This is a genomic window from Sphingomonas asaccharolytica NBRC 15499, assembly GCF_001598355.1.
In the GTDB taxonomy this organism is placed as follows: Bacteria; Pseudomonadota; Alphaproteobacteria; order Sphingomonadales; family Sphingomonadaceae; genus Sphingomonas; species Sphingomonas asaccharolytica.
The window spans coordinates 1-47,361 of sequence record NZ_BCYU01000034.1 but is presented as its reverse complement, the minus strand read 5'-3'; the positions used below and the strand labels follow the sequence as shown (position 1 = coordinate 47,361).

Here is a 47,361-nt window from a genome sequence, read left to right as displayed (position 1 = left end):
ACCGAGAGGCACGCCCGAAACAAGAGGCACCATGGACTCGGTCGGAGGCGCGGTGGATGCCGGGACAAGCCCGGCATGACGTTGGTAGGTCTGGCCTATCCTTCCCACCACGCTAAACTCGCCCGCCGGAGGGAAATGCCTATGTCACAGACGCTCGATCGTTTCCGTTCTTCGACCTGGGGCTGGCTGCGCGGCACGCTCGCCGGGTGGGGGACGCTGTTGCTGATCCCGATCGGCGCAGTCGGGACGCTGGTAACGGGCGCGCCATTTCCGCTCGGCTTCATCGCACTCGCAGCGCTGATCGCGGCCGTGAAATGGTTCCAGAACCTCGCCACCACCTATGAAGTGACCGAAGACCGGCTGATCCTACACCGCGGCATCCTCAGGAAATCGATCGACGAGATCGAGCTCTATCGGATCAAGGACATCCGGATCGACTTTTCGCTGATCAACCAATGGGCCGGAATCGGCACCATCACTCTGCTGTCGAGCGATGAGACCACCGCTGGCCGCCCGTTCGTGATCCGCTACCTCGAACAGGCGCAGGCGCGGCGCGAGAAATTGCGCGATCTGGTCAACGCCGCCAGACGCGCACGCGGCGTGCGCGAGTTCGACATGGTGCAGGAAGCGACGATGCCCTGAGGGCGCTCGTCGCCAGGCAACCCGCGGTGGACAGCGCGCGTTCAGTTGGTCGCGCACATAGGGCCGTCCAACGATGATAACCGCGATTACTCCCGAACGCCTCAAGGGCCTGATCGGTGCCGCTCTGGTGCAGGCGGCGATTCTGTATCTGCTGGTCGCGGGGCTGGTCGTGAACCTGCCGACGATCGGGGCGGTCAAGGACGACTTGCTAGCATTCGTGCCGCCACCCCCTCCGCCCGAGATCAAGGTCGAGACCCAGCCCAAGCCGAGCCACAAGACCGAAGGCAAGGCGGCGCCGCCCAATATCAAGTCGAAAGCGACCGAAGTCACCGCGCCGCCGGTGCCACCGCCCCCCGTCCCGCCTCCGCCACTGCCCGCCGCGACCAAGCCGTTCCAGGGCAACCAGTCGACCCAGGGCGCCGCGCCGGTCGCCGGGCCCGGCACCGGCGCGGGCGGAATCGGCAACGGCACCGGGAGCGGCGGCGCGGGCGACGGAGATGGCGATGGCGATGGCGATGGCCGCGAGATCGCGCCGCGCTACAAAAGCGGCCGGCTCAAATCGTCGGACATTCCCGAATCAGCCTGGGAATCCGGCGTCGAGGGCCGGGTATCGGTGCGCTATTTCGTCAATGTCGATGGCAGCGTCAGCGACTGCCGGGTGACGCGGTCGAGCGGCTATGCGTTGCTGGACAATACTACCTGCCGGCTGATCGAACAGCGCTTCCGCTACCGACCCTCGCTTGACGAGAACGGGACGCCGATCCGATCGATCATCGTCGAGAACCACACTTGGGTGAACCCGCTGAAGGATGATCCTGAGGATCGTGACGATCGTGAGCGTCGATAGACGTCGCCGTTAATCCCGCGCTCCTGCTTCCGCAGGAGCACAGGTCATCTCACAGCGCCGCGAAATCGATCGCCCCGTTCTTGTCGAGCGCCTCGGCCGCATCGGGCATCGGATATTTGAGACCAGTCGCGCAATTGAACAGCACCACCTGATCTTCCTCGTCGACCAGGCCATCGGCGAGCGCCTGGCGATATGCTGCCAGCGTCGCACCGCCTTCGGGACAGAGCAGCAGCCCGTCTTTCTTCGCGCAATCGTCCGCTGCGCGTAGGATCGCCGGGTCGCCCACCGCAACCGCCTTGCCGCCGCTCTGGCGCACCGCGCGCAGGATCAGGAAATCGCCGATCGCCTTGGGCACGCGGATACCGGCGGCGATGGTGTGCGCGTCCTCCCAGCGTTCGGCATGCACTTCGCCCGCTTCGAACGCGCGCACGATCGGGGCGCAGCCCGAGGCCTGGACCGCGAACATCTTGGGCCGCTCCGGGCCGATCCAACCGAGCTGTTCGAGCTCGTCGAACGCTTTCCACATGCCGATCAGGCCGGTGCCGCCGCCGGTCGGGTAGAAGATCGCCTTGGGCAGCCGCCAGCCCAATTGAGCGGCGAGTTCGAGGCCCATCGTCTTCTTGCCCTCGATCCGATACGGCTCCTTGAGCGTCGAGAAATCGAACCAATGCCCCTCGGCGGCGCCCTTACCGACGATCGCGCCGCATTCGTCGATCAAGCCATTGACGCGATAGACGCGCGCACCCTGTGCCGCGATCTCGCGCACGTTGATCTCGGGCGTGTCGTCGGGACACAGCACGGTCGTCTCGATGCCGACGCGACTGGCATAGGCCGCCAGCGCGGCGCCGGCATTGCCGTTGGTCGGCATCGCGATCTTGGTGACGCCGAGTTCCTTGGCCATCGCGACCGCCATGACCAACCCGCGCGCCTTGAACGATCCGGTCGGCAAGCGCCCTTCGTCCTTGACCAGCACATTGGGTCCACCCGATTTGGCGATCGGCACCAGGGGCGTTTCGATCTCGCCCAGGCTGACAATGTTTTCGGTGTGGCGAACCGGTAACAGCTCGCGCCAGCGCCAGAGATCGGTCGGCCGCGCCTCGATCATCGCGCGCGGCACGAACCCGCGCACGGCGCCGAGATCGTACCGCACCAGCAACGGCCGCCCCGCTCGCGACAGGCCATGCAACTGGTCCGCCTCATACTGCTCGCCGGTCAGCGAGCATTCGAGATGCGTGACGAAGGTCGGACGCTCGGCGGTGAGGTTGGGGTTCATTCCCGTGCCATATCAACCCGATCCCTCTTGCGGGAGGGGTTGAAGCGGGAGTGGGGGAATTAAAATCCTCCCCGTTCACGGGGAGGGTTTCTAGAGCTGCCTCAATCCGGCTTTTTCGCCACACCCACCAGCGATGGGCGCAGCAAGCGGTCGCGGAGCATATAACCCGCCTGCATTTCCTGGACGATCGTGCCGGGCGCCTGATCCGACGGGATTTCCAGCATCGCCTGGTGCTGGTTGGGATCAAGCGGCAAACCCATCGCGGCGATCTTGGTGACGCCGTTGCGCTGGAACACCGCGTCGAGTTCGCGCTGGGTCGCCTCGAGCCCAGCGATCAGACCCTTCAGCCGGTCGTCGTCGCGCAGGTCGGCGGGAATCGCCGACAGGCCGCGCGCCAGATTATCGGCGACCGACAATATTTCGCGCGCGAAGCTGGTCACGGCATAAGCACGCGTATCGGCGGCTTCCTTTTCAGCGCGGCGGCGGACGTTCTGCGCCTCGGCATGCGCGTACATCACCGCGGCCTTGGCCTCGGCGAGTTCGGCTTCCAATTGCGCGACGCGGTCATGCTCGGCCAGTTCGGGTGCGGCCTCCGCGGTTTCGGCGCGAAGGTCTTCGCCATTGGCAGTCGCGGTGTCGATCTTTTCGTCTTCGGTCATCATTCTCTTCGTCTTGGCCTTGGAAAATTGCTGCCTCTCAACCGATCAGACGGGAGAGGGTTGCGGCGGTGAAATCCACCATGGGCACGACTCGCGCATAGTTCAACCGGGTCGGCCCGATTACCCCCACCACGCCGACCACGCGGCCATCGATCCCGCGGAACGGCCGCGCGATCACCGACGAGCCCGACAGCGCGAACAATTTGTTCTCCGCGCCGATGAAGATGCGGGTCGATTCGGCGGTGCGCGCGCTGTCGAGCAGCCCGGCGATTTCCTGCTTGCCCTCGAGATCGTCAAGCAAGTCGCGGATGCGCTCGAGGTCCTCTGCCGCGGCGGCGTCGATCAGCCGCCCCTGGCCGCGCACGATCAGCACCGGCCGGCGGTCCGAATCCTCACTCCACACCGCGATTCCCTGTTCGACCAAGGTCGCCGCGGCCTTGTCGAGCGCGGCGCGGTCGGCGGCAAGCTGGCGGTCGAGCCGGACGCGCGCCTCGGCCAGGGTCAGCCCGGCCAGCGTCGCCGACATGTAATTGCCCGCCTCGACCAACGCCGCCTGGCTAGTCCCGGGCGTAAGCTCGACGACACGGTTCTCGACCTGACCGTCGTCGCCGACGATTACCGCGAGCGCGCGGCCCGGCGAGAGCGGCACGAAGCTGATCTGGCGCAGCACCAATTCGCTCCGCGGCACCAGCACGAGCCCGGCGCAGGCCGACAGGCCGCTGAGTGCCAGGGTGGTGGCGGCCAACGCCTCCTCGACCGGGCCCGAGCGTACTGCTCTGCCCTCGATCGCCGCGCGTTCCTCCAGACTCGGCTCGGCGACGCGCATCATCCCGTCGACGAACAGCCGCAATCCCGTATCGGTCGGCATCCGGCCGGCGCTGGTATGCGGATGGCTGAGCAACCCGAGCGCCTCGAGTTCCGCCATCACGTTGCGGATCGACGCAGGCGACAGGCTGAACGCGCCGGCATCGGCCAGCGTGCGCGACCCTACCGGCTGGCCGGTGTCGAGATAGCCTTCCACTACCGCGCGAAAAATATCGCGCGCGCGATCGGACAATTCGGTGACGGCGGGGGCGGACATCCTGCTGATCTAGGCGGCGCAGCCTCGCGGCTCAATCCCATCGCTTACCGCACAGAGTTCGACACGAGGTGATTGCCGCTCATGACTTCTGGCCCTAGGGCCATCGCGACCTTTATCAGGAGACTTTCATGCGCCCCAGCGGCCGCGCCCCCGATCAGATGCGCGCAATCACCATCGAGCCCCATTTCACCAAACATGCCGAAGGGTCGGTGCTGGTCGGGTTCGGCGACACCAAGGTGCTGGTCACCGCCTCGGTCGAGGATCGCGTGCCGCCTTGGCTGCGCGGCAAGGGGTCGGGCTGGGTCACCGCCGAATATGGCATGCTGCCGCGCGCGACGCATACCCGCGGCGCGCGTGAGGCGGCGCGTGGCAAGCAATCCGGGCGGACGCAGGAGATCCAGCGGCTGATCGGGCGCTCGTTGCGCGCGGTCACCGATCTCAGCGTGCTTGGCGAGCACCAAATCACGCTCGATTGCGACGTGATCCAGGCCGATGGCGGCACGCGCACCGCGTCGATCTCGGGCGCCTGGGTCGCGCTCCGGCTGGCGATCAACGGGCTGATGCGTGACGGCAAGCTGACCAGCGATCCGCTGACACAGAAGGTCGCCGCGGTCAGCTGCGGCATCTTCCAGGGCACACCGGTGCTCGACCTCGATTATGACGAGGATTCGAACGCCGATGCCGATGCCAATTTCGTGCTGCTCGAAAACGGCCATATCGCCGAAGCGCAAGCGACCGCGGAACATGCAACCTATGACGAGGAAGCGTTGTTGAGGCTGCTTCGGCTCGCGCGGATCGGCTGCAACGAAATCTTCGCGGCGCAAGCAAAGGCGGTTGGATCGGCATGAGCGAACCGGACGAGGGAATTGGTGGCGATGCACCCCAGGCGATCCGCAAGCTGGCGCCGGGCAAATTGGTCATCGCCAGCCACAATGAAGGCAAGGTGCGCGAGATCGAGGCGTTGCTCGGGCCCTACGGCATCCAGCCGGTGTCGGCGAAGGCGCTCGACCTGCCCGAGCCCGAGGAAACCGGCACCACCTTCGTCGCCAATGCCGAATTGAAGGCGCTGCAGGCGGCCGATCTGTCGGGCTTGCCGGCGCTGGCCGACGATAGCGGACTGTGCGTCGAGGCGCTGAACGGCGATCCCGGCATCTTCTCGGCGCGCTGGGCGGGGCCGGCCAAGGATTTCGGCATGGCGATGAAGCTGGTCGAGGACAAGCTCGCCGCAGCCGGACCCGAAGCGGTTCGCGACGCTCATTTCGTCTGCGCGCTGGCGCTGGCCTGGCCCGACGGCCATGTCGAATGGTTCGAAGGGCGCGTCGACGGCCTGCTGGTCTGGCCGCCCCGGGGCGCGCATGGCTTCGGCTACGATCCGATGTTCGTGCCCGACGGCCACGACCGCACGTTCGGCGAGATGCCGCACGACGAGAAAACCCCGCTGACGCACCGCGCAGCGGCGTTCAGGCAGCTGGTCGAGGCGGTTCTGTAGGCGCGCTCAGCGCGGGCTTTCGCCGTAAAAATTGCCCGGTTCGGAATAGCGGCAGACGAGATAATCGTCCTCGCCATTGTTGGCGAGCGCGCAGCCGACGCGTTTGGTCGAGCTCCAGATGATCTGGGTGTAATGCCCGACATCGTCCCAATTGCCGGTGGTCGAGAGATTGGGCATCACGCCGTCGCGGTAAAATTTCTTCTCGTCGACCCACATGCCGACCATCTGCTGATAACTGTACGCCTCCTGGGTGCCCATGAAGAGGTTCTCGCCCTCTCCGTCGGGGTCGCTGCCGCGATCATTGTCGGAGTGATAGAAGCTGCTCGTGCCGGCGAGATGGTCGGCCCATTGCTGCGCGTCGACGGCGAGATTGTCGTCCCAGGCGATCTCCGGCACGCCGGCGGCGCGACGCGCCTCGTTCTGGCTGTCGAGCATCGCGCGGATGAAGGCGGCGCCACCCGGACGCGGCATCGGCGCGTTCGCGGTCAGCGGCAGCAGTGCGATCGCGGCGAGGAAACGATAGCGGATCATCGCCGCCCGTAATGCGCCCGGCGCGTTAATTAAGGCTCGGTGTGAAGGCTTAAAGCGCCCTCAACCCTATTACGTTGCCCGGCGGCGCGTAGCGGCAGACGAGGTAATCGTCGCGATCGTTGCTGGCGACGGCGCAGCCGACCCGCGTGGTCGTGCGCCAGATGATCTGGGTGTAATGCGCCACCGCCTCGCCATTGCCAGTGGAGCTGAAATCGGCCGCGGGCGCGTTCACGAACCACTTTCGCTCGTCGATCCAGTATTGGATCATTTCGGCAAAGGAATATGCGTCGCGCGTGCCGGTGAAGAGGTTCTCGCCTTCGCGTCCCGGCCCCATCGGTTGCGGCGCGTGCTGGAAGCGGCGGGTGCGGGCGAGGTCGCGGGCATAATCGAGCGCGTGCGCGGCGAGGGTGTCGTCCCAGGCGAGCTGCGGGACGCCGACCGCACGACGCGCGTCATTATGTCTGGCGAGCATGACCTGGCGGAGCAAGGCGCCGCCGCGTTGCGCGGGCGCGGTGCCGTTGCGCGGCTCGACCACGCGCTCCGGGCCGCTCGGCGCGCCGCAGGCGGTCAGCGCCATCGCCAGTAGCGCGATCCCCGCTTTCCTGATCATGCGCGTGTCTCCATATGCACGGGTCAGATGACCGACCCTCTCGCCTTATACGTCCATTGGCCGTTCTGTGTTTCGAAATGTCCGTATTGCGACTTCAACAGCCATGTCCGCGAGAGCGTCGATCAGGAGATATGGCGCGACGCGCTGCTCGCCGATCTGGCGCATGAGGCGTCGGCGTTGCCCGGGCGGCGGCTGGGATCGATCTTCTTTGGCGGCGGCACGCCCTCGCTGATGCCGCCCGCTACGGTGGCAACTGTCCTAGACGCCGCCGAACGCGCCTGGGGGTTCGAGCCGGGAATCGAAATCACATTGGAGGCCAATCCGTCGTCGGTCGAGGCGGCGCGCTTCGCCGATATCGCCGCGGCCGGCGTCAATCGGGTAAGCCTGGGGCTGCAGGCGCTCGACAACAAGACCCTGGCGTTTCTGGGCCGCGCGCATGACGTGACCGAGGGGCTGGCCGCACTCGACACCGCGCAGCGTGTGTTCGACCGGGTCAGCTTCGACCTGATCTATGCGCGGCCCGACCAAGGCTTGGCCGACTGGCATGCCGAGCTTGCCCGCGCGCTGTCGTTCGGTACCGAGCATCTGTCGCTCTATCAGCTGACGATCGAGCCGGGCACGCGCTTCCAGACCGAGGCGCTTGCCGGGCGGTTGGTGCTGCCCGACGATGACCGCGCCGCCGACCTGTTCGAGCTCACCCGCTCACTGACGGCGAGCGCAGGCATGCCGGCCTATGAGATTTCCAACCATGCGCGAGCAGGTGCGGAGAGCCGCCACAACCTGACCTATTGGCGCTACCTGGATTATGCCGGGATCGGACCCGGCGCACATGGCCGGCGCACCGGCCTCGCGACGCAACGACGCCGCAAGCCGGAGAATTGGATCGATGCGGTCCGGCGCAACGGCCATGGCACCGAACAGGAAGAACCACTTACGCCGCGCGAACGCGCGGTCGAGGCGATGTTGATGGGGTTGCGGCTGGCCGAGGGAATCGACTTGGATCGGATCGCGACGCTGGGCGAGCGGCCGATCGACGAACTCGCGGACTTGCCGGCAATCGAGCGGCTGGTCGCACAGGGATTGCTCGAGCAGGACGGCGCGCGCCTACGTGCCACCGACGCGGGCATGCCGGTACTCAACGCAATCCTGGGCGACGTCGTGCAGGTGCCGGAAGAGACTTGAAAGTCCTCCCCGTAAACGGGGAGGACTTTGACTGCTAAAATCCGTCGGCCGGGGAGACCATTACCGACATCCCGCCGCGCACTTGCTACGCCTGCCCCGCGACGAAAGCCGCGAGTTGACCAATCGCCGTTCCCCAGCCTTCCTCGAATCCCATCTCCTCATGCTTGCGCGCATCGGCCCCAGTCTTGTGCAGCACCCGGGAGGCGTAGCGGGTGCCGGCGCCTTCCGCCTCGAAGGTGATGATCGCGGTCAGCGCGAGCCATGCCTCGATTGGCTGCCAGCCTTCCCTGAGCACGGTGGTGAATATCAGGCGCGATTCGGGAACGACTTCCAGGAAACAGGCCTCGACATGCGGCTGGAAGTCGCCGCCGTCCTCGCGCATCAAGGTCTCGAACCCGCCGCCGGGACGCAAATCGAGCTTGACCACCTGGCATGCGATCGGCGCCGGTATCCACCATTTCGCGAGATGCTCGGGCGTGCTCCACGCCTTCCACACCCGGGCGGGCGGCGCTGCGATGAAGCGATCGATGGTGAGTTCGGACGAGTCGGCGGGCATGATCATTGCTCCTCGGGCATCTGGGTTTCGGCAAAATCGGCAAGACGATCAGCTCTGGACCGCCAGATCTCGCGTTGCTCGGACAGCCAGGATTCGGCTGCGGCGAGTCGCTCGGCATCGATCCGGCAAGTGCGGATGCGGCCGATCTTCTCGGACCGGATCAGCCCGTCTTTCTCGAGCACACGCAGGTGCTTCATGAATGACGGCAGCGCCATGGCGAAAGGCGAGGCCAGCTCGGTTACCGCCGCCGGTCCTCGTACGAGGCGGCCAACGACCGCTCTTCTAGTCGGGTCGGCGAGCGCATGAAATGCCGAGTCGAGCGCGAGTTGATGGTTATCCATATGGATAACCATGGAGAAAGCTTAGCCGTTTGGCAAACTAAAAATCCTCCCCACTTGTGGGGGAGGGGGACCGCCAGCGAAGCTGGTGGTGGAGGGGGCCCGCCCCCTTCACCGCCGCTTCGCGTCGGCCCCCCTCCCCCGTAAACGGGGAGGATTGCTGATTGTTAGAACCCCGTCGGCGCGGGCGAGACCGTCACCGTCGTTCCGCCGCGCACTTCCTGCACTTCCAGCGCACGTTCGGCGATACCGTCGCGGTTGAACCGGAACGCGCCGTCGATGCCCGAAAAGCCGTCCTTGTCGCGCAAGCGATCCTCCGGAAACGGCGCGCCGATCCGCCAGTCGCGGGCGATGCGGATGGTCAGCAGCACCGCGTCATAGCCCATGCTCGACAGGCGATAGGGAGCAGCACCAAACCGCCCGCGGTATTTGATCGCAAATTGGCGATAGAGATTGTCGGGCACGCTGGCGAACCACGCGCCGTTGAGCGCCGGCTTGGCGGCGATCGATGCCTCGGTATTCCAGCGTTCGGTGCCGAGCACACGCGCGCCGGCCTCGCCGTTCCGGCGCAGCAGCGGGACGATGCCGGCTGCCGTCGCGCCGTCATCGACAACCAGGACCGCACCGACCGAACCTGCCTTGCCGAGGCGCAATGTCGCGCCGGTGATCGACGGATTGGTATGATCGTAATTCTGCAGCGAGATGACCTGGCCCTTGGCGGATTCCACCGCGCGCAGGAAAGCGGTCGAAGCGCGTTGGCCATAGACGCCATTGGCGACCAGGCCACCATAAGTGGTGATTCCCTGATCGCGGGCATAATCGACCACGCGCTCGATCGACTGACCCGGCGAATAGCCCATCAGATAGGCGCCCGACCCGGCCAGGCTCGAATCGTTGGAGAAACTGATCACCGGAACCCCGGCGCGCTTGGCGATCGGGCTGACCGCGCGGACGTCCTCGGCAAGCAGCGGCCCCAGGATGACCCGAGCGCCGTCGTCGATCGCGCGCTGCGCCGCGGCGGCAGCCCCGGTCGCGGTGTCATAGGTGGTGATCCGCAGCGAGTTGTTGTTGGTATCGAGCAAGGCAAGCTGAGTCGCATTGGCGATGCTCTTGCCGACGCCGGCATTGTTCCCGCTCAACGGCACGAGCAGCGCGACCATATGATGGTCGTTATCGGTCGGCAGGCCGGGCATCACCGGAGGCGCAACCGGAGGCGCCACGACCGCAGGCCCGCGTTCCACCGGAGGCGCGCCGCGCGGCACGACGGTCGAACAGGCGCTGAGCACCAGCAACCCGAACAGGAAAACCGCCCGCTTTAATTGCGTCAGTCGTTGCGGTGCGGTTGCTGCCTCTGCCATGACGATCCCCTGATGTCTGATGTTCTTATGCCCGGTCTCTATATCGTCGCCACCCCGATCGGCAATCTCGGAGACCTGTCGCCGCGTGCGGCGCACGTGCTGTCGAATGCCGCCATCGTCGCGGTCGAAGATACGCGCGTGACGGCGGGACTGTTCCGGCACATCGGCATAAAACGACCGATGATTGCCTATCACGACCATAATGCCGACCGCGTCCGCCCCGGACTGATCGAGCGGATGGGACGCGAGGCGGTGGCGTTGGTCAGCGACGCGGGGACGCCGCTGATTTCCGACCCCGGCTATAAATTGGTCCGCGATGCGCGGGCAGCGGGGCATGCGGTGGTGACGATCCCCGGGCCGTGCGCGGCGATCGCGGCGCTGACCCTGGCCGGGCTGCCGACCGACCGGTTCCTGTTCATCGGCTTCCTGCCGGCCAAAGCAGGCGCCAAAGCGGAGGCGATCGCCGAAGTGGCGGCGATTCGCGCGACATTGGTCCTGTACGAATCCGGGCCGCGGTTGGCGGCGACCTTGACGCTGCTGGCGGATAAGCTCGGCGACCGCGAGGCGGCGGTGACGCGCGAAATCACCAAGAAGTTCGAGGAAGCGGTGACCGGGACCTTGTCGATGCTCGCCGCGCGCTATGCCGAGGCGGCGCCGAAGGGGGAGATCGTCGTTGTGGTGGCGCCGCCGGGCGAGGCGGCACCGGCGAGTGTCGAGGATGCCGATACGGCGTTGGCCGAGGCGTTGACGCGATTGCCGGTCAGCAAGGCGGCAGGGGAAGTGGCGAAACGGCTGAACCTGGACCGCCGCGAGCTCTACGCGCGGGCGATGGAGATGAAGAAATAGCTCCCCTCCCGCTTTGCGGGAGGGACTGGGGGAAGGGCCTGTGAACAAACTTCCAAATGACCGACCCTCCCCCAGCCCCTCCCGCAAGCGGGAAGGGAACAGGGATCGCCGCGCTGCCGAAGCCTCGGGCCGCCGCGGCGAGCGGATCGCGGCGTGGTGGCTGCGGCTCAAGGGCTGGCGTATACTCGACAAGCGCGTCCGCACGCCGGCGGGCGAAGTCGACCTGGTCGCGCGCAAGGGCAACCTCATCGCCTTTGTCGAGGTGAAGATGCGCGCGACCGCCATCGAACTCGATTTCGCGATCGACGAACGGCGCCTCGCTCGGGTAGCCGCGGCGGCCGAAGTGCTGATGTCGCGTTATGCCGGACCGGGCGACGATATCCGCGTCGACGTTATCCTGCTGGCGCCGGGCACCAGGCCTCGCCATATCGAGAATGCGTGGATCGGGTGACATAGCCGACCAACACGCTTAAGCATTAGCCGTCACACCAGTGAAAGCTGGCATCTCCGGCGGTAAAAACCCGACGAGACCCTGGCGTTCGCTGGGGCGACGATAAGGAAAGAGAATCGCATGCCCTTGACCGTTGCCGTCCAGATGGATCCCATGGAATCGATCAACATCGCCGGCGATTCGAGCTTCGCGCTGATGCTGACGGCGCAGGCGCGCGGGCATCGGCTGTTCCACTATACCGCTGACGCGCTCAATTATCGCGACGGGCACGTCTGGGCGAAAGCGCATCCGGTCACCGTCGAGCGCGTGGTCGGCAAGCATTTCACTTTCGGCGAGCCGGTGAACCTGGATCTCGGCGACGAGGCCGATGTCGTGCTGATGCGCCAGGATCCGCCGTTCGACCTGGGCTATATCACCGCGACGCACTTGCTCGAACGGATCGCGGACAAGACTCTGGTGGTCAACGATCCCGCCAGCGTGCGTAATGCGCCGGAAAAGGTGTTCGTGCTCGACTTCGCGCGCTTCATGCCGCCGACGCTTGTCACACGCAGCCTGGAGGAAGCGCGCAAATTCCTCCACGAACATGGCGAGATCGTCGTCAAGCCGATCCACGGCAATGGCGGCAAGGCAGTGTTCAAGGTCGATCGCGAGGGCACCAATTTGTCGGCGCTGATCGAGGTATTCAACATGACCTGGCGCGAGCCGCACATGCTCCAGGCGTTCCTGCCCGGCGTGGCGAGCGGCGACAAGCGCATCGTGCTGGTCGACGGCGAGATAGCCGGCGCGATCAACCGCGTGCCGGGCGAAGGCGAATTCCGCTCGAACCTCGCGGTCGGCGGGTCGGCTGTGAAGACCGAACTGACCGCGAAGGAACGCGAAATCTGTGCGGCGCTCGGGCCAGAACTCGAGAAGCGCGGGCTGTTGTTCGTCGGAATCGACGTGATTGGCGGCGAGTGGCTGACCGAGATCAACGTCACCTCGCCGACCGGCATCGTCGCGATCGAACGGCTCGATGGCGTCGACGTTTCGGCGATGATCTGGGACGCGATCGAGAAGAAGGTCGCGGCAACAGGATGACCGAGTGGTTCCTCGATGGCCTCGAACAATGGGGCTATGTGGCGATTTTCCTGTGGATGGCGCTGGAGAATATCATCCCGCCGATCCCGTCCGAAGTCATCATGGGCTTCGCCGGGATCGCGGTCGCGCATGGCAAGCTCAGCTTCGCCGGGGTGATGATCGCCGGCACCCTGGGCTCCACCATGGGCAATTATTTCTGGTACTGGGTCGGCCGCAACGTGCCGCTGCAGAAGCTCAAGCCGTTCGTCGACCGCAACGGGCGCTGGCTGACGGTCAGCTGGTCGGACGTCGAGCGGATCGACAATTTCTTCTTTCGTCACGGCCAATGGCTGGTGTTCGTGCTGCGCTTCGCGCCGTTCGGACGGTCGATCGTGTCGCTGCCGGCCGGCATCTCGAAGATGCCGCGGTGGAAATTCATCGTCTGGACGCTGGCGGGAACGACGATCTGGAACGCCTTCCTGACCGGCGCGGGCTGGTATCTCGGCGCCAACTTCCGCGAAGCGGAGGGTTGGACCGGTCCGGCGGCGGTGGTGATCTGCGTGGCGATCGCGGGCTGGTATGCGTGGCGCGTGGCGACCTGGAAGCCGCGGGCTTAAGCGAGGTCCTGCGGAAGATCGCGAGAGTAGATATCCAGCGCTAGTGGCAGGCAGCGCTCAGCCATCAGCGCCATCGTCGCCGGTCGCACTGTCAGGCCTTCGTTCGGATCGGCCATGAACAACCCGCAAAACAAATCCATGTCATACCGTTCGGCGAGATTTCGCCATACCGGCAGATCGTCGGTGAGCATCATCAACAAACCCGCGATGCGTAGGTCCAGGTCGTCCCGCATGCCACCGGGCGCCTCGACTCCCCAGAAGCCCGAACGCGGGACGCGACCCGACGACAACGGCTCGCCCGTCGCACGCGCTTTGGTCGGGGGATGACCGAGCAGTCGCGTGATCTCGTCGGGGTCGAGTGGATTGCCCCAAACCCGCAATCGGACGCGATTATGATCAATGGGTCCGATCATGCCCGGGGATGCGCGTTGCGGTACACGTCGAGCAGATGGGCGGCGTCGACCGCGGTGTAGATCTGGGTCGAACTCAGGCTGGCATGGCCGAGCAGTTCCTGAAGCTGGCGAAGGTCGGCACCCCGCCCCAACAAATGCGTCGCGAAACTGTGACGCAACGCGTGTGGCGTTGTGCGATCGGCTAGTCCGAGGCGGATCCGTGCTGCCTGGACGGATTTCCTCACCACGCCGGCCGATAGCGGCCCGCCCTTGGCGCCACGGAACAGCGCCTCGCCGCGCACCACTGGCCAGGGTGACGCCGCGACATAGGCGTCGATCGCCTCGCGCACCTGGGGCAGCAAGGGCACTATCCGCGTCTTGTCGCGCTTGCCGGTGACAGCCATCGCCTCGCCCAGCGGCAGCACCGTGCCGGTCAGCCCGACTGCCTCGCCGATGCGCAAACCCGCACCGTAGAGCAGCAGCAGCACCGCCCAATCGCGCGCGGCGATCCAGGGTTCGGCTGCGTCCTCGGCGACTTCCTCGGCCAATGCGATTGCGTCGGCGGGCGAGACCGGACGCGGCACGCCTTTCTTGACGCGCGGCCCGCGCATCCGCGGCGACGCCTCGCCCCCTGCTGCCCATTTGAGAAAAGTCTTGACCGCCGACAGCTCGCGCGCCGCCGAGGAATTGCCCAGGCCTTGCCCACGCCGGCGCGCGAGATAGGCGCGCAGGTCGGCCGCCGTCACCCGGCCGAGCGCCGCACGATCCGCCTCCTCGCCCCAATGCTCGCCGAGAAACTGAACCAGGCGGACAGCAGTCGCCTCATAGGCACGGACGGTGTGCGCCGAGCGCCGCCGGTCGCGCGACAGATGCTGGCCGAACTCGAGCGGCAGCGCCGTCATGGCCGCCGCGCCCGTTGCTTGGCCGATACCGATTTGATCACCAGCCCACCCTCGCCCGCCGGATCGATCGGCGTGGCAACGCTGGCCACGGCGGCATCGATCAGCGCGGCGACCGCCGGGCTGTCCATACGGTCGCCGACCAGCTTGACGTGGCGGACGGTATTGCCCTCGCCCTCCAGCAATCCTTCGGGATCGGGCAGCGTCGGGCCGTTGGACAGGAACAGGCTGACCCAGCGCGGATAGCCGGCGACCGAGCAGATGATCGACTGCCGCTTCTCACTTGCCCCAAACGCGATCGCGAGCGCGTTGTAATTGTCATAGACCAGGATGGTCGCCCCGGGCAGCCGCGCCGACACCATCGCCACCGCGTGTCGGATCGTCGCCGCGACATCGGGCGTGAACTTGTCGATGAAACCGTCGAGTTGTTCCTGCGGGGTCACCCCGTTGTTCTAGCTGGCCTGGACGAACCGGAACAGGGCGAACGAAACCGCTATGCGCGAGGTTTCGCCTACGCACAGGAATCGCCATATGAGCAGCGATGTCCCGCGCTCGCGTCCTTGTCATGAACTCCGCGCTTGGTCCGCTCGACTATCGCGTACCGCATGGCATGACGGTCGAGCCGGGCTCGCTGGTGGTCGCGCCTTTGGGTCCGCGCCAGTTGCTCGGCGTGGTGTGGGAACCCGAGCGGATGCCGTCGGACGCCGAGGTCGGCGACAATCGGTTGCGCAACCTGATCGACGTGCTGCCGGTGCCGCCGCTGACCGACGCGATGCGACGGTTGATCGAATGGACGGCGGATTATTATCTTGCCTCTCCAGTCTCGGTGGCGCGGATGGCGTTGCCTTCGTCCTCCGCACTCGAAGGCGCGCGGACCGTCACCGAATATCGTCCGACCGGGCATGTCCCCGAGCGGCTGACACCGCAGCGCGCGCAGGCATTGGAGCGGATCGGCGACCGCCAGGGTCTCGTCCGCGAACTCGCGACGATCGCCGACGTCTCCGACGGGGTGATCCGCGGACTGGTCAAGGTCGGCGCGATCGAGGCGGTCGAGGTCGATATCGACAGCCCCTTCCCCCTGCCCGATCCCGATCACGACGTCCCGGTACTGTCCGAGGAGCAACAGCGCGCCGCCGACGTGCTGACCAGCGACGTTGCGGCACACGTCTTCAAGCCGACTTTGCTCGACGGCGTCACCGGATCGGGCAAGACCGAAGTCTATTTCGAGGCGATCGCCGCCGCCATCCGGGCGGGGCGACAGACGCTCGTACTGCTGCCCGAAATCGCGCTTACCGAACCGTTCCTGCAGCGCTTTACCGCGCGCTTCGGCTGCGAGCCCGTCGCCTGGCATTCCGGACTGCGCCAATCGCAGCGGCGGCGCGCCTGGCGGGCGATCGCGACCGGCCAGGCGCTGGTCACGGTCGGCGCGCGCTCGGCATTGTTCCTGCCTTATTCCAATCTCGGCCTGATTGTCGTCGACGAGGCGCACGAGACCAGCTTCAAGCAGGAAGAAGGCGTGCATTATCATGCCCGCGACGTCGCGGTGATGCGCGGCAAGTTCGAGGACATTCCGGTCGTGCTCGCCACCGCCACCCCGGCGATCGAGACGCGCCAGCAGGTCGAGATCGGCAATTATGCCGAGGTGAAGCTGCCGGGCCGCTACGGCGCCGCGGAAATGCCCGATATCGAGGCGATCGACCTGTTGCTGGACCCGCCCGAGCGCGGCCGCTGGATCGCGCCCAAATTGGTCATTGCGATCGACGAAACCCTGGCGCGCGGCGAACAGGCGCTGATGTTCCTCAATCGCCGCGGCTATGCGCCGCTGACCTTGTGCCGCGCGTGCGGGCATCGCTTCCAATGCCCGAATTGCACTGCCTGGATGGTCGAGCACCGGTTGGTCCGGCGGCTGAGCTGCCACCATTGCGGCCATGTCATGCCGACGCCGCGCGCATGCCCCGAATGCAAGGAAGAGGATTCGCTGGTCGCCTGCGGTCCCGGGGTCGAGCGCATCGCCGACGAAGTGGCGGCCTTGTGGCCCGAGGCGCGCACCGCGATCGTCACCAGCGACACGCTCTGGTCCCCGGCCAAGGCGGCCGAATTCGTCAACCGGATGGAAGCACACGAGATCGACATCGTCATCGGCACCCAGCTCGTCACCAAGGGCTATCACTTCCCCAATCTGACCCTGGTCGGCGTGATCGACGCCGATCTCGGCCTCGGCGGCGGCGATTTGCGCGCGGCCGAACGCACCTTCCAGCAGATCATGCAGGTTGCCGGGCGCGCCGGGCGGGGCGAAAAACCCGGCCATGTCTTCATCCAGACCCACGACCCCAAGGCGCCGGTGATGGAAGCGTTGGTTTCGGGCGACGCCGATGCCTTCACCGCTGCCGAAACCGAGGCACGGCGCGAGGCGGGCGCCCCGCCATTCGGCCGCTACGCCGCGATTGTCGTCAGTTCGGAAGATCAGTCCGCCGCCTATGACATCGCCAAGCTGGTCGGCCGAACCGCCCCCCGGGTCGAGGGGATGGAGGTCTATGGCCCCGCGCCCGCGCCGCTGGCGATGCTGCGCGGACGCCACCGCTATCGCCTGCTGATCCATGCGCGCCGCGGACTCGATGTCCAGGACGTCATCCGCGCTTGGCTCGGCGCGCTCGACTGGCCGTCCAAGGTCCGCGTCATTGTCGACGTCGATCCCTATAGCTTTGTCTGAGTTGCAGAAAGCCGGGCAAGCACGCGGGAAATTGACCCGTCGACCGATCGCGCATTGAAGCGCGGCGCGTTTCGTGGAAGGGCTCTGCGCCATGGCGCGTTTCTTCCGCTTATTGGCAATTCTGTCGGCTTTCGCCTGGCTGGCGACGCCCTCTCTTGCCGCCGCCGACGATATCGCGGCGGCGTCGCGCAGTGTTGTCCGGGTCGTGACGATCGCGATCGTCGACCAGGAAGTGGTCGGGTTCGGTCATGGCTCGGGCTTCGCGGTCGGGCCCAACCGGATCGTCACCAACGCGCATGTCGTCGAGCTCGCACAGAAATACCCCGATAATGTCGTGATCGGCGTGGTGCCGTCGGAGGGAAGCAAATCCTATCAGGGCCGCGTCGTCGCGATCGATGCAAAGCGCGACCTGGCGCTGATCGAAATCACCGGCGCCGCGCTGCCGGCGGCGACGCTGTACACCGGCGCCCCCGATGACAGCATGGGCTTGGTCTCGCTCGGCTATCCCGGCAATGTCGACCTGGCGACTGCGCAATCGGCGGCGGACTATATCAAACCGCTGGCGCCGGTGCGCTCCGAAGGGTCGCTGTCGGCCAGCCGCAATATCGAAGGCATCAACGTGCTGCTCCACAGCGCGAGCATCTCGCGCGGCAATTCGGGCGGCCCGCTGCTCGACCGCTGCGGGCGCGTGATGGGAGTCAATTCGGCGATCACCCGCGGCGAGGATGGCGATGCCAGTTTCGCCTTTGCGATCGCCGAGAGCGAGCTTGCCGGCTTCCTGCGCGAGCACCGGCAGGCGTTCAACTCGGTCGACATTCCCTGCATGAGCCTCGAAGCGCGGCTGAGCGCCGATGAGGCGGCGGATTCCGCTGCGCGCGCAGCGGCTGACGCGTCACGCCGAGACTCCGCCGCGCGCGATCAAGCCAGCCGCCAACAGGCGATCGAAGCCGCGCGGCTCAATGCCCAGCGCGCGAGCGAGAATGTCATGGCGATCTCGGCCTTGCTGCTCGTGCTCGGCGCGTTGACCGCCGGCGGCGGCGGTTTACTCTATTCGCGCGGACGCCAGCGCGAGGCGATCTGGGCCGGATCGGCCGGCGGCGTGCTGATCGTCGCCGCGGTCATCGTCTTCCTGTTGCGGCCGAGCGAGGAGCCGATGCTGCCCCCGGGCTTCGCGATACCCGTCGCGACGCCGACCCCGGCGGCGGCGGGCGCGCGCTCGCTAGGCAAGATGGTGTGCAAATTCCAGTCCGACCGCAGCCGCGTGACGGTGTCGGCCACCGCCGACGTCAATCTCGACTGGGGGCAGGACGGGTGCCTGAACGGCAAGACGCAATATGCCGACGACAACGGCAAATGGACCCGGGTACTGGCGCCCAACGACGAGCAGACCGTGTCGGTGCTGCAGTTCGATCCCGACACGCGGACCTACACTGCCTATCGCTATTTCCTGAGCGCGGCGCAAATGGACGCCGCGCGCAAGCTGCGCGCGCAGAGCCCGCTCAAGCAATGCAGTGCCGACCCAGGGGCGCGCAACAATCTGATGGTTCAGCAGCAGTCGATCCGCGCCGCGTTGCCGACGACCTATAGCGAGAAGTTGGTCTATTCCTGCTCGTCGGCGCCTTAGGGCCCGAACCCTACTGGCGGCGAACCCAGGACGGCGCCATGAACTGGCCGCGTAGCCAGGCAACGTAGAGCACCACCAGCCCAAAGGCGGTGGCGACGATGATCGCGGGAAGCGATGCCTCGGCGCCGAACGCGCCGCCGGTCAACAGATCAGAACCGCGGATATCGGGCCGCAGCACGCCATCCATCGCCCCGCCCGAAACCGGGATGCCGTAGATCCCGCCCTGGGCGAAGTTCCACGCGGCGTGCAATCCGATCGCCGCCCATAACCGCCGCGTGATCATATAGATCGCCGCCAGCATGATCCCCGCCTCGAGCATGATCGCCACTGCCGCCAGCAAGGTTGCATTGGGATTGCCAAGGTGAAGCGCGCCGAACAGGGCCGCCGACAGGCCGAGCGCGGCCCAGGTGCCGAGCCACTTTTCGGTGAGGCGAAAGAAGAATCCGCGGAAGAATATCTCCTCGGTGAACCCAGACAGGATGGCGACAGCAAGCGCCGGCACAAGCACGCCAGCGTCGCGATAGCCGATTACCCGATATCCACCGAGCGCCGCGATCACGCCGACGACGAGCGAAAACAGCACCAGCCCGGTGACGACACCGGCGGGCAATTCGATCGCGGCCGGAGCGAGGGCAAATTCGCGTGCCGCGCGCCCTTCGACGACGCGACAGAAAGCGACATAGATCGCGACGAAGATCGCGGCGACGCCGCAGGCGAACACTACCGCCCACCAGCCCGCCTGGTGCGGCGGGGTAAGGTGATTCAGCCCGACCGAGAGGACGATCGCCAGCATCGTCGCGCCGATCGAATACAGCAGCAGAAGACCCGGATGCCGCCACGCCGGCTGTTTCACCTGATCCACGCCCGTCTCCTTTGCGGCAAAAGTAACGCGACCGGTGTAGTATTCAAGCAAAGCGGATCGCACTGGCTTGACCTCGCGGCCCGGGGCGCGAAAGGTTCCGTCGGCCAACGGGAGGGATGAAGATGAAACGACTGGGGCTACTCGCCAGCCTGGCATTGATCGGTGCGGCGGACGTTCCAGCTTCGCCGGTAGTTATCCCCGTAACGGTCGCCCCCGCGCTAGGCGATCATTTCTCCGGCCGGCTGATCGTATTCGCCGAAAAGGCCAAGCCCAACGCCAAGCCGGCGGCTGCGGTCGATTTCTCTCCGTTCGAGCCGACCGGCGCGTCGATCGCCGCGCGTGAGGTGCGCGATCTCGGTCCCAATATGACCGCGCAGATCGATGGCGAGACCGATGCCTTTCCCGCGCCGCTGTCGACCCTGCCGCCCGGCACGTACCGCGTCCAGGCGGTGCTCGATCGCAACCACAATTACAATTATGGCGGCCGCGATGCCGGCGACCTGGTGTCGAAGGTCGTCGAGGTCACATTGCCCGGCAAGCTTTCGACGATCGCGCTCGACACCATGGTCCCGGCCGATGATCCGGTGGCGATGCTGGCGCGCCTTTCGCCCAAAGAGCGGCCGCCAGTCGAAGCCGCCCTCTCCCAGCTCAAGCCGGTCGAGTTCCAGAGCAATGCGCTGACCGCTTTCCGCGGCACGCCGACATCGATCCGCGGCTGGGTCGCGCTGCCGCCCGGCTATGACGGCAAGACCAAATTCCCGACCGTCTATTCGGATAGCGGGTTCGGCGGGACGCTCGCGTCGGAGCGGATGCAGGGCGCGCGGACCCTGGCGATGATGATCGAACACAAACTGCCGCCGATGATCTGGGTGTTTCTCGACCATAGCGGCGCGACCGGCACCAACGAATTCGCCGATTCAGCCAATAACGGCCCCTGGGGCAAGGCGCTGACCGAGGAGCTGATCCCCGCGCTCGAACGCGAATATGCGATGGACGCCAAGCCCAGTGGACGCTTCCTGACCGGACACAGTTCGGGCGGTTGGTCGACGCTGTGGCTGCAGGTTCGCTATCCCAAATTGTTCGGCGGCAGTTGGCCGACCTCACCCGATCCCAGCGACTTCCACAACTTCACCAATATCGACCTCTACGCGCCGGGCGCGAATTTCTACCGCGATGCCAAGGGCCAGCCGATCCCGCTGGTACGCGATCATGGCAAGCTGATCGCGACGATGGAGCAATTCGCCCGCGCCGAAGCGGTACTCGGGCCCTATGGCGGCCAGATCGCCTCGTTCGAATGGGTGTTCAGCCCGCGCGGCGCCGATGGCCGGCCAGTGCCGGTGTTCGATCGCGCGACCGGCAAGGTCGATCCCGCGGTGGTCGCTTATTGGCGCGACAATTACGACGTCGCGAATATCGTCACGCGCGACGCCGCAGCGCTGCGCTCCGATCTCGACGGCAAGATCCACCTGACCGTGGGCACCGCCGACACTTTCTATCTCGACGGCCCGGCGCATCTGCTCGAGGCGGCGATGGTTAAGGCGCGGATCAAGGCGAGCTTCACCTATCTCCCCGACAAGACGCATTTCGACCTCTATGCGCGCGGCGACGACAAGATGGCGCTGATGAAGGACAATGCCTGGGCGATGTACGCCGTGGCGCGGCCGGGGGTGAAAAGGCCGGCGTCTTAAAGTACCCGCCTCACAACCGTCATCCCCGCGACAGCGGGGGCCCATCTCCCACATGCGCCGCAAAACGCACCCGTGCGATGGTGGATAATCCTGGAGATGGGTCCCGCTTACGCGGGGATGACGATGTTAGGGAGGCGACCTAAGCCCGGTCGATCCGCGCCGCGAAGCACCCGGCGCGGGCGTTGTACGCCTGGAGATAGGCGACGTTCGAATCCTCCAGCCACGGGTCGATCGCATCGGCCAGGCCGCCCCCGTCCATCACGTCGCCCTTGAGCAGCATGCCCTGGGCATCGAAGGCGCGCAGCGCGAGCAGGCGGCGGGAGAGCTGTTCGGGCACCGCGTCGCGATATTCCGCCGCTTGCGCCGCCCCCTCGCGGACGAAGATCGCGTAGCTCGCGCGATAGGGGCTATCGACCGGCAGGTGCTGGTAGTTGATCAGGATCAGATCCTCGCCCGGCTCGGCATCCTCCAGCGTCACGCGGCAGGGAAAGCCAGGCTTCTCATCGGCGCGCCGGCGCACCGCACCGAACGCGGCCAGTTCGCCGTCGCTCAGGCCGTAGAGCGGCTTGAACGGGGAGGGGTCGAGCCCGCGGATCACATACGCCATTACTTCACTCCTTCACGATCGAGCAGAACGGTCTTGCGGTCGACGCCATAGGCATAGCCGCCCATCGAGCCGTCGCTGCGCAGCGCGCGATGGCAGGGGATCACCACCGCGACATGATTGGCACCGCACGCACTGCCCACGGCGCGCACCGCCTTGGGACTTCCCGCGATGGCGGCGAGTTCGCCATAGGACCGCGTCTCGCCCGCGGGGATGTCGCGGAGTGCTTGCCACACCGCTTCCTGGAAGGCGGTGCCCTGGACGTCGAGCGGCAGATTCTGGTCGCGATCGGGCGATTCGACCTTGGCCACTACGCGCGCCGCGAGGTCGCCCAGCGCGGCACCGCCGGGGACGATCTCGGCCTTGGGAAAATGCTTGGCGAGGTCGAGCGCATCCTCGTCGAACGACACGCGGCACAGCCCCTTGTCGGTGGCGGCAATGAGCAACTTGCCCAGGCTGGTGTCGGCGATCGTCCAACGGATCGTCACCCCGGCCCCGCCTTGCCGCCAGGCGCTGGGGGTCATGCCCAGCCGCTTGGCACCGCTTTCGTAGAAGCGGCTCGGCGCCGAATAGCCGGCCTCGTAGATCGCATTGGTGACCGACGCCTCTTCCTTGAGCGCGTGCGCGACGCGGGTGGCACGCAGGCCGCGATGATAGGCCGCCGGCGTCACCCCGGTGGCGCGCTTGAACAGGCGGTGGAAATGATGCGGCGCGTAGCCGACCTCCGCCGCCAGCTCCTCCAAAGAGATGGCATCCTCGGCCGCTTCGAGCAGCGCGATGGCGTTGGCGACCGCAACGCGATCGCGGCCGACTTCGTCGGGCTTGCAGCGCAGGCAAGCGCGGAAGCCGGCGTCACGCGCTTCGGTCGGATCGCGATAGAAGCTGACATTCTCGCGCCGCGGATGCCGCGCCGGGCAGCTCGGCTTGCAATAGATGCCGGTCGATTTGACCGCGACGACGAAGCGTCCGTCAGCCGCGCGATCACGAGCCTCGAAGGCCGCCCAGGCGGCGTCGATATCGATGGGGGTTTCGGTCGTCATGCACCCTATGTAGGCGCCTGCGCAGGCCGCCACATCCCGGCGTTTGCGGCCAAAGCGGAAGGCTGATCAGGCTGGCCGCTCGATCGTATAGATGACGTGCGTCACCGGCTTGCCCGCCATCTCGGCCTGATGGAGCCGATCCGTCAGCTTGCCGCCGATCTTCTCGATTGCGCGGCGCGAGCGGATATTGGTGTCGCCGATCATGAACATCGCCCGCGACACGCCGGTAAAAGCATGATCGAGCATCAGCCGCTTCATCTCGCCATTGTAGCGCCCGCCCCAATGCGACCGCGCGAGGAAGGTCCAGCCGATCTCCACTTCATCCGGCTCGGCGCGGCCGAAATCGTAGCGCGAGCTGCCGATCACCGCACCGCTGGCGCGATCGATCGCCACCAGCATGCCGCCCGAAGCGAGGCCGTCGGCGAAAAAGCGACGGAACACCGGTTCCTGCCAGCGATCGTGCGCGGGGTGAACTTCCCAGATGAGCGGGTCGCCGGCGACCGCGAACAAGGCGTCGAAATCGTCGGCGGTCGCCGGACGAAGCTCGATCAGCTCGCCGATCAGATGCGGCTGGCGGTCGAGCGCCATGTCACACGACCAACAGGACGACCGGCACGACGATGCCCAACCCCAACGCGATCAACGACTTGCGACGCATGGTCCGGGTGCCGAGCGCGATGGTCAGGCCGATCAGCGTGGTGGTGAACAGGCCGATCGCGGTCAGCAACGCGAAGATCTTGAGCGGCGTGAAGCCGCCGTGATCGTGGTCGTCATCGCCGTCCGCGTGCTTCGCGGCAGCGGGCTTGCGCGCGGGTTCCGCCGGGCTGGGCTTGGGCAGCATCTGATGCTTGTGAATACCGGCGATCGCCGAAACCCAGCCGGCCGGGGGCGGGTTTTTCAAATCCTGCCACCCCAGGACCTGGATCAGGCCGCTGAAGGAAAAGAACAGGATCGCGGGGGCCAGGAAGACACCGATATAATGGTGCCATTGGCGCAGGCTGCGGAGCGTGGTGGGTTTCATCGCGCGCGGTTATGGCAGCAAAAGAAGGCTTAACAAGCCGGATCAGGACATCAGGCGCTCGTAAAAACCGCCGTAGCGGCCGGCGGGATCGACGAGGTGGATTTCGAGGATCCAGAAGCGCTCGTTGCCGTTGGGGTCAGGGTCGCGCAGCCGGGTCGTGTTCTCCGGATTGATCCGGTAGAAATCCTTGTCGCCGGGCAGATGCGCGTGCGGGAATTCGCCGACGACGTGACCCGCGATCACCCCGCCGAACCGCCAGCCGGCCGCGGCCGCGCTCTCACAAGCGAAAGCGTAGAGCTCGGCGCCGGTGATGTCGGGATGCGCATCGAATTGCGCCTTGACCTTGTCGAACTGGGTCGGAAGGTCGGCCACGAGGCGAACCTTGTCGGGATCGTTGCCGACGACATAAGAGCGACCAACATCGGCTTCCCAATCGTCGAACACCGGTCCGAGATCGAGGAAGACCAGGTCGTCCTCGGCGATCGTCAGCACCGGCGGGTTTTCGCGCGCGGTGGCGAGGCCGTTGACGCCGGCATGAACGATGCGCTTGTGCCAATGTTTGTCGACCCCGAATTCGTCGCGCGCGAGGGCATAAATGTCCTGTTCGACCTCGCGCTCAGTGCGGCCCGGCGCGATCAATCCCAGCGCTTCGATCCGGTCGAGCAATATCAGCGCGATGTCCTGGGCGGCATGAAGCTCGGCGTGGCGCGCGGCGGGCGAAAGCGTGGCGTGAGTCATCGCGCGCTCCAATAGGCAATCGGATCGCGCGGGGCCAGTTGGCTAGAGCCCATGCGCCTTCAGCCAACGCGCCATCAGCTCCTGGGCCGGTTGCCCGAACACCACTTCATGCCCGACGCCCGGAACGACCGCGCGATCGGCGCCTGGACGCAGCGTCTTGAGCAAGGCACTGTTCTCCGGAGGAATGGTCGTGTCAGCCGCACCGTGGATCAGCAGCGTCGGGCAGGCGATACGGCCGATCTTGGCTGCCGTGTCGAACCGCTCGCTGACCAGCAGGTTAGCGGGAAGCCACCAGAAGCGCGCCGCGGCGACATGGGCGATGCCGGCATAAGGGGCGACCAGAATGAGCGCGCGCGGAGTTCGCTCCAGCGCCATCTGCGCGGCCACTCCGGTGCCGAGCGAGTAACCGATGATGACCGTTCGGTCGGCGCCGATGCCGTTGGCTGTCATCCACGCGCGCGACGCGCGCGCGTCGCGATAGAGGCCTTGCTCGTCGGGAATGCCGGGCGCACCGTTGAAGCCGCGAAATTCAGGCAGCACCGCGCCATAGCCCGCAGCGACCAGCGAGCGCATCGCGACCACGCTGCCCAGCACCGAATCGCCATTGCCGTGGAAGAACAGGATCACCGGCTTGCCCGGCTGCGGCGGATGATAGAGCAGCCGCTCGCGCAAACCGTCCGAAGTCGTCACCGCGACATCGCGATAACCTCTGTGATCGGGATTGACCGCCGCGGTGCCGAAATACAGCCGGGATAGATCAGCCGCCGCTGGAAGGTGTAGAGCAGCCCGACGATGGCGACATAGATCAGTGCCACCGCGATCAGCAGTCCGATCGCGATCCGGCGCAATCTGCGGCGCATTACTTCTTCTTTTCCCGCGCCTTCATGCTCTTCGAGATGACGATCTCGGCCAGCCGCGCGCCGGGGATGAAGATGCCCGCCGCCTCGACCCCGGCATTGATCAGGAATTCGGCGTCGATCTTGTGACCGAGGAATTGCTCAAACGTGCTGCCGCCGGTCCGTGTCTCGCCGGTCACGCCGTCAAACTCGACCACCGCTTCCTTGCCCTGCCAGCGATAGCGGAAGGCGTAGACCGGGCGATAATAGAGATCGATGTGATGGAGCGAGAGCTTCTCCTCGAGCACCTTGTCGGCCTCGATTCGCTCGATCGAGCTCGCCAGCACGTCGCGCACCAGCATCGACGCCTTGGCCGTGGGCGGCACCACCACTGCGCCATCGGCCGCTGCCTTGGCGAGCCCCTTGGCGTCGATGACCTTGGCCTCGTGCTGGAGATATTGGGCCGCGGTCGGATCGGGGCTGCCGCTGATCGCGTCGTAATAGACTTCGCGATGGATCTCGTCATGACAGGTTTCGGTGCCGGTCAGCGTATAGGCGCCGCCCGTGACGACGTGCATCCTGCCGTCGACCTCGACCTTGGTGACATTGGCGTCGACCGCGACGCGATAGTCCTTGTGCCGCTCATAGGTCATGGTCGCGGTGCAGCCGATGCGGAAGAACGGCTGCAGCCGGCGCTCGCGATAGATCACTTCATGGTCGTCGTCCTTGGGCCGCGACAGGAATCCGGTGATCTTCGCCATCGTCCCGAACGCATCGGTCCGCTTGGTCCAGGCGCGCCCCTCGGCATGGTCCATGTTGAACCGGTCGGCGAGGATCAGCACGCGTTCTTCGGCGAGTTCTACGTCCATGAGGCACCCCTGTTGGCACTTTCCGCACATCCAAGGCGAGCAGGTCAAGCCGGGATAGGTAAAATGCGACATGCCGCTATAGCCCTCTCCCGCAAGCGGGAGAGGGTTGGGTGAGGGTCTTCTTTCTTCCAGGCATGCGTCGGGACAGAAAGAAGTAAGAAGACCCTCACCCTCCCACCACCTTCGGCGGCGGGCCCCTCCCTCTCCCGCGCGCGGGAGAGGGCTATAGGAGTGCCAGGCCACTCCACTTTGCACCTCATCCTAAAGCACCGGGTTGCATCCCCAGCCCCCCGATGCTAACCGCGCGCCAACCCATAGAGGGCGCCTCAGGGCTGCCCTCTTTTCGTATGGGGCCACATACCCTTTTGAAAAGGACCATCATCGCGTGGAGCAATCCGGCGGTATTCAAGCGAGCTTAGGTGGACGGTATGCAACCGCGCTGTTCGAGCTCGCCCGCGAATCGAAGTCGATCGACACGGTCGAAGCGAGCCTGGCGACGATCCGCCAGGCGCTGGCCGAATCGGCCGACTTCAAGACGCTGACCACCAGCCCGCTGATCGGCCGACTCGACGCCGCCAAGGCGGTCGCCGCCGCGGCCGGCGTGATGAAGCTCGACGCGACTACGACCAGCTTCCTGGGCGTGCTCGCGCACAACCGGCGTCTCGGCCAGCTGCCGGCGATCATCCGCGCGTTTCGCGGCCTGGCGTCGCGCTATCGCGGCGAGACCACGGCCGAAGTGACGTCCGCGCATCCGCTGTCGAACGCGCAGGTGAGCGAGCTCAAGCAGCAGCTCCGCCAGCGCGTCGGTCGCGAGGTCGCCGTTGAATTGAATGTCGACCAGTCGCTGCTCGGCGGCCTGGTCGTTCGTATCGGATCGCAGATGATCGATTCCTCGATCCGTACCCGTCTCAATACCCTCGCGCACGCGATGAAAGGCTGAAGGTTTAGAACATGGACATCCGCGCCGCAGAAATCTCGAAGGTCATCAAGGACCAGATCGCCAATTTCGGCACCGAGGCCGAGGTCTCGGAAACCGGCCAGGTGCTGAGCGTCGGTGACGGCATCGCCCGCATCCACGGGCTCGACAACGTCCAGGCGGGCGAAATGGTCGAGTTCGCCAATGGCGTGCAGGGCATGGCGCTTAACCTCGAAGCCGACAATGTCGGCGTCGTGATCTTCGGCTCGGACGCCGAGATCAAGGAAGGCGACGTCGTCAAGCGGACCGGCACCATCGTCGACGTCCCCGTCGGCAAGGGCCTGCTCGGCCGCGTCGTGGACGGCCTCGGCAACCCGATCGACGGCAAGGGCCCGATCGTCGCCGAGAAGCGCAGCCGCGTCGAAGTGAAGGCGCCGGGCATCATCCCGCGCCAGTCGGTCAGCGAGCCGATGCAGTCGGGCCTCAAGGCGATCGACGCGCTCGTTCCGGTCGGCCGCGGCCAGCGCGAGCTGATCATCGGCGACCGCCAGACCGGCAAGTCGGCCGTCGCGATCGACACCTTCATCAACCAGAAGACGGTCAACGCCGGCGACGACGAGTCGAAGAAGCTGTACTGCGTCTATGTCGCGGTCGGCCAGAAGCGCTCGACCGTCGCGCAGCTGGTCAAGACGCTGACCGAGAACGGCGCGATGGACTATTCGATCGTGGTCGCCGCGACCGCGTCGGAGCCCGCCCCGCTGCAATTCCTGGCGCCCTATACCGGCACCGCGATGGGTGAGTATTTCCGCGACAACGGCATGCATGCGCTGATCGTGTTCGACGATCTGTCGAAGCAGGCGGTCGCCTATCGTCAGATGTCGCTGCTGCTGCGTCGCCCGCCGGGCCGCGAAGCCTATCCGGGCGACGTCTTCTATCTCCACTCGCGCCTGCTCGAGCGCGCCGCCAAGATGTCGGACGCGATGGGCGGCGGATCGCTGACCGCGCTGCCGATCATCGAAACCCAGGCGGGCGACGTGTCGGCGTACATCCCGACCAACGTGATCTCGATCACCGACGGCCAGATCTTCCTCGAAACCGATCTGTTCTTCGCGGGCATCCGCCCTGCCATCAACGTCGGTCTGTCGGTGTCGCGCGTCGGTTCGGCCGCGCAGACCAAGGCGATGAAGAAGGTGTCGGGCTCGATCAAGCTCGAGCTCGCTCAGTATCGCGAAATGGCGGCGTTCGCGCAGTTCGGTTCGGACCTCGACGCCTCGACCCAGAAGCTGCTCAACCGCGGCGCGCGCCTGACCGAGCTGCTCAAGCAGCCGCAGTTCAGCCCACTGCCGTTCGAAGAGCAGACGGTGTCGATCTTCGCGGGTACCCAAGGGTATCTTGACGCGGTGCCGACGCTCGACGTGGTCCGCTACGAAGCGGCGATGCTCGCCGATATGCGCGCCAACCACGCGGGCATCCTGAAGTCGATCCGCGACAGCAAGGATCTGAAGGACGATGTCCGCGACCAGCTCAAGGCCGCGCTCGACGCCTTCGCCAAGACGTTTGCGTAAGTTCTAGCCCTCTCCCGCTCGCGGGAGAGGGTTGGGTGAGGGTCTTCTTTCTTCTTCCAGGCGGCTGGACGAGAGGAAGAAGGAAGACCCTCACCAACTCCGACTAGGCAGCAAGCTGCCAAGTCTCCGTATCCTCTCCCGCAAGCGGGAGAGGCAGAGAAGGTTACGATGGCAAGTCTTAAGGCCCTCAAGATCCGCATCGGCTCGGTGAAGTCGACGCAGAAGATCACCAAGGCGATGAAGATGGTCGCCGCCGCCAAGCTGCGCCGCGCGCAGGAAGCGGCCGAAGCCGGCCGCCCTTATGCCGAGCGGCTGGAGAAGGTGGTCGCGAGCATCGCGTCGAAGGTCGCCGTTGGACCGTCCTCGCCCAAATTGCTCGCCGGCACCGGCAAGGATCAGGTCCACCTGTTCGTCGTTGCAACCTCGGACAAGGGCCTGGCCGGCGCATTCAACACCAATATCGCGCGTCTGGCGCGCCGACGCGCGGGTGAGCTGATCGCCGAGGGCAAGACCGTCAAGTTCTACACGATCGGCAAGAAGGGTCGTGCGGTGCTCAACCGCTTGTACCCCAACGACTTCATTCACTCGATCGAACCCGGCGCGCTCGACAAGCTTGGCTTCACCGATGCGCGCGGCTATGCCGACGACCTGATCGCGCGGTTCGAGGCGGGTGAGTTCGACGTCGCGCATCTATTCTATTCGCGCTTCAAATCGGTGCTGACACAGGAACCGACCGAGCAGCAGATTATCCCGGTGTCGATCCCGGCGATCGCCGCCAACGCGACAGGCGTCAGCGCCTCGGTCGAATACGAGCCCGACGAAGAGGAAATCCTCGCCGACCTACTGCCGCGCAACGTCGGCATCCAGCTGTTCCGCGCGATCCGCGAGAATTCGGCGTCGGAGCAGGGCAGCAAGATGACCGCGATGGACAATGCCACGCGCAACGCCGGCGACCTGATCAAGCGGCTGTCGATCCAGTACAACCGCGCCCGTCAGGCCGCGATCACCACCGAGTTGGTGGAAATCATTTCGGGCGCTGAAGCGCTCTGAGTTTCTAGGCCGTCACCCCAGCGCAGGCTGGGGTCTCGAGCCGCATAAGATCCCAGCTTTCGCTGGGATGACGATTGAGGAAGAAGGTAAAGACGATGGCTAGCAACGCCCCGACTGCAGAGAAGCCCGCTCGCAAGCCGCGCGCGACCAAGGCGGCCGCCGCCCCGGCCGATACGACGACTATTCAGGCGCCCAAGGCGACGACCAACAATGTCGGCGTCATCAGCCAGGTGATCGGCGCGGTCGTCGACGTGAGCTTCCCCGACCAGCTGCCGGCCATCCTGTCGGCGCTCGAGACGGATAACAATGGCAACCGCCTGGTCCTCGAAGTCGCGCAGCATCTCGGCGAGAACACCGTCCGCACGATCGCGATGGACTCGACCGAGGGTCTGACTCGCGGCCAGAACGTCACCGACACCGGATCGCAGATCCGCGTTCCGGTGGGCCCAGCCACGCTCGGCCGCATTCTCAACGTCATCGGCGAGCCGATCGACGAGCGCGGCCCGGTCAACGCCACGCAGACCTCCCCGATCCACGCCGACGCGCCTTTGTTCGTCGATCAGTCGACCGAGAGCTCGATCCTCGTCACCGGCATCAAGGTCATCGACCTTCTCGCGCCCTATGCCAAGGGCGGCAAGATCGGCCTGTTCGGCGGCGCCGGCGTCGGCAAGACCGTGCTGATCCAGGAACTGATCAACAACATCGCCAAGGGCCATGGCGGCACCTCGGTGTTCGCCGGCGTCGGCGAGCGTACCCGTGAGGGCAACGACCTCTATCACGAGTTCCTCGACGCGGGCGTCATCGCCAAGGACGCCGATGGCAATGCCGTCAGCGAGGGCTCGAAAGTGGCGCTGGTCTATGGCCAGATGAACGAGCCGCCCGGCGCGCGTGCTCGCGTCGCGTTGTCGGGCCTGACCATCGCGGAATATTTCCGCGACGTCGAAGGCCAGGACGTGCTGTTCTTCGTCGACAACATCTTCCGCTTCACCCAGGCCGGCGCCGAAGTGTCGGCACTGCTCGGCCGCATCCCGTCGGCGGTGGGCTATCAGCCGACCCTGTCGACCGACATGGGCGCGCTGCAGGAGCGCATCACCTCGACCAACAAGGGATCGATCACCTCGGTCCAGGCCGTGTACGTCCCCGCGGACGACCTTACCGATCCGGCGCCGGCGACCTCGTTCGCCCACTTGGACGCGACCACCGTGCTCAACCGCGCGATCTCGGAACTCGGTATCTATCCGGCGGTCGATCCGCTCGATTCGACCAGCCGCGTGCTCGAACCGCGCATCGTCGGCCAGGAGCATTACGAGACGGCGCGCGCCGTCCAGTCGATCCTGCAGAAGTACAAGTCGCTGCAGGACATCATCGCCATCCTGGGCATGGACGAACTGTCGGAAGAGGATAAGCTGACGGTCAGCCGCGCGCGCAAGATCCAGCGCTTCCTCAGCCAGCCGTTCCACGTCGCCGAGGTGTTCACCAACATCCCGGGCGAGTTCGTCCAGATCGAAGACACGATCCGCTCGTTCAAGGCGGTGGTGAACGGCGAGTATGATCACCTGCCGGAATCGGCTTTCTACATGGTCGGCGGCATCGACGGCGTCATCGCCAAGGCCGAGAAGATGGCCGCGGAGGCGTAAGCTACTGCAAACCTTCTCCAGAGGGAGAAGGATACGAAGGCTTGGCAGCTTGCTGCCTAGCCGAAGTTGGATGAGGGGACCCGCTCTCGATAGGGTGATCCCCTCACCCAGCTCCGACTAAGCCCCGGATCAAGTCCGGGGCTAAGTCTGCGCAACCCTCTCCCGACGGGAGAGGGGTTTTAGGAATAAGGCAATGCTGCATTTCGAACTCGTCACGCCCGAAAAACTGCTCCGCTCGGAGGAAGTCTATCAGGTCGTCGTCCCGGGCACCGAGGGCGATTTCGGTGTGCTGGAAGGCCATGCGCCCTTCATGTCGACGATTCGCGACGGCAATCTGGCGATCTACCGCGCCGACAAATCGGAGCCCGAATTGGTGCCGATCAAGGGCGGATTCGCCGAGGTGTCCGCAACCGGGTTGACGGTGCTCGCCGAACAGGCGGGTTGAGGCTCGTCGCAGGGAAATAGCCGCAGCTATTTCCCGCCCGGCGACGAGCCCGGCCGGCCTCGCGGAGCGAGAACCGACGACGCGGCTTTGCCGCGGCGCTCCATCCCGCGGAAGTTATCGGCGTCGGCGAAAGCTGGCGCCTTTATTGTTGCAGTGCCAAAGCTGCTTGAGATCCCAGCTTTCGCTGGGATGACGCGAAACCTCAGCTGCCGAGCTGACGCCGATAATGCCAGCGAAACGCCTTGGTCCCATCGATCAGGCTGGTTTCCGCCGCCAGGTCCATCCCCTCGCGCCAATAGCGGATGCGTTGCGGATAATCGTGCGCGGGATTGGCGAAGACGATTTCGCGGGGCCCTGACGAGACTTCGGTGAAGCCGACCCGCGGCGCGCCTTTGGGCGAGCCGTAGAAGACGAGCCTGCCGTCCGGCCCACGCTCGATCTGCATCGCTTCCCATGATCGGAGGTCGTCTCCGCGCCCGTTGCGTCCGCTCCCCAGCATGTTGCCGGCGCGCGGGGATGTCCAGCATTCCTCGGTCCAATTGGGCCCCTTCTGCTCGTTCCAGCATCCCGTGAGCCAGCCCGGCATCGCCGGCACCGGCGCCGATCCGGCCCCCGTCGCGAGCAGTGCCAGTCCGAGCAATATCGTTCGACGCATCCTCGCCTCCCTTATTGTCGCCAAGCCCAGCTTAGTCCGGCATCGCCTTGGTTAGGAAATTGTCAAAGCTTAGCCCGTACGAACCGGACCTGACCATGAAGGATCGAGGGGCATGAGCGCGTTTGGGCGCCGTAGCGGAATGGGTGCCGGGCAGGCCGGAAGGCCGGCCTTCGGCGTGGCGCGACCGATGCAAGGTGGTGGTGCCCAGCCCGCCGCCGATGCCGCCGAGCAATTCCCACCGCTCCCCGATTCGACCGAGATCGACGCCGATCAGCCAGGCCACTTGCCGGGCAGCAACGGCGAGGCGATGGCGCGCCTGACCGAACGCCAGAATTCCAGTGGCGAAGCCGCCGGCATGAAGGCGGAAGGGTTCGAGGCCTCGGTCCACAAGATCAAGGAACAGGTGCTGCCGCGCCTGCTCGAACGCGTCGATCCGGAAGCCGCCGCGACGCTCAACAAGGACGAGCTGGCCGAGGAATTCCGTCCGATCATCGGCGAGGTGCTCGCCGAGCTCAAACTGACGCTCAACCGCCGCGAGCAATTCGCGCTCGAAAAGGTGCTGGTCGACGAACTGCTCGGCCTGGGCCCGTTGGAAGAGCTGATCGCCGACCCCGATATCAGCGATATCATGGTCAACGGTCCCAACCAGACGTTCATCGAACGCAAGGGCCGGCTGGAGATCGCACCGATCCAGTTCCGCGACGAGGAGCATCTGTTCCAGATCGCACAACGCATCTGCAACTCGGTCGGCCGCCGCGTCGACCAGACTACGCCGCTGGCCGACGCCCGCCTCAAGGACGGCAGCCGCGTGAACGTGATCGTCCCGCCGCTCAGCTTGCGCGGCACTGCGATCTCGATTCGCAAATTCTCCAACAAGCCGATCACGCTCGACATGATGGCGGGCTTCGGGTCGATGTCGCAGAAGATGGCGACCGCGCTCAAGATCGCGGGCGCGTGCCGGTTCAACGTCGTCATCTCGGGCGGTACCGGCTCGGGTAAGACGACGATGCTCAATGCTCTGTCGAAGATGATCGACCCGGGCGAGCGCGTGCTGACGATCGAGGACGCGGCCGAACTCCGGCTGCAGCAGCCGCACTGGCTACCGCTCGAAACCCGCCCGGCCAATCTCGAGGGCCAGGGCGAGATCACTATCCGCGACCTGGTCAAGAACGCGCTGCGCATGCGGCCGGATCGCATCATCCTCGGCGAAATCCGCGGCTCGGAATGTTTCGACCTGCTCGCCGCGATGAACACCGGTCACGACGGATCGATGTGTACGCTCCACTCCAATAGCCCGCGCGAATGCCTGGGCCGTATGGAGAACATGGTGCTGATGGGCGACATCAAGATCCCGAAGGAAGCGATCAGCCGCCAGATCGCCGATTCGGTCGACATGATCGTCCAGGTGAAGCGTCTGCGCGACGGGAGCCGCCGCGTGACCAACATCACCGAGGTGATCGGCATGGAAGGGCCGGTCATCGTGACGCAGGAACTCTTCAAGTTCGAATATCAGAGCGAATCGGCCGACGGTAAGATCGTCGGCGAATATCGCGCCATGGGACTGCGCCCCTACACGCTGGAGAAGGCGCGCATGTTCGGGTTCGACCAGGCGTATCTCGAAGCTTGTTTGTAATCGGCACAGGGCGGCGGCCGGCTCGCTGACGCCGAAGCGCAAACAACGCGGTTAACAGCGATTTTACCCCGTATCCGCGGGGTCGCGACAGGTATAAGCGGGACGCATGCGCCGCCGCATGCTGCCCTTGCTGATGTTCGCCGCTTTGCCGTTGGGCGGAGCGATGCCCCCAGCCATGCCCGAACCGCCGGCCGAACGCGTCGTGCTCTCGCCCGACGCCGAGGCGCAATGGGTACCGTTCGATCTCACACCAGGTAACCAGATCCAATTCCGGATGACGGTCGACGGCCGCGCCGTCACCGCGATCCTGGATACCGGGTTCAGCCTGTCGGTGGTTTCGCGCCGCTTCGCCAGCCGCGCCGGGCTGAAGATCTCCGGCGGCGGCGAAGGCGTCGGCATCGGCGGCACCGTCGCCATGGGTCAGATCAACGGAGGTATCCTGGCGATCGGCGGCTTGACCCGCAGCGGCGGGCGGCTCGGCGTGCTCGATCTGCCCGGCGGCGCCACCGGCAACGGCGCGACGATCGACGCGGTGATCGGCAGCGACCTGCTACGCCGCTATGCGCTCGATATCGACTTCGCCGCACAGCGTTTCCGCCTGTTACCGAGCGGTCGCCTGCCCTTTTCCGGCCAGACCGCGCCGCTGGCGATGGCGCTGCGCGACCAATTCTATGTCAGCGAGATGTCGATCGACGGCACAAGGCTGCGGCCGATGATCGTCGACACCGGCGACGGCGCGACGATCACCATGTCGGACGAGGCATGGAAATCGGTCGGCGGCGTCAAGCCGACCACGACCACCACTATTTCGTACAGCATCGCCGGACCGGTCACGTCCGAGCTGACGGTGCTGCCCGCGGTCCGCGTCGGCGAGACGACGGTGCGCGATGCCGAGGCGCGAATCGAGCCCGGCCGCGGCTTTTCCGCGCAGATGGGCGCGGCGGGGCGGATCGGGCTGGGCTATCTCCAGCGCTATCGCGTGTTGCTCGACCCCGGCGCCGGCCGCATGGTGATGGCGGCCGGTGCCGATGTCGACCGACCGCCGCTGCGCTCGACCAGCGGATTGCTGCTCGGCTTCTACAGCGATCACCTGCGCGTCCTCCACGTCATGCGCGGCAGCCCGGCGGCCAGCACCGGCTGGCAAGCGGGCGACCAGATCTGCAGCGTCGATGGCCAGCCGATCACCGCCAATTACGCCAGCGAGCCGATCTCGACCTGGTCGGTCGCCGACCCGGGCCGAATCGTGCGGCTAGGGATTTGCGGCGGCGGCGAGCGCAAGCTGACGCTGGAGCGCTTCTATTGAGCGCAGGCGGGTTGGATCGTCTCAGGGCCTGGCAGATGGCGGCGGTGCTCGCAGTCGTCGCACTTGCCCTGCGCGCCTGGGATTTCGGCAACCCCGTCATCCATGTCGATGAGCAATATTATCTGCTGGTCGGCGACCGCATCTTGCACGGTGCGATACCCTATCTCGACATCTGGGACCGCAAGCCGGTCGGGTTGTTCCTGCTCTATGCTGCGATGCGGCTGCTGCCCGGCAACGGCGTGATCGCCTATCAATTGGTCGCGAGCCTGTTCGCCGCCGCAACCGCCCATGTCGTCTGGCGCGCGGCGCTGCGGACGGGAGCGAGCCGGACCGGCGCGCTGGCGGCGGGGGCAGCGTATCTGATCTGGCTGCCGTTGCTGGGTGGGCGCGGCGGGCAATCGCCGGTCTTCTACAATCTGTTCGTCGCCGGCGCCGCGCTGATCGCGCTCCACTTGCCCGATCGCGCGCGGGCCGGCGCGACTCGCGCGATTATCGCCTGGGGGACCTTCGCCTGCCTGCTCGGCGGGCTGGCGATCCAGACCAAATACACGCCGGCGATCGAGGGTGCGTTCATCGGCTGCGCCCATCTCTGGTATCTGCGCCGCTCGCGCGCAGGCTGGGCAATGCTCGCGGGCGCGGCGTTGTTATGGATGTTGGCGGGACTGGCACCGACCTTGGCGATCGGCACCTATTATTGGCACCTCGGCCCGCAGGCGTTCGGCGCCTTCTGGTTCGCCAACGTCACCTCGATCTTCCTGCGCGCGGGCTATCCGGCCGACCAATTGGCGATGCGGCTGCTCGGCATCGTCGCGACCTTGTCGCCATTGATCGTGTCGGCCGCGATCGCCTGGGCGTGGCGGCCCCGCGCCGATCGACGCGAGGAAGCGCTCATCGGGTTCGGTTGGCTGGCGGCGGCCGGCGGCGGGTTCCTGCTGATCGGCACGTTCTTCGATCATTACGCCTTGCCGCTGGTCGCGCCGATCGCGGTCGTCGCGGCGCGCGCACTGGGCCGGTCGTCGCGGTTGCTGATCGCAACATTGGCGCTCGGGCTGCTGCTCAATGTCGTCGAGCGCGGGATCAAGAGCAACGATGGCGAAGGCGCCTATGCAGTGGCGACACTGGTCAAGGCCAACAGCCATGACGGCTGTCCCTATGTCTTTATCGGCGACACCTTCACCTACGACCTCGCCGGCACTTGCCTACCGACGCGCTACGCCTTCCCCAACCTGTTGGCCTATACCACCGAGCAGGGCGCGACCGGGATCGACGAGGCGGCCGAGGTCCGGCGCATCCTCGCCGCGCGGCCGCCGGTGATCGTCACCTCGACGCGACGACTCGAAATCTGGAACCCGGGCAGCCTGGCCGCGCTGAAGGCGGCGCTGGGGGGCTATCGCGTGATCTACAGCGTGCCACGCGCCGACTATCGAACCTTGGTCTATCTGCGCCGCGACCTGCCCGCCCGCGATGTGCCGGCTACAATTGGAACGCCACCGCCGCGGCAATGATCGCGCTGATCAGCGCGAATACCTGGATATTGCGCCAGTCGAGCACCGATACACGATCGAGATTGTCGCGCCTGCGGTGACGCCAATCGATAACCCCCGCGACCAGCGCGGTCAGCGCCAGCGCGACCGCTACCGCCTCCGCAATCTGCTTCGCCGAAAAGCCCACAATCTCTATTGGCCGAGCTTGTCGATCTTTTCCTGCAGACGGGCCAATTCTGCCTTGAGCGCGGAGACGTCGTCGTCGCCTTCTGCCGGCGTGGCCGGAGCCGTAGGCGCGGCCGCCGCCCCCATGCCCGCTTGCGGCTTGAAGGCCGAGGTCGCCGCTTCGAACATCGCCATGTTGCGCTTGGCGATCTCGGCAAAGGGCGAGTTGGCGAACGCGCCCTCGACCGCCGATTTGAACTGTTCCTGATTACGGCGGAAGCTGTCCATCGATGCTTCGAGATAGCTCGGCACGAAGGCTTGCATCGAATCGCCGTACATCGCGATCAGCTGGCGGAGGAAATTGACCGGCAGCATGGTCTGGCCGCGCGCTTCCTCTTCCATGATGATCTGGGTCAGCACGTTGTGAGTGATGTCCTCATCGGTCTTGGCATCGACGACCTTGAAATCGCGCCCTTCGCGCGTCATCGCGGCGAGATGGTCGAGCGTGATGTAGGAGGAGCTTTCGGTATTATAGAGTCGACGATTGGCGTATTTCTTGATGATCACCGGGCCGTCAGTGGCCGCCTGCTTCTTCATGGGAACGCCCCTCCAATGATTTGTCGCGGCTGTACCATCAATGCATGACGCACCGCAACATGGACCGCGTCCCTTACCGTTGTTCCTCGAAATGCTGCGCGAAGAGACCGCAGCATCGCCCGAACGCCGCGCCGCCGCCCTGGTCGGGCTGAAAGCGTATCAGGAGGCGCCGCGCGCGTCGAAAAAACGGTCCGCGCCAATGCGTTTCAGAGCCGGGCGGGCAAGACTGCGCGATTATGGCGGCGACGGTCGCGCCGTGATCTTCGTGCCGTCGCTGATCAATCCGCCCTTTATCCTCGATCTTGCGCCGCAAAATTCTTTGTTGCGCTGGTGCAGCGAACAGGGGCTGCACCCCTATCTGCTCGATTGGGGCGAGCCGACGCCGGCCGATCGCGCGATGGACGTGACCGCGCATGTCGAACGCATCCTGCTGCCGCTGATCGCCAGGTTCGACGAACCGCCGCTGCTGGTCGGCTACTGCCTGGGGGGCACGCTGGCGATTGGCGCGGCGGCGGCAGGCGGGATAGCCGGGCTCGGGTTGATCGCCACGCCTTGGCATTTCACCGGCTTCGGCGGCGGACGCACGGCGATCGGCGAGCTGTGGCAATCGGCCAAGCCGGTCTGCGAACGGATGGGGCTGGTGCCGATGGAAGTGTTGCAGACCGGGTTCTGGCGCCTCGACCCAGGGCGCACCGTGAGCAAGTATGAAGCATTCGGGCGGATGGAACCGGGCAGCCCGGGCTGGCACGGGTTCATCGCGCTGGAGGATTGGGCGAATGCCGGCGCGCCATTGCCCTACGCGGCCGGTCGGCAACTGTTCGAGGAGTTCGTCGGCGACGACCTGAGCGGCAAAGGCGGCTGGACCGTCGCGGGTCGCACGGTCGACCCGCACGCTTTGCCCTGCCCCGCGGTCGAATTCGTCTCGCTAAGCGACCGCATCGTTCCCAAGGAAAGCGCCGCCGACCTGGCCGACCGCCACGACCTCGGTTCGGGACATGTCGGCATGATCGTCGGCGGCCGGGCCAAAGTCCAATTGTGGGAGCCGCTGGTACAGTGGCTAAAGCGCGCCTAGATAGCCGCGAAACCCACCTCTGAATCGGAGTCTCCATGACCGACATCGTCATCACCGCCGCCAAGCGCACGCCGGTCGGCAGCTTCATGGGCGCGTTCGGCGGGACGCCGGCGCACGAGCTTGGTCGCATCGCGATCGAGGCGGCACTGGCGCAAGCAGGTGTCGCGGGTGAGGAAGTGTCGGAAGTCATCCTCGGCCAAGTGCTGACCGCCGCGCAGGGCCAGAACCCGGCGCGCCAGGCGTCGATGGCGGCGGGCGTGCCCAAGGAAATCCCGGCCTGGGGAGTCAACCAGGTGTGCGGATCGGGCCTGCGCACCGTCGCCTTGGCGGCACAGGCGGTCGCGACTGGCGATGCGCGGATCGTCGTCGCCGGCGGGCAGGAATCGATGTCGCTGAGCGCGCATGCCCAGACCATCCGCGCCGGGCAAAAGATGGGAACGCTGGAGCTGATCGACACGATGATCCGCGACGGGCTGACCGATGTGTTCAACGGCTATCATATGGGGATCACCGCGGAGAACCTCGCCGAGCAATACCAGATCACGCGCGAGATGCAGGACGAGTTCTCGGTCCGCTCGCAAAACCTGGCTGACGCCGCGCGCTCGTCCGGTCGCTTCCGCGACGAGATCGTGCCCGTCACTATCAAGGGCCGCAAGGGCGACACGGTGGTCGCCGACGACGAATATATCCGCGCGGGCGTGACGATCGACAGCGTGTCTGGCGTGCGCCCGGCGTTCAAGAAGGACGGCACGGTGACCGCGGCCAACGCCTCGGGCCTGAACGACGGCGCGGCGGCGTTGGTGGTGATGTCAGCCGACGAGGCGGCGAAGCGCGGCGCGCCGGTGCTGGCGCGGATCGCCAGCTGGGCATCGGCGGGGGTCGACCCCTCGATCATGGGCATCGGTCCGGTGCCGGCGACGCGCCGCGCGCTGGAAAAGGCCGGCTGGTCGATCGCCGATCTCGACTTGATCGAGGCCAATGAAGCCTTCGCCGCGCAGGCACTGTCGGTCGGCAAGGAACTCGGCTGGGACCCCGACAAGGTCAACGTCAATGGCGGCGCGATCGCGATCGGCCACCCGATCGGCGCATCGGGCGCGCGCGTGCTGACCACCCTGCTGTATGAAATGGCCAAGCGCGACGCGAAAAAGGGACTCGCGACGCTCTGCATCGGCGGCGGCATGGGAATCGCGATGTGCGTCGAGCGGTGACGATCGGCAAAACGGGTTCTAAAATTGCGCAATTTGTTATGGCCACGTAAGCTTCGCGAAGCCGCGTTGCAGATATACCACGCTCTGCCGAAAACATGCGGGATGCCAAGGTGCTGAACCTTGCATGAATGAAGTCGTAAGGGTTCTATCGCTGCACCGAGGCATCTAGACCTCGACAGCAAGGGGCCTAACATGAATATCCAGCGTTTTCTGGGCGCGACCGCGCTCGTTGGCGTGCTGTCGGCATTGCCGGCAATCGCGCAGGCAAAGTCCGACACGCCTAATGCGACTCCAGTCCCGGTCACCGCGCCGCAGACCGATCCTCAAACCACCGCAACCGACGACGGCAAGCCGAACAAGGACGAGATTATCATCACGGGCTCGCGCATCGCTCGCCCGACTCTATCGTCGCCCGTTCCGATCACGACAGTGACCGCCGAAGATCTGCTTTCCAACGGCCAACTCAACGTCGGCGACGCACTCAACAACTTGCCGGCGTTGCGCTCGACGTTCAGCCAGGCGAACTCGACGCGCTTCATCGGCACCTCGGGACTCAACTTGCTCGACCTTCGCGGCCTGGGCACCGCCCGCACTCTGGTGTTGGTTAACGGCCGTCGTCATGTCACGGCATCGCCGGGCGACTATCTGGTCGACACCAATACTATTCCGGACGACTTGCTGGAACGTGTAGACATCGTCACTGGCGGCAGCTCGGCCGTCTACGGTTCGGACGCGGTCGCGGGCGTCGTCAACTTCGTCATGAAGCGTAACTTCACTGGCATCAAAATCTCGGGCCAGGGCGGCATTTCGTCGCGCGGCGACCGCGGCAGCTATTTCGGATCGATCGCAGCCGGCACGAACTTCGCCGGTGGACGCGGCAATATCGCTGTCGCCGCCGAATATTCTAAGAACAATGCGCTCTACTTGACCGATCGCGACTATCTGACCGGTGCGTTCAGCGGCCGCAACCAGTTCAATACCGATTCGGACACGACGCTCGATGGCACGAGCGGCTCCAACGGCATCATCGACCAGCATTTCTACAGGGGCGTCCGCAACGGCTCGATCTCTGACGGGGGCGAGTTGACCGCGATCTGTCCGAGCACAGCGGCCGGCGGCCCTGCGGCGGGTAGCATTCTGGCCGGCAGGTGCCGCGCCAGCCGGGTAACCGGCGCGTCGGCAAACAACGCCGAGCGTTACATGTTCATGCCCGACGGTTCTCTGGTGCTCAGTCAGCCGACGATCGATTTCCGCGATATCACCAATGGCATCAGTTCGAACACCGTGGGTGGTCTTGGCTCGACGCTGAATAACACTGGTCAGCTCGATCCAGCACTCGAGCGTATCTCGGTCAGCCTATTGGCGCATTTCGACGTCTCGCCCGCATTCAAACCGTTCGTCGAAGCAAAATTCGTCCGCATCAATGCCAATCAGGAAGGCCAGCCGAGCTTCTTCCAGGGCTCCTTGGCTGGCTTCTTTGCGACCACCGATGAGCAGTTCGCAGCGATCAAGGAACTGCGGTGCAACAACCCGTTCCTCTCCAATCAGGCACTGCAAACGCTGCAGTCGATCGGCCGTTGCGCCAACCCGGCGACCGGCCTGTTGACGCTTAGCCGCTTCAACGTCGATTTCGGCGGTCGCGGCGAACTGCATCGTCGCGATACCTTCCGCATCGTCGGCGGCGTCGAGGGCACGTTCAACGAGGATTGGCGCTACGAAGTGGCGGTCAATTACGGTCAGCTCGACACGCACATGACGTCGCTGAACAACCTCAAGCTGTTCGACTTGAACGGTAATCTCGACGGTTTCCTGCTCGCCGAAGACGCAGTTGTGGCGCCGGCCGGTTTCACCGGAAGCAATTTCGCTACTGGTGCGAACGGCCAGAAGGTCATCTGCGGGATCAACGCAGGTGCCGGCGGTAACGTTCGTCCGGACTGCGTGCCGATCAACGTGTTCGGCAGCGGTGCGCCGTCGGCCGCGGCTCTGAAGTTCATCAACACCACCGCAACCCGCGTCGAGCGCGCTACCGAGCTCGACATCACGGCGAACCTCACCGGTGATCTTTCGCAGCTCTTCTCCCTGCCGGGCGGCCCAGTCGCGTTCAACATCGGCGCTGAGTACCGTAGGGAAACCGCGCGTTCGGTCTACGACGCCCTGACCCAGTCGGGCGGCACTTTCCTCAACGCGATCCAGCCGTTCCTGCCGCCGGCCTTGGAAGTCAAAGAAGCGTTTGCGGAGATCAACATCCCGATCCTCAAAGACCTGCCGTTTGCGCAGGAACTGACGATCGCGGGCGCCGGTCGCGTATCGGACTACAACACGGCAACCGGGACGGTGTGGACCTACAACGTGTCGGGAATCTGGGCACCGGTCAGGGATATCCGGTTCCGCGCGGGATATTCGAAGTCGGTGCGTGCGCCGACCCAGAGCGATCTGTTTTCACCTCTGTCGCAGAACTTCGCCTCGGTGGGCGATCCCTGTGACATCGCCAACATTAACAACGGCACGGGCGGCAGCACGAACCGCAAGGCCAATTGTGCAGCTGCTGGGGTACCGGTCGGGTTCGTCAACACCCCGGCGCGTACCCAGACGCTCAGCTATCTGGACGGCGGCAACTCACAGCTAACGGCTGAGACGTCGAACAGCTGGACCTACGGTGCAGTGATCACACCGCGCTTCGTGCCCGGTCTCGTGCTGACGTTCGATTACTACAATATCAACGTGAAGAGCCTAATCCAGTCGTTGGGTCTGCAGACAATTCTCAACCAGTGCTACGATGCGCCGTCGCTGAGCAACCAATATTGCGCGCTGCTCAATCCACGTGACTCAACCACCCACGAATTCGCGACGCCTTATGTCGGTTCGTCGGGCCCGGTTAACTTCGCGCGGCAACAGACTCGCGGTCTGGACGCCGACTTGTCCTATACCCGCACCGTCCTGGGCGGCCGTTTGTCGCTTCGCGGCATCGGGACCTATGTGTTCGAGAAAACCAACTATCTCGATCCGGTCAACCCGAACACTCCGGACCGTCAGTTGAGCGAGTTGGGCGATCCGCAGTTCGAGGCTCAGGCGTCTGTCGCTTACGAGACTCAGGGTGGGTTCAGCCTGCGGTACCAGGCACGTTATATCGGCAAGATGACGATCGGCACCTACGAGGCACAGCACTCGTTCAACGGCAACCCGCCACAGAACGCCGATCTCACCGCCGAGGTCTGGTACCCAGCCACATGGTATCACAATGTTCGGCTGGGCGCGACGATCAGCAAGAAGTATGAATTCTATGCTGGCGTCGACAATTTGTTCGATACCAAGCCGCCGTTCTTGCTGACCGGCACTGGCGCGGGTAGTTCGATCTACGACAACGTCGGTCGATTCTTCTACGCCGGCTTCAAGCTCAAGTTCCGCTAAGCGGGCAAAGACAAATAAAAAAGGGGCCGTCTCGCAAGAGGCGGCCCTTCTTTTTTTGGGGATTGCGGACCCGCAGCAGGCAGCGTCAGTTGCCCGACCGGTCAACCGATCCGATCGAACCGTGATCCCATCCCCGTCAGCAACTCATATTGCGATATACCCGATCGCTCCGCGGCGCGCGGCAAGTCGAAATCGATCGTCAACCAATCGCCTTCGGCGATATCGTGCCCAGTCACGTCGATCGCGATCAGATCCATCGATACGCGGCCGAGTAGTGGCAACACAGCCCCCCCGAGCAGCGCGGCACCCCGTCCCGAAAAGCCTCGGAAATAGCCGTCGGCATAGCCATAATTGAGGATCGCCACTTCGGTATCGGCCGGCGCGATCCAGGTCGCGTTATACCCCACGGCCTCGCCAGCAGGGACGATGCGGCGCTGAAGCACTTGCGCTTCGGGAAAGGCGACCTGGGAGATGATGCCGGTGAGCTCAGATCGCGGGACGCCGCCATAAAGCGCGAGGCCGGGACGGGTGAGGTCGAAGACATAGTCCGGCCCGAGCGCGATCCCGGCCGAATTGGCGAGACTCAGCCGCCGCGCCGCGACCTTTTCGGCCATCGCGACGAACCGGCCGCGTTGCTCGCTATTCTGCGCACTGTCCTCATCCGCCGAGGCGAGATGGCTCATCAACGTGTCGATGGCGAGCCCGTCGATCGCGCCCAAGGCGAGGTCGCCCTCCCCCAACCCTAGCCGGTTCATGCCGGTGTCGAGCATGACATGACACGCGTGCCCTCCGGAACCGCGCCAGCGCGCCGCCTGCTTGGCCGTGTTGAGCACCGGCGTCGCGATGCCCGACAGCGCCAATTCCATGTCCTCGTCGCGCACCCCGTGGAATACCGACAAGCTGGGCAAGCCGAGCGGCACGAGCGCGGCGGCTTCGGCCCAGGTGGCGACGAAGAAATCGCGGCATCCCGCCGCCGCCAGCGTCTCCGCGACCCAGGTGGCGCCGAGTCCGTAGCCGTCGGCCTTGATCGCCGCGCCGCACGCCGCCGAGCCGCTCATCCGGGCGAGAGCGCGCCAATTGGCGACAAGCGCGTCGGCATCGCGACGCAGGCGAAGAGGAGCAGCAACCATGCGCCGCTGCCTAGGGCGTGTCTCCGCTATCGGCAACGCTAGGGCCTGTACTTAATAGCGGCGGGGTCGAGACGGAGCGGGTTTTGTCGCGTGGGTAGGAGCGAGGAGGGAGCGATGCATTATGCATCGTGACCGACGAGGGACGATGAACAGGTCGCCGTGTCCCCCGGACACGGCTAAAACTGCCGGGGGCAGTTTTACCTGTTCATCCACGCGGCAAAATCCGCCCGCCGCTTCGCGGTTGCGTTGTGAAGCCCGCCGGACGTCGCCGCTTGCTTGCGCGTAGCTCAAGCTACGCGACTGCGCTGCGCTCCTCGCCGACGGGCTCCACAACGCAATCTCGATCCCCGCCGCTATTAAGTACAGACCCTTAGGCCAACCGCGGGTTATAGCTGCCCGCTATTCGGGAAGCTTGTCGCCCTTCCACTTCAGGCCCCACAACGAGACCAGCAACGCCATCAGCACGACCACCCAAGTATACCACAGCCCGCCATAGGGATTGCCGGTCCTGGCGACGATATACTGGCTGATGAAGGGCAGGAAGCCGCCGAAATAGCCGGTGCCGATATGATAGGGGATCGACATCGAGCTGTAGCGAATGCGCGCCGGAAACATCTCCGCGAGCAGCGCGGCGACCGGCCCATAGGTCGCGCCGGCCAAGGCGCCCATCACCAGCATCGCGAAGATGATGACCGCGATCCCGATCGCCGTCGGACGCACCCTGTCGAGCTTGTAGCCGTTGGCGGCGAGCGCCGCGTCGAGCCCGGCCGGGCTGATATCGGGCACCGCGTCTCCCCCGATGATCACCGCGATCGCCGGCGTGGTGTCCTTGGTATAGGCGATGCCCTTTTTGGAGAAATAGTCGAGCAGCTGGCCACATTCGTCGACCTGCTTGGCAGCGAACGGATCATAAGTGCAGTGCGGTCCCGACACGACCACCGGCGCGCGCTTGGCGGCGTGCGCCAGATCGGGATTGGCGGCGCTGCCGATCACCCAGAAGATCGGGAAAAGCAGGACTAAAGTCACCGCATAGCCGATCACAATCGGTCCCTTGCGCCCGACGCGATCTGACAGCCGTCCGAAATAGATGAACCAGACCAATCCCGCACCGCCGGCCACGCCGACGATCAGCTGCGCGGTGGTTTCCTCGACCCGCGTCGTCGTCGTCAGGAACGACAAGGTCGAGAACAGCGCAGTGTACCAGATCACCGTCAGTCCGGCGGCGACGCCGAACAAGGCGACGAACAGCCGCTTGAGATTGCCGGGATAAGTGAAGCTGGAAACGATCGGGTTCTTAACCGTCTCCCCCGCTTCCTTGATCGCCCGGAACACCGGGCTTTCGCTGAGCTTGAGCCGCATCCACAGCGACACCGCGAGCAGCACCAGCGAGAACAGGAACGGGAAACGCCATGCCCACTCCGCCCAGGCCGCCTCGGTCACCGCGAGCTTGGTCAACAACACCACCGCAAGGCTGAGGATGAACCCGCCCGCGACGCAGGCCTGAATGAAGCTGGTGTAAAAGCCCGATTTACCCGGAGGCGAATGCTCGGCAACATAGATCGCCGCCCCGCCATATTCGCCGCCAAGCGCCAGGCCCTGAGCGACGCGTAGCAGAATGATGATACCCGGCGCCCACAATCCGATCTGCGCGGCGGGCGGGACAAGCCCGACTCCGGCGGTGGCGATGCCCATCAAGGTGATGGTGACGAGGAACGTGTATTTGCGGCCCAATTTGTCGCCGAGATAGCCGAACAGCACCGCGCCCAATGGGCGGAAGCCGAAGCCGACCGCGAACCCTGCCCAGGCGAGCAGCGTCTGGACCATCTCGTTCCCGGCCGGGAAGAAGGCCGCGCCGATGATCTTGGCGAGCGTGCCGTAAATGAAGAAGTCGTACCACTCGAACGCGGTGCCGAGCGACGAGGCGGCGATGACCAACCGGATATCGGATGGGCTGGGATCCGGCCGCAACTCTTCCGCCATTACCGTCGCCATCGATCAATCCCCTGTTTGCCGTTGGGTGTAGCGTGTCGTGTGGCGGCGGCAAGCATGATGCTTGGCGCTCGATCACTCTCCTGAAACTAACTTCAGGGCGTAACGCCGGGAGATCTCGCCGTGGTTGCGCGCGGCTTGCGCTTCGCCAAGGCCCGGCCCGAGCCCGAGGCGCTGGTGGCTTTGGTTGCGAAAGAAGTGGCGTCGCGACTCGAGGGCGGCGGGCGGATCGGGTTTTAGAATCCGCCTGCCACACTCCGGCCGCCCCGCCTCTCCTTACGGCTT

The 47,361-nt window shown here is 65.4% G+C and carries 48 protein-coding genes; 23 read left to right on the top strand and 25 right to left on the bottom strand.

The genetic code is table 11. The features are described from left to right. Positions 1-141 precede the first annotated feature (141 nt). Together SAS01S_RS11135 and SAS01S_RS11130 are read left to right on the top strand one after the other, a co-directional pair. Complete coding sequence (locus tag SAS01S_RS11135) at positions 142-642, top strand: PH domain-containing protein (RefSeq protein WP_066807875.1); 501 nt, start codon at positions 142-144, stop codon at positions 640-642. A gap of 73 nt (positions 643-715) precedes the next feature. After that, complete coding sequence (locus tag SAS01S_RS11130; protein WP_084238837.1) at positions 716-1,489, top strand: energy transducer TonB; 774 nt, start codon at positions 716-718, stop codon at positions 1,487-1,489. A 49-nt stretch (positions 1,490-1,538) separates the two neighbouring features. On the opposite strand, the gene SAS01S_RS11125 is transcribed toward SAS01S_RS11130, so the two are convergent. From SAS01S_RS11125 to hrcA, 3 genes are all read right to left on the bottom strand, one after another. Beyond that, entirely contained in the window at positions 1,539-2,762 is a 1,224-nt protein-coding gene (locus tag SAS01S_RS11125) for a threonine synthase (protein ID WP_066807873.1), read from the bottom strand. 101 nt (positions 2,763-2,863) lie between these two features. Next, positions 2,864-3,421 carry a nucleotide exchange factor GrpE gene (locus tag SAS01S_RS11120; RefSeq protein ID WP_066807887.1) on the bottom strand — a complete coding sequence of 186 codons (558 nt, stop codon included), beginning with the start codon at positions 3,419-3,421 and terminating at the stop codon, positions 2,864-2,866. A gap of 37 nt (positions 3,422-3,458) precedes the next feature. After that, entirely contained in the window at positions 3,459-4,502 is a 1,044-nt protein-coding gene (gene hrcA, locus SAS01S_RS11115; RefSeq protein ID WP_066807871.1) for a heat-inducible transcriptional repressor HrcA, read from the bottom strand. A gap of 128 nt (positions 4,503-4,630) precedes the next feature. On the opposite strand from hrcA, the gene rph reads away from it, so the two are divergent. Together rph and rdgB are read left to right on the top strand one after the other, a co-directional pair. Further along, entirely contained in the window at positions 4,631-5,350 is a 720-nt protein-coding gene (gene rph / locus SAS01S_RS11110; RefSeq protein ID WP_066807861.1) for a ribonuclease PH, read from the top strand. Then, entirely contained in the window at positions 5,347-5,991 is a 645-nt protein-coding gene (gene rdgB, locus SAS01S_RS11105; protein WP_066807859.1) for an RdgB/HAM1 family non-canonical purine NTP pyrophosphatase, read from the top strand. Before rph ends, rdgB begins: the two co-directional genes overlap by 4 nt. Before the next feature lie 6 nt (positions 5,992-5,997). Here the strand turns inward: rdgB and SAS01S_RS11100 are convergent, their stop codons facing one another. Both SAS01S_RS11100 and SAS01S_RS11095 read right to left on the bottom strand, forming a co-directional pair. Further along, positions 5,998-6,522, bottom strand: coding sequence for a CAP domain-containing protein (locus SAS01S_RS11100; protein ID WP_084238835.1), 525 nt, complete (start codon positions 6,520-6,522; stop codon positions 5,998-6,000). A gap of 49 nt (positions 6,523-6,571) precedes the next feature. Then, complete coding sequence (locus tag SAS01S_RS11095) at positions 6,572-7,132, bottom strand: CAP domain-containing protein (protein WP_066807857.1); 561 nt, start codon at positions 7,130-7,132, stop codon at positions 6,572-6,574. A 27-nt stretch (positions 7,133-7,159) separates the two neighbouring features. Between SAS01S_RS11095 and hemW the strand changes: the two genes are divergently transcribed. Next, on the top strand, positions 7,160-8,314 hold the full coding sequence (hemW, locus tag SAS01S_RS11090; RefSeq protein WP_066807855.1) for a radical SAM family heme chaperone HemW: 1,155 nt from the start codon (positions 7,160-7,162) through the stop codon (positions 8,312-8,314). Positions 8,315-8,399: 85 nt separating this feature from the next. Here the strand turns inward: hemW and SAS01S_RS11085 are convergent, their stop codons facing one another. The 3 genes from SAS01S_RS11085 to SAS01S_RS11075 all read right to left on the bottom strand — a co-directional run bounded on the left by SAS01S_RS11085 (position 8,400) and on the right by SAS01S_RS11075 (position 10,566). After that, on the bottom strand, positions 8,400-8,870 hold the full coding sequence (locus SAS01S_RS11085) for an SRPBCC family protein (RefSeq protein WP_084238841.1): 471 nt from the start codon (positions 8,868-8,870) through the stop codon (positions 8,400-8,402). 2 nt (positions 8,871-8,872) lie between these two features. Next, positions 8,873-9,211, bottom strand: a complete 339-nt coding sequence (locus SAS01S_RS11080; protein WP_066807851.1) for an ArsR/SmtB family transcription factor — start codon at positions 9,209-9,211, stop codon at positions 8,873-8,875. A gap of 164 nt (positions 9,212-9,375) precedes the next feature. Then, complete coding sequence (locus SAS01S_RS11075) at positions 9,376-10,566, bottom strand: penicillin-binding protein activator (protein ID WP_066807849.1); 1,191 nt, start codon at positions 10,564-10,566, stop codon at positions 9,376-9,378. 12 nt (positions 10,567-10,578) lie between these two features. Here SAS01S_RS11075 and rsmI point away from each other — a divergent pair, with 12 nt between their 5' ends. The 4 genes from rsmI (at position 10,579) to SAS01S_RS11055 (ending at position 13,536) form a co-directional block, all read left to right on the top strand. Beyond that, positions 10,579-11,412, top strand: coding sequence for a 16S rRNA (cytidine(1402)-2'-O)-methyltransferase (rsmI, locus tag SAS01S_RS11070; RefSeq protein ID WP_066807847.1), 834 nt, complete (start codon positions 10,579-10,581; stop codon positions 11,410-11,412). Positions 11,413-11,452: 40 nt separating this feature from the next. After that, entirely contained in the window at positions 11,453-11,863 is a 411-nt protein-coding gene (locus SAS01S_RS11065; RefSeq protein ID WP_084238833.1) for a YraN family protein, read from the top strand. A 120-nt stretch (positions 11,864-11,983) separates the two neighbouring features. Beyond that, entirely contained in the window at positions 11,984-12,940 is a 957-nt protein-coding gene (gene gshB / locus SAS01S_RS11060; protein WP_066807845.1) for a glutathione synthase, read from the top strand. After that, a complete protein-coding gene (locus SAS01S_RS11055) occupies positions 12,937-13,536 on the top strand; it encodes a DedA family protein (RefSeq protein ID WP_066807840.1) in 600 nt (199 codons plus the stop codon). Before gshB ends, SAS01S_RS11055 begins: the two co-directional genes overlap by 4 nt. Here the strand turns inward: SAS01S_RS11055 and SAS01S_RS11050 are convergent. The 3 genes from SAS01S_RS11050 to SAS01S_RS11040 are packed head-to-tail and all read right to left on the bottom strand — an operon-like array spanning position 13,533 to position 15,270. Continuing rightward, complete coding sequence (locus SAS01S_RS11050; RefSeq protein ID WP_066807838.1) at positions 13,533-13,949, bottom strand: DUF4279 domain-containing protein; 417 nt, start codon at positions 13,947-13,949, stop codon at positions 13,533-13,535. The two genes, SAS01S_RS11055 and SAS01S_RS11050, sit on opposite strands and share 4 nt — an antisense overlap. Further along, positions 13,946-14,830 carry a tyrosine recombinase XerC gene (locus SAS01S_RS11045; protein WP_066807836.1) on the bottom strand — a complete coding sequence of 295 codons (885 nt, stop codon included), beginning with the start codon at positions 14,828-14,830 and terminating at the stop codon, positions 13,946-13,948. Before SAS01S_RS11045 ends, SAS01S_RS11050 begins: the two co-directional genes overlap by 4 nt. Then, on the bottom strand, positions 14,827-15,270 hold the full coding sequence (locus SAS01S_RS11040; RefSeq protein WP_066807834.1) for a DUF1801 domain-containing protein: 444 nt from the start codon (positions 15,268-15,270) through the stop codon (positions 14,827-14,829). The genes SAS01S_RS11045 and SAS01S_RS11040 overlap by 4 nt, the downstream gene beginning before the upstream one ends. A gap of 98 nt (positions 15,271-15,368) precedes the next feature. Here SAS01S_RS11040 and SAS01S_RS11035 point away from each other — a divergent pair, with 98 nt between their 5' ends. Together SAS01S_RS11035 and SAS01S_RS11030 are read left to right on the top strand one after the other, a co-directional pair. Further along, a complete protein-coding gene (locus SAS01S_RS11035; RefSeq protein ID WP_066807832.1) occupies positions 15,369-17,537 on the top strand; it encodes a primosomal protein N' in 2,169 nt (722 codons plus the stop codon). Positions 17,538-17,628: 91 nt separating this feature from the next. Next, the gene (locus SAS01S_RS11030) at positions 17,629-19,161 is read left to right on the top strand and encodes a S1C family serine protease (RefSeq protein WP_066807830.1); all 1,533 of its coding nucleotides are present in this window, start codon (positions 17,629-17,631) and stop codon (positions 19,159-19,161) included. A 10-nt stretch (positions 19,162-19,171) separates the two neighbouring features. Here the strand turns inward: SAS01S_RS11030 and SAS01S_RS11025 are convergent, their stop codons facing one another. Beyond that, complete coding sequence (locus SAS01S_RS11025) at positions 19,172-20,023, bottom strand: CPBP family intramembrane glutamic endopeptidase (protein ID WP_066807828.1); 852 nt, start codon at positions 20,021-20,023, stop codon at positions 19,172-19,174. 122 nt (positions 20,024-20,145) lie between these two features. On the opposite strand from SAS01S_RS11025, the gene SAS01S_RS11020 reads away from it, so the two are divergent. Then, the gene (locus tag SAS01S_RS11020) at positions 20,146-21,711 is read left to right on the top strand and encodes an alpha/beta hydrolase (RefSeq protein ID WP_174544956.1); all 1,566 of its coding nucleotides are present in this window, start codon (positions 20,146-20,148) and stop codon (positions 21,709-21,711) included. A gap of 139 nt (positions 21,712-21,850) precedes the next feature. Here the strand turns inward: SAS01S_RS11020 and SAS01S_RS11015 are convergent, their stop codons facing one another. The 8 genes from SAS01S_RS11015 to SAS01S_RS10985 all read right to left on the bottom strand — a co-directional run bounded on the left by SAS01S_RS11015 (position 21,851) and on the right by SAS01S_RS10985 (position 26,819). Then, positions 21,851-22,318: a DUF1203 domain-containing protein gene (locus tag SAS01S_RS11015; protein ID WP_066807824.1), complete on the bottom strand. Its 468-nt coding sequence runs from the start codon at positions 22,316-22,318 to the stop codon at positions 21,851-21,853. Next, positions 22,318-23,355: a bifunctional DNA-binding transcriptional regulator/O6-methylguanine-DNA methyltransferase Ada gene (ada, locus tag SAS01S_RS11010; RefSeq protein WP_066807822.1), complete on the bottom strand. Its 1,038-nt coding sequence runs from the start codon at positions 23,353-23,355 to the stop codon at positions 22,318-22,320. The genes SAS01S_RS11015 and ada overlap by 1 nt, the downstream gene beginning before the upstream one ends. Before the next feature lie 66 nt (positions 23,356-23,421). Further along, positions 23,422-23,943 (bottom strand): GNAT family N-acetyltransferase, encoded by a 522-nt coding sequence (locus SAS01S_RS11005; RefSeq protein WP_066807820.1) that lies wholly within the window; start codon positions 23,941-23,943, stop codon positions 23,422-23,424. Position 23,944: 1 nt separating this feature from the next. Continuing rightward, entirely contained in the window at positions 23,945-24,376 is a 432-nt protein-coding gene (locus tag SAS01S_RS11000; RefSeq protein ID WP_066807818.1) for a hypothetical protein, read from the bottom strand. A 42-nt stretch (positions 24,377-24,418) separates the two neighbouring features. Further along, positions 24,419-25,114, bottom strand: coding sequence for a M24 family metallopeptidase (locus tag SAS01S_RS10995; protein ID WP_066807816.1), 696 nt, complete (start codon positions 25,112-25,114; stop codon positions 24,419-24,421). Positions 25,115-25,156: 42 nt separating this feature from the next. After that, positions 25,157-25,804, bottom strand: a complete 648-nt coding sequence (locus tag SAS01S_RS10990; RefSeq protein ID WP_066807809.1) for an alpha/beta hydrolase — start codon at positions 25,802-25,804, stop codon at positions 25,157-25,159. Next, positions 25,801-25,974, bottom strand: a complete 174-nt coding sequence (locus SAS01S_RS22800; RefSeq protein ID WP_169804945.1) for a hypothetical protein — start codon at positions 25,972-25,974, stop codon at positions 25,801-25,803. Before SAS01S_RS22800 ends, SAS01S_RS10990 begins: the two co-directional genes overlap by 4 nt. After that, positions 25,974-26,819, bottom strand: a complete 846-nt coding sequence (locus SAS01S_RS10985) for a hypothetical protein (RefSeq protein WP_066807808.1) — start codon at positions 26,817-26,819, stop codon at positions 25,974-25,976. Before SAS01S_RS10985 ends, SAS01S_RS22800 begins: the two co-directional genes overlap by 1 nt. A gap of 385 nt (positions 26,820-27,204) precedes the next feature. On the opposite strand from SAS01S_RS10985, the gene SAS01S_RS10980 reads away from it, so the two are divergent. The 5 genes from SAS01S_RS10980 (at position 27,205) to SAS01S_RS10960 (ending at position 32,432) form a co-directional block, all read left to right on the top strand. Further along, the gene (locus SAS01S_RS10980) at positions 27,205-27,759 is read left to right on the top strand and encodes a F0F1 ATP synthase subunit delta (RefSeq protein ID WP_066807807.1); all 555 of its coding nucleotides are present in this window, start codon (positions 27,205-27,207) and stop codon (positions 27,757-27,759) included. Positions 27,760-27,770: 11 nt separating this feature from the next. Continuing rightward, on the top strand, positions 27,771-29,300 hold the full coding sequence (gene atpA / locus SAS01S_RS10975) for a F0F1 ATP synthase subunit alpha (protein WP_066807806.1): 1,530 nt from the start codon (positions 27,771-27,773) through the stop codon (positions 29,298-29,300). Between the two features lie 168 nt (positions 29,301-29,468). Continuing rightward, positions 29,469-30,350 carry a F0F1 ATP synthase subunit gamma gene (locus SAS01S_RS10970; protein ID WP_066807802.1) on the top strand — a complete coding sequence of 294 codons (882 nt, stop codon included), beginning with the start codon at positions 29,469-29,471 and terminating at the stop codon, positions 30,348-30,350. Positions 30,351-30,445: 95 nt separating this feature from the next. After that, the gene (gene atpD, locus SAS01S_RS10965) at positions 30,446-31,987 is read left to right on the top strand and encodes a F0F1 ATP synthase subunit beta (RefSeq protein WP_245656852.1); all 1,542 of its coding nucleotides are present in this window, start codon (positions 30,446-30,448) and stop codon (positions 31,985-31,987) included. Between the two features lie 193 nt (positions 31,988-32,180). Continuing rightward, positions 32,181-32,432, top strand: a complete 252-nt coding sequence (locus tag SAS01S_RS10960) for an ATP synthase F1 subunit epsilon (RefSeq protein ID WP_066807800.1) — start codon at positions 32,181-32,183, stop codon at positions 32,430-32,432. A 202-nt stretch (positions 32,433-32,634) separates the two neighbouring features. Here SAS01S_RS10960 and SAS01S_RS10955 read toward each other — a convergent pair whose 3' ends face one another. After that, complete coding sequence (locus tag SAS01S_RS10955) at positions 32,635-33,087, bottom strand: DUF6265 family protein (protein ID WP_245656850.1); 453 nt, start codon at positions 33,085-33,087, stop codon at positions 32,635-32,637. A gap of 112 nt (positions 33,088-33,199) precedes the next feature. On the opposite strand from SAS01S_RS10955, the gene SAS01S_RS10950 reads away from it, so the two are divergent. The 3 genes from SAS01S_RS10950 (at position 33,200) to SAS01S_RS10940 (ending at position 37,528) form a co-directional block, all read left to right on the top strand. After that, on the top strand, positions 33,200-34,720 hold the full coding sequence (locus SAS01S_RS10950; protein WP_066807797.1) for a TadA family conjugal transfer-associated ATPase: 1,521 nt from the start codon (positions 33,200-33,202) through the stop codon (positions 34,718-34,720). Positions 34,721-34,826: 106 nt separating this feature from the next. Further along, positions 34,827-36,023: an aspartyl protease family protein gene (locus tag SAS01S_RS10945; protein ID WP_245656848.1), complete on the top strand. Its 1,197-nt coding sequence runs from the start codon at positions 34,827-34,829 to the stop codon at positions 36,021-36,023. Positions 36,024-36,058: 35 nt separating this feature from the next. Beyond that, positions 36,059-37,528: an ArnT family glycosyltransferase gene (locus SAS01S_RS10940; protein WP_066807795.1), complete on the top strand. Its 1,470-nt coding sequence runs from the start codon at positions 36,059-36,061 to the stop codon at positions 37,526-37,528. Here SAS01S_RS10940 and SAS01S_RS10935 read toward each other — a convergent pair. Both SAS01S_RS10935 and phaR read right to left on the bottom strand, forming a co-directional pair. Beyond that, a complete protein-coding gene (locus SAS01S_RS10935; RefSeq protein WP_066807789.1) occupies positions 37,497-37,694 on the bottom strand; it encodes a hypothetical protein in 198 nt (65 codons plus the stop codon). The genes SAS01S_RS10940 and SAS01S_RS10935 overlap by 32 nt on opposite strands. Before the next feature lie 5 nt (positions 37,695-37,699). Further along, a complete protein-coding gene (phaR, locus tag SAS01S_RS10930) occupies positions 37,700-38,269 on the bottom strand; it encodes a polyhydroxyalkanoate synthesis repressor PhaR (RefSeq protein WP_066807787.1) in 570 nt (189 codons plus the stop codon). A gap of 40 nt (positions 38,270-38,309) precedes the next feature. On the opposite strand from phaR, the gene SAS01S_RS10925 reads away from it, so the two are divergent. The 3 genes from SAS01S_RS10925 (at position 38,310) to SAS01S_RS10915 (ending at position 43,957) form a co-directional block, all read left to right on the top strand. Beyond that, positions 38,310-39,341, top strand: a complete 1,032-nt coding sequence (locus tag SAS01S_RS10925) for an alpha/beta hydrolase (protein ID WP_066807785.1) — start codon at positions 38,310-38,312, stop codon at positions 39,339-39,341. A gap of 35 nt (positions 39,342-39,376) precedes the next feature. After that, positions 39,377-40,549 (top strand): acetyl-CoA C-acetyltransferase, encoded by a 1,173-nt coding sequence (locus tag SAS01S_RS10920; protein ID WP_066807782.1) that lies wholly within the window; start codon positions 39,377-39,379, stop codon positions 40,547-40,549. Between the two features lie 192 nt (positions 40,550-40,741). Next, the gene (locus SAS01S_RS10915; protein ID WP_066807780.1) at positions 40,742-43,957 is read left to right on the top strand and encodes a TonB-dependent receptor domain-containing protein; all 3,216 of its coding nucleotides are present in this window, start codon (positions 40,742-40,744) and stop codon (positions 43,955-43,957) included. A 101-nt stretch (positions 43,958-44,058) separates the two neighbouring features. Here SAS01S_RS10915 and SAS01S_RS10910 read toward each other — a convergent pair whose 3' ends face one another. Continuing rightward, positions 44,059-45,087 carry an alanine racemase gene (locus SAS01S_RS10910; RefSeq protein WP_066807778.1) on the bottom strand — a complete coding sequence of 343 codons (1,029 nt, stop codon included), beginning with the start codon at positions 45,085-45,087 and terminating at the stop codon, positions 44,059-44,061. A 399-nt stretch (positions 45,088-45,486) separates the two neighbouring features. Further along, positions 45,487-47,079 (bottom strand): MFS transporter, encoded by a 1,593-nt coding sequence (locus tag SAS01S_RS10905; protein WP_066807776.1) that lies wholly within the window; start codon positions 47,077-47,079, stop codon positions 45,487-45,489. Between the last annotated feature and the right edge of the window lie 282 nt (positions 47,080-47,361).

Excerpts from the sequence above, each read along its gene's own strand:
- SAS01S_RS11135 (WP_066807875.1), top strand. The coding sequence starts at position 142 with ATGTCACAGACGCTCGATCGTTTCCGTTCTTCGACCTGGGGCTGGCTG.
- SAS01S_RS11130 (WP_084238837.1), top strand. The coding sequence starts at position 716 with ATGATAACCGCGATTACTCCCGAACGCCTCAAGGGCCTGATCGGTGCC.
- SAS01S_RS11125 (WP_066807873.1), bottom strand. The coding sequence starts at position 2,762 with ATGAACCCCAACCTCACCGCCGAGCGTCCGACCTTCGTCACGCATCTC.
- SAS01S_RS11120 (WP_066807887.1), bottom strand. The coding sequence starts at position 3,421 with ATGACCGAAGACGAAAAGATCGACACCGCGACTGCCAATGGCGAAGAC.
- hrcA (WP_066807871.1), bottom strand. The coding sequence starts at position 4,502 with ATGTCCGCCCCCGCCGTCACCGAATTGTCCGATCGCGCGCGCGATATT.
- rph (WP_066807861.1), top strand. The coding sequence starts at position 4,631 with ATGCGCCCCAGCGGCCGCGCCCCCGATCAGATGCGCGCAATCACCATC.
- rdgB (WP_066807859.1), top strand. The coding sequence starts at position 5,347 with ATGAGCGAACCGGACGAGGGAATTGGTGGCGATGCACCCCAGGCGATC.
- SAS01S_RS11100 (WP_084238835.1), bottom strand. The coding sequence starts at position 6,522 with ATGATCCGCTATCGTTTCCTCGCCGCGATCGCACTGCTGCCGCTGACC.
- SAS01S_RS11095 (WP_066807857.1), bottom strand. The coding sequence starts at position 7,132 with ATGATCAGGAAAGCGGGGATCGCGCTACTGGCGATGGCGCTGACCGCC.
- hemW (WP_066807855.1), top strand. The coding sequence starts at position 7,160 with ATGACCGACCCTCTCGCCTTATACGTCCATTGGCCGTTCTGTGTTTCG.
- SAS01S_RS11085 (WP_084238841.1), bottom strand. The coding sequence starts at position 8,870 with ATGCCCGCCGACTCGTCCGAACTCACCATCGATCGCTTCATCGCAGCG.
- SAS01S_RS11080 (WP_066807851.1), bottom strand. The coding sequence starts at position 9,211 with ATGGATAACCATCAACTCGCGCTCGACTCGGCATTTCATGCGCTCGCC.
- SAS01S_RS11075 (WP_066807849.1), bottom strand. The coding sequence starts at position 10,566 with ATGGCAGAGGCAGCAACCGCACCGCAACGACTGACGCAATTAAAGCGG.
- rsmI (WP_066807847.1), top strand. The coding sequence starts at position 10,579 with ATGTCTGATGTTCTTATGCCCGGTCTCTATATCGTCGCCACCCCGATC.
- gshB (WP_066807845.1), top strand. The coding sequence starts at position 11,984 with ATGCCCTTGACCGTTGCCGTCCAGATGGATCCCATGGAATCGATCAAC.
- SAS01S_RS11055 (WP_066807840.1), top strand. The coding sequence starts at position 12,937 with ATGACCGAGTGGTTCCTCGATGGCCTCGAACAATGGGGCTATGTGGCG.
- SAS01S_RS11050 (WP_066807838.1), bottom strand. The coding sequence starts at position 13,949 with ATGATCGGACCCATTGATCATAATCGCGTCCGATTGCGGGTTTGGGGC.
- SAS01S_RS11045 (WP_066807836.1), bottom strand. The coding sequence starts at position 14,830 with ATGACGGCGCTGCCGCTCGAGTTCGGCCAGCATCTGTCGCGCGACCGG.
- SAS01S_RS11035 (WP_066807832.1), top strand. The coding sequence starts at position 15,369 with ATGTCCCGCGCTCGCGTCCTTGTCATGAACTCCGCGCTTGGTCCGCTC.
- SAS01S_RS11030 (WP_066807830.1), top strand. The coding sequence starts at position 17,629 with ATGGCGCGTTTCTTCCGCTTATTGGCAATTCTGTCGGCTTTCGCCTGG.
- SAS01S_RS11020 (WP_174544956.1), top strand. The coding sequence starts at position 20,146 with ATGAAACGACTGGGGCTACTCGCCAGCCTGGCATTGATCGGTGCGGCG.
- SAS01S_RS11015 (WP_066807824.1), bottom strand. The coding sequence starts at position 22,318 with ATGGCGTATGTGATCCGCGGGCTCGACCCCTCCCCGTTCAAGCCGCTC.
- ada (WP_066807822.1), bottom strand. The coding sequence starts at position 23,355 with ATGACGACCGAAACCCCCATCGATATCGACGCCGCCTGGGCGGCCTTC.
- SAS01S_RS11005 (WP_066807820.1), bottom strand. The coding sequence starts at position 23,943 with ATGGCGCTCGACCGCCAGCCGCATCTGATCGGCGAGCTGATCGAGCTT.
- SAS01S_RS11000 (WP_066807818.1), bottom strand. The coding sequence starts at position 24,376 with ATGAAACCCACCACGCTCCGCAGCCTGCGCCAATGGCACCATTATATC.
- SAS01S_RS10995 (WP_066807816.1), bottom strand. The coding sequence starts at position 25,114 with ATGACTCACGCCACGCTTTCGCCCGCCGCGCGCCACGCCGAGCTTCAT.
- SAS01S_RS22800 (WP_169804945.1), bottom strand. The coding sequence starts at position 25,974 with ATGCGCCGCAGATTGCGCCGGATCGCGATCGGACTGCTGATCGCGGTG.
- SAS01S_RS10985 (WP_066807808.1), bottom strand. The coding sequence starts at position 26,819 with ATGGACGTAGAACTCGCCGAAGAACGCGTGCTGATCCTCGCCGACCGG.
- atpA (WP_066807806.1), top strand. The coding sequence starts at position 27,771 with ATGGACATCCGCGCCGCAGAAATCTCGAAGGTCATCAAGGACCAGATC.
- SAS01S_RS10970 (WP_066807802.1), top strand. The coding sequence starts at position 29,469 with ATGGCAAGTCTTAAGGCCCTCAAGATCCGCATCGGCTCGGTGAAGTCG.
- atpD (WP_245656852.1), top strand. The coding sequence starts at position 30,446 with ATGGCTAGCAACGCCCCGACTGCAGAGAAGCCCGCTCGCAAGCCGCGC.
- SAS01S_RS10960 (WP_066807800.1), top strand. The coding sequence starts at position 32,181 with ATGCTGCATTTCGAACTCGTCACGCCCGAAAAACTGCTCCGCTCGGAG.
- SAS01S_RS10955 (WP_245656850.1), bottom strand. The coding sequence starts at position 33,087 with ATGCGTCGAACGATATTGCTCGGACTGGCACTGCTCGCGACGGGGGCC.
- SAS01S_RS10950 (WP_066807797.1), top strand. The coding sequence starts at position 33,200 with ATGAGCGCGTTTGGGCGCCGTAGCGGAATGGGTGCCGGGCAGGCCGGA.
- SAS01S_RS10945 (WP_245656848.1), top strand. The coding sequence starts at position 34,827 with ATGCGCCGCCGCATGCTGCCCTTGCTGATGTTCGCCGCTTTGCCGTTG.
- SAS01S_RS10940 (WP_066807795.1), top strand. The coding sequence starts at position 36,059 with ATGGCGGCGGTGCTCGCAGTCGTCGCACTTGCCCTGCGCGCCTGGGAT.
- phaR (WP_066807787.1), bottom strand. The coding sequence starts at position 38,269 with ATGAAGAAGCAGGCGGCCACTGACGGCCCGGTGATCATCAAGAAATAC.
- SAS01S_RS10925 (WP_066807785.1), top strand. The coding sequence starts at position 38,310 with ATGCATGACGCACCGCAACATGGACCGCGTCCCTTACCGTTGTTCCTC.
- SAS01S_RS10920 (WP_066807782.1), top strand. The coding sequence starts at position 39,377 with ATGACCGACATCGTCATCACCGCCGCCAAGCGCACGCCGGTCGGCAGC.
- SAS01S_RS10915 (WP_066807780.1), top strand. The coding sequence starts at position 40,742 with ATGAATATCCAGCGTTTTCTGGGCGCGACCGCGCTCGTTGGCGTGCTG.
- SAS01S_RS10910 (WP_066807778.1), bottom strand. The coding sequence starts at position 45,087 with ATGGTTGCTGCTCCTCTTCGCCTGCGTCGCGATGCCGACGCGCTTGTC.
- SAS01S_RS10905 (WP_066807776.1), bottom strand. The coding sequence starts at position 47,079 with ATGGCGACGGTAATGGCGGAAGAGTTGCGGCCGGATCCCAGCCCATCC.